This window comes from Nonomuraea rosea, from assembly GCF_039539705.1.
Lineage (GTDB): Bacteria > Actinomycetota > Actinomycetes > Streptosporangiales > Streptosporangiaceae > Nonomuraea > Nonomuraea rosea.
Map to the genome: position 1 here is coordinate 171,064 of NZ_BAABDQ010000022.1, position 56,771 is coordinate 227,834.

The window sequence follows — 56,771 nt, forward strand, 5'->3', positions numbered from 1 at the left end:
CCGGGTGCGAGGTCTGCGGCTCATCCGGCCGGCTTGCTGCCTACGAGGTCCGCCGTCGTGGATGACGGCGTCTGAACCCTTACGGCATTCGCAGGGTCAGCCGGATTTCGAGTCGCCAGAAATGCCGGATACGTGCTACCTCTCGGGGATGCCCGACGACGATGATGTTTCCTCAGGGCCGTCTGAGGACCATGGCGACGCCGTCACCGCGGTCGCTGTGTCCCCAGACGGGCGGATGGGGGCGACCGGCGCGCGTTCCGGGGAGATCCGGCTGTGGGATCTGCGCCGTGGCCTGCTCACCGCGTATGTGGGAGGGCTGCAGCCCGGACCTGTGGAGAACGCCGCCTTCATCGGCAACGCCAGGCGGCCCCAACTGCTGACCACGGGCGAATCGGCCTCGCTGTGGACAGTGGCGGCCGAGGCCCTGGAATGGCGGCGGCTTCCTTGGGACGGCGGGCGGCTCCTCACCTCCGCGGACCGGGAGGCGGTGCTCAGGCAGTGCGGAGACCTTCGCTGGCTGGGCGTCTTCGGCTTGAGCGATCGGCATGATCCGGCGGCGCTGGGACGTACCGGCTCCGGACTGATCGTCTTGAGCGGTGACAGCGGACTGATCGAGGCCTGGCGACGGCCTCCCAAGGAGAAACCGTATGCCGACACCGAGGTCGTGTGGGCCTTCGGCGGTAAAGACGACGCGGCGGATCAGCGGCTGACGCGCTGTTGCGACCTATGGCGGCTCGTGGTGTCGCCGCGGCGCGGCCGGGTGGTCGTACTCGACGCGGAGACCGGGACGCTCGTGACCGCGTTCGTTCCGCCCGCCCGGCCGACGGCGATCGCGGCGCATCCGGATCGGCCGCTGGTGGTGCTCGGCGGGCGGGACGGCTCGCTGTCGTGGTGGGATGCCCGATCGGGGCACTGCCTCGGACGGGTTCAGGCGCATGACGGCCGGGTCCGGGCGTTGGCACTCGCCACCGGCACGGACCTGGTGATGTCGGTGTCCCAGGATGGAACGGCCGCGCTCTGGCGGCTGCACGGCCGTGGGCCCGTCGGCCGCTTCATGCCCCCCACGCCCGCCGGCCCCCGGGAGTTGACTCATGTGGCCGGTACGCCGGACGGGCGGCGCTGGCTGATCGGCGGGCGCGGCGGCCAGGTCCACGTTCTCCACTGGTCCGAACATGCCGGGCTCGTGCCGCAACGCGTCGGCCGCCCCTCCTGGGCGATGGACGGCGGTGACGCGGAAACCCTGCTCGACGACATACGCCACCACTGGGACGACGGCCCAGCGAGCGCGGCAGCGGTCCGTGAGCTGGCCGCGGGCGACCTCGGCGAAGCCTGGCACAAGACGGCGGCGGACGCGCTGGCGGACCTGATCCTCAACGGTGCGGACCCGGCGGCCCGGGAGGCCGCAGTCATCGCGCTGGCGGAAATCGACGAAGGCAAGGCCACCACCGCCCTCTACCGGATGTTCGACCGTCACGACGGCCACGGTTCCGCCGGGCGGTTGCTGGCGTACTTCACCGGCGAGGACGCCCCCACGACGGAGCAACTCGTCGCGAGCCTGCCCGGGATCGGCAACTTCCTCGGGGTGCTCACCTCGGCCACCTTGGGCGAACGAGGCGCCGGCGTGGTCCCGGCCGTGCACGCGGCGCTCCGCGCTTTTCCCTTCCCGACCCGGAACGACGCCGACCACTGGTGGCGTGACGAGACGACCAAATACCGGCTGTTGCACGCCCTCCGGGAGGCTGGTGCCGCCGCGGCGCCCGCGACGCCGACCCTGCTGGCCGTGCTCGAGGACGAGGAGATCTACCGGGACACCCGGCACCAGGCGGAGGTGACCCTGCAGGCGATCGGCCTCCCGGAGACCGCCGACACGATCGCCGCCGAGATCCGGCGGCGAGCCGGCCTTGTCGTCCACGACGAGAACGGTGAGGACGACGAGAAGGAAGGCTTCAGCCTCCTGCTCGATGTGCTGCTGGGCATGCCGCCCGCAGCTCTGGCGGCCTCCCGCGAGGTGGGACCGGCGCTGAAGGCGGTGCGGCACCGCTTCGGCGACGGCAGCAGGACGTACGAGGAAAACGGCGAGATCCGCGAGTACACCGTGTATGAGATACGGCTCGCCGACCTCATCGAGGAGAAGATCGCCGAGCAGATCGAGAAGTGAGCAGCCCGCGGATGTGGGATATGGCTGCGCCGGGCACGCTGCCCCTGGTGCTGGTCTTCGCCCTGCTGGGCAGCAGATCATCGGCGGCATCCTGCAGGGCGCCGTCAAGGGCTGAGCTGGTCGAGCTCACCCAACTCGGTGCCGCGGGCGCTCGCGATGGACCTGGCCAGCGCCTTGGTGCCGGCGTTCGCTCCGGACTGCGCCTCGCCCCGCGAGATGTGTGCCGTCTGGGCGAGGTGCGCCTTCAGGGCCTGCAGGAAGTGGCTGTCGAAGCGCGGCCCCGTCGTCGAGCTGATCAGGGTGAACCGGTCGGTGGTCACCATGCCCGGCATGTCGTGCCCCTCGTGGACGTTCGTCGCGGGCAGACCGGTCCTGTCCAGGATCCTGTGCAGGTCAAGCAGCTCGGCCCGGTGGCTGTCGCGGACCTGGCCGGCCAGCCGCCGTACGGCAGGCTCGGAGCCGCGCTCGGCCGCGAGGTCGAGCAGCCTCAACGCCTTGTCCTCCATGGGGATGACGAGCTGCAGCCACGCCACGTCGGTGCCGTTGAACCCGGACGGCACCACCGACGCGGTCGCCGCGACCGGCACAGCAGGCGCGCTCTGCGCCGGGGCGGCGGAGCACCCGGCCGCGAGCAGGAGGAACAGCAAGAGGACAACGGGGCCGGTTCTCATACGATCCGTCCTCTGTCACGCGGTGCCCACCCGGCCCGGGTGGGCACCGCTGCTTGTCGGGTCAGGTCGTGTTCGGAGCGACTAAGGCAGTTCGTAGTTCTCGGTCAGCGCGGCGCCGCGATAGGGCTTGTACAGGTCGTAGCCGCGCGGGTTGCACTGCAGACCGCCGTTGATGCAGTGGGTGACCAGGGCCTGCAGGATCGCGGGCGTCCAGGCGTTGAAGAAGTCATAGTGCCAGCTGTACCCGCGCCCGCTCGCCAGCCTGGCCTGCGACAGGTCGCCGCTCGCCGGGAAAGCGATCTTGAACTCGAGCATCGGCACGGGCACCGGGTGGCTGACGGTGCACTCACCGTTGACCGGGTAGGCCAGGTGGCTCTTGTGATCGGCGCTGTCCAGGTGGACGCCGTCCCAGCAGCTCGGCGCCTGGAAGCGGACGTTGACCTGGCTACCGGCCGGGCACGCTGAGGGCAGGTCGTACAGGCGGCTGAGATCTCCGCACTCGAAGCCCTCGACGGCGCCGGGGGAGTCGCGGAACTCGGCGAGCGTGGCGTTCGGGCTGCCCACGACGAACCGCATGCCCTGCGGGAACGTCCGCACCTTGGAGTAGTCGAGGATGCCGGACTTGTAGTAGATGACCTGTGGCCCGACCGGCTCGATGAGCTGGGAGCCCTTGTAGAAGCTGGGGAACCAGTAGGCGGACTTGTCGTGATGGTTGGTGCAGGACGTGCCGCCGGCCAGCAACGAGTTCAACGTGCTGGCGGCGTTCGTCGTGGTGTTTCCGACGAAGGTGTGCATGTGCGAGGCGCCGGGCAGGCCGGGGAAGACGATCGGGTCGTCCGGCCGGTTGGCGGTCACCGAGCAGTTGGCCTGAAACTCGTGGTGCGTCGCGGGCTCCGACGGCGGCGGCGAGGTGGGCGGCAGGGTGGGCTGCCCGTTCGCGGTGCCGAACACCTGGAACTCCCACAAGGAGTAGCCGTAACCGGTGCCTCTGGCGGTGCCGGACATGCGCACATAGCGGCCGGCGCCCGACACGTTCAGCGTCTGGGTGCCGCCGCTGCCCGTGGTGGTCGAGTAGACGTCGGTCCAGGCGGACGCGTCCGGCGAAGTCTGGATCTTGAAGGCCCTGGCGTAGGCGCCCTCCCAGGTGAGGGCCACCCGGGAGATCGTCGCGGCGGCGCCGAGGTCCACCTGGATCCACTGCGGGTCACTCTGCGCGCTGGCCCACCGGGTGCCCGGGTTGCCGTCGAAGGCCGCGGAAGCGGGGAACGCGCCGCCCTCCGACGACGAGGCGAAGGCCGGCCGGCCCTGTGACAGCAGGCCGTCGGCCGCCGAGGCGGGTGGGACGATCGCCAGGCCGGTTGCGAGCAACGCGATCAGGGTGGCGAAGAAGAGTCCTAAGCGATAGATGCCAAGACTGCGAGAAGGGTCCACTGCCTCTCCTTGGGATGGGGGTGCCCAGTGAATGTCGATGGAGAGCGCTCTCCGTGGAGAATGGGCCGGGTTGTGGTCCTTGTCAAGGGCCTGTCCGGCTCCCTTTCGAAATCCGCAGTTCACGGGGGTGAAACATGGAGGCATGCTGCATTACGCCCTCATGGCCAGCAGACCTTGACAGGATTCGGCGCAACGGTACACCCTCTCTCTCGGAGAGCGCTCTCCCTCGTGACGCCCTCGTGTGTCAGGCATCCCGGTTGTGAGGAGAGATCATGCATCCATCTCGTGCTCCTGGTCGGCATCGGCTCGGGCCGTTCTTCGTCACGCTGATAGGACTGCTCATGTCGGGTCTGGCGGTGGTCGCACCGGCGTCTGCGGCCGATGGCCTGTTGTCGCAGGGGAAGGCGGCTACGGCGTCTTCGTCGGAGGGCGCCGGCTTCGCCGCGTCGGCGGCGTTCGACGGCAATCTCGCCGGCACCAGGTGGGCGAGTGCGGCGAGTGATCCGCAGTGGGTTCAGGTCGATCTGGGGGTGACGGCGTCGATCTCTCAGGTGGTTCTGACCTGGGAGGCGGCTTTCGGTAGGTCGTTCAAGATCCAGGCGTCGGCCGATGGGTCGGCCTGGGCCGACCTGTACTCCACGACGACGGGCACCGGCGGCGGCCAGACGCTGACCGTGTCGGGCTCGGGGCGTTATGTGCGCATGTACGGCACCGCGAGGGGTACCGGTTACGGCTACTCCTTATGGGAGTTCCAGGTCTACGGCAGCACCGGCTCCACTCCCGGGCAGTGCGGTACGGCCAATGTCGCGCAGGGTAAGACGGCGGCGGCCTCCTCGGTGCAGGCCGCCGACACTCCGGCCGCGGCGGCCTTCGACGGCAACCCGGGCACCCGCTGGTCCAGCGCCGCCATCGACCCGCAGTGGATCCAGATCGACCTCGGCAGCACCCAGACCATCTGCCGGGCCGTTCTCACCTGGGAGGCGGCAGCGGCCAAGGCGTTCAAGATCCAGATCTCGCCGAACGCCACAGCCTGGACCGACATCTACTCGACCACGACCGGCGCGGGCGGCACGCAGACGCTCGACGTGACCGGCACCGGCCGGTACCTACGGTTGTACGGCACCGCCCGTACCACCGGCTACGGCTACTCACTCTGGGAGTTCGCCGTGCACACCGGCGCGGTCGTCGATCCTGACCCGGATCCGCGCAACCCCGACTTCGGCCCCAACGTCGCGGTCTTTGACCCGTCGATGTCGGCCCCCACCATCCAGAACAAGCTGAACACCGTGTTCGCCCAGCAGGAGAGCAACCAGTTCGGCAACGAGCGCCAAGCGCTGCTGTTCAAGCCCGGCCGCTACGAGGTCGGCGTCAGGGTCGGGTACTACACCCAGGTGGCCGGTCTCGGCATGTCCCCTGACGACGTCGACATCAGAGGACCGGTGATGGTCGACGCCGGCTGGTTCGGCGGCAACGCCACGCAGAACTTCTGGCGAGCGGCGGAGAACCTGTCGGCCGCGCCGAACGAGGGCTACAACCGCTGGGCGGTCTCCCAGGCCGTCTCCATGCGTCGCGTCCACATCCGTGGCGACCTGCAGCTCGACGACGGCGGCTGGTCCAGCGGCGGCTTCCTGGCCGACTCCAAGATCGACGGCCAGGTCAGGTCCGGCTCGCAGCAGCAGTGGCTGAGCCGCAACACCGACTGGGCCAGTTGGAGCGGCTCGGTCTGGAACATGGTCTTCGTCGGTGCGAACAACGCACCGGCGCCGAGTTTCCCCAACCCCTCCCACACCGTGGTCGCCCAGACCCCGCTCGTGCGGGAGAAGCCGTTCCTCTACGTGGACGGCCAGTCGCGCTACAACGTTTTCGTCCCCGCACTGCGGCAGAACACCGCAGGCACGACCTGGAGCGGCGGCACCCCCGCCGGCACCTCCATCTCCATCAGTGACTTCTCCATCGCCAAGCCCGGCGTCTCGACCGCGACCGTCAACGCCGCCCTCGCGGCGGGCAAGAACCTGCTGTTCACCCCGGGCGTCTACCACCTCGACGGCACGATCAGGGTCACCCGTCCCAACACGGTCGTCCTCGGCATGGGGCTGGCCACCCTGGTCCCCGACACCGGCGCCACCGCATTGTCGGTGGCCGACGTCGACGGCGTGAAGGTCGCCGGCATCCTCATCGACGCCGCACCGGTCAACTCGGCCGTGCTCATGGAGGTCGGCCCCACCGGCTCGGCCGCCGACCACTCGGCCAACCCCACCTCGCTGCACGACGTGTACTTCAGGGTCGGGGGCGCGCACGTCGGCAAGGCGACCGTCAGCCTCGTCATCAACAGCGACCACGTGATCGCCGACCACATGTGGGCCTGGCGCGGCGACCACGGCGACGGCGTCGGCTGGACGGTCAACACGGCGGACACCGGCGTGATCGTCAACGGCGACGACGTCACCGCCTACGGCCTGTTCGTCGAGCATTACCAGAAGCACGAAACGATCTGGAACGGCAACGGCGGCCGGACCTACATGTTCCAGAACGAGCGCCCCTACGACCCGCCGGACCAGGCGGCGTACATGAACGGCTCCACCCGCGGCTATGCCGCCTACAAGGTCGCCGACTCGGTCACCACCCACGAGGCGTGGGGCCTGGGCAGCTACTGCCTGTTCCTGCAGGACGCGGGCATCGTCGCGGAGCGCTCCTTCGAAGTGCCGGTCAGGCCGGGCGTGAAGTTCCACAACATGGTGATCGTCTCGCTCGGCGGTCTCGGCACGATCAACCACGTCATCAACGACACCGGCGGCCCGGTCGGGCCGAACGCCGGCAAGACCATCGACTACCTCGTCAACCACCCTTAGGAACGACCACGCCGGGGCGCTCGTGCTCGCCGCCTCCCTTTCCGCCTGCGGCTCCGACGGAAAGGGAGGCGCAGCAAGCCCAGCGGGCCCCGCCTCGCGGCTCCCCACGGTGACGGGCGGGCAGGGCATCGCTCAGGCGGACTCCCTGACCACCAGGGTGGGCTGGAAGATCCTTGAGGTCGCCGCGAGTCCCGGCTCCTCGATGTGGAGCAGCAGCAGGCGCACCATCTCCGCCGCCATGTCCTCCACCGGATGGCGCACGGTGGTGAGCGGGGGACGGCAGGCCAGCGCCGCGCTGCTGTCGTCGAAGCCCACCATGGCCACGTCGTCGGGCACCCTGCGCCCGTGATGGCGCAGCACCAGCAGCGCCCCCTGGGCCATCAGATCGTTGGCCGCGAACACGCCGTCCACGTCGGGATGCTCGGCCATCAGCCGTTCCATGGCGGCCTCGCCGCTGGAAACGGTGAAGTTGCCCTCCGCGACCGGGATGTAGGGGTGGCCGTGTACCGCCATCGCGTCCTGGAAACCCGCAAGGCGGTCCTGGCTGGCGGGCACGTCGAGCGGGCCGGAGATGGTGGCCACCCTGCGGCAGCCCCTGGTGACCAGATGGTCGGCCGCCAGCTGCGCTCCCGTCCGGTGCGCGACGTCGACATAGCTGATCGGGATGGGCCTGGCCGGCCTGGCGAACAGGACGGTCGGCAACGACGCGTCGACCAGCAGCTTGGGCAGGGGGTCCTCGGCGTGCGTGGAGACCAGGACGGCCCCGTCGGCGTTGCCCTGGCGCAGGTAGGCGACGATCTGGGTACGGCTCTCCGCCGTGTCGGCGAACATCAGGACGGGATGGATCCCAAGGGGCCGCAGGAAACCGACCGTGCCCGCCGCGACGCGGCCGAAGAAGGGGTCGGCGAAGACCTGGCTCGGAAACGGGTTCTCCGCGCTGTCGCCGCCCGCTCCGGAGACGACCAGGGCGATCGCTCCCGTACGCCGGGTGACCAGCGACCGGGCGGCCTGGTTGGGCACGTAACCGGTAACGGCGATCGCCTGCCTGACCGTCTCCTGGATCGCGGGGTCCACATTGCGGATACCGTTGATCACGCGGGAGACCGTGGCGCGAGAGACTCCCGCCGCCCGCGCCACGTCCTCCAACGTAGGGGATGCCGACACCTGCGGGAGGCCTTCTTTCATACGGTCTTTATAGCATGCATGGAGAGCGCTCTCCACTGGCCGGGAGACTGTCGTCCGCGCAGGTCGAGGCCGCACTCAGCGGCAGATCGTGGACGGCTCGCCCGGCCAGTGCGGTGAAGGCTCCCGACTCCGTCCGCCAGGCCTGCCGCTCCGGTGACCACCGCTGCAGCGCCCGGGGTTGGATCTCCACCGCGACCTGGACCGTCTCTCCCGGCGCAGCCTCGGCCAGGGCGAAGCCCGCAAGCCGTCGCTCGCCGTCGTGCTTCAGATAGACCTGGACGACCTCGCGGCCAGGGCGTGCGCCGGTGTTGCGCAGCCGTACGGAGGCGGTGAAGGGGCGGCGCGGCTCGACCGACTCGGGCACCGACAGGCTCTCGTAGGCCCAGGAGGTGTAGCCCAGCCCGTGCCCGAACCAGAAGGCGGGTGCGTCGTGCCGCCGCAGCCAGGCGCGGTAGCCGATGTCCTGGCCCTCGTCGTAGGAGAGCACCCCGGCCACCGGCCTGGAGGCGATGATCGCCGTGTCCGCCCAGGTGGTGGGCAGCCTGCCGCCCGGCTCCGCCGTACCGAAGAGGACGTCGGCCAGCCCGTGCCCGGTCTCCTGGCCGGGAAACCAGCTCAGGAGTACGGCGGGCGCCTGCTCGCGCCACGGCAGAGCGACGGGTCCGCCGGAGTTGACGATCACGACGGTCCTGGGATTGGCCTCGGCCACGGCGCGTACCAGGTCGTCCTGGCGGCCGGGCAGGGCGAGGGAGTCGCGGTCGAAACCCTCGCTCTCGATCTTGTCGGTGGTGCCCACCACGACGATCGCGACGTCGCAGGTACGTGCGAGCTCGGCGGCGGCCGCGAGCTGGGCCTCGTCGTCCAGCCTCGGCGGGACGACGGCCAGCGCCGACGCCCGTCCCGAGCCGGAGCCGAGCTGTCTCGTGGCCACGAGGCAGACCTCCTGGCCGGCCCGCAGCGTCAGCGGCGCGCTGCGGTAGGGCGGGGACAGGTGGACGGTCGCCGGATCGTCCGTGTCGCGTTCCACGACCTCGTCGAGCAGGACGCGGCCGTCGGCGGCCAGCGAGACCCGGCCCCAGCCCGCCACCGCCACCTCCCACACGCCGTCGGCGTTGGACCGGAAGCAGGCGCTGATCTCGACGGTTTCGGCGGTGCCGACGAGCGTGGGCTCCAGTACGCGGCCGGTCAGCCTGTGCTCGGTATGCACCTCCGCTCCCGCGCCGTCCAGCAGCCGGACCAGCAGGCCGGCTTCGCCGGTCACGGGGTTGCAGGCGTTGCGCGGGCTCAGCGGGATGGGCAGGTCGCTGATGGACACGCCCGGCTCGTAGCAGACCTCGGCCAGGCCGGACAGCGCCTCGGTCACCCCTTCCAGGGGCGACACCACGCTGGTGGGATAGACGCCGGCGCTGCCGCCGCCCTGGATGCGGGCGGCAGCCGCGTTCGGCCCGATCACCGCCACCCGGCGCAGCGGCGCCGGGTCGAGCGGGAGCAGGCCGCCCTCGTTGCGCAGGAGCACCGCGCTCGACGCCACCGCCCGCCTCAGCAGGGCGCGCTCGTCCGTCGTGGCGGTGGCCCGGCTGTGAGTCTCCGGATGGTGGCCGTCCAGTGCGCCCACCCGCGCGGCCAGCCTGACCAGCCGGCGTACCTTGTCGTCGATCGCCTCCTCGGGAACCTCGCCCGCCCGCACGGCGGCGAGCAGCCGGTCGCCCCAGTGCTCGTTCGGCCCCGGCATGGCCAGGTCCTGCGCGGCGCGGGCCGAGTCATGCGTGGAGCGGACCCCGCCCCAGTCGGAGACCACGACGCCGTCGAAGCCCCACTCGCCCTTCAACGGTTCGGCCAGCAGCGGGCTCTCCGACATCGTGGTGCCGTTCACCCGGTTGTATCCCGTCATCACCACCCAGGCTCCGGCGGCCACCGCGGCCTCGAAGGGTGCGAGATAGACCTCCCGCAGGGTGCGCTCGTCAATGCGCGCATCGAGGGTGAGCCGCTCGGTTTCCGACTCGTTTCCCGTGAAGTGCTTGGCCGTCGCCGCCACGCCGCCGGACTGGACGCCGCTGATGTAGGCGGCGCCCACCCGCCCGGTCAGCAGCGGATCCTCGGAGTAGCACTCGAAATGCCGGCCGCCGAGTGGGGATCTGTGCAGGTTGAGCGTGGGCGCGAGCAGGACGTCCACCCCCTTGCGCCTGGCCTCGGCGGCCAGCAGCCCGCCGAGCCGCTCGACCAGCTCCTCGTCCCAGGTGGCCGCGAGCGCGGTGGGGGAGGGGAGCGTGAGGGAGGTCCTGCGCTCGTCCCATCCTTCGCCGCGAACGCCGACGGGTCCGTCGGACATCACGATGGCGCGCAGCCCGATGCCGGGTTCTGCCTGCGTGGTCCACACCGAGGCGCCGCTGAGCAGCCGTACCTTCTGGTCGAGGTCCAGCTTTTCCACGAGGTGATCGAGCTCGTCTTCTGTCACAACACGTCCTCTCACGCTGGGAGAGCGCTCTCCGCTCTGCTCCATAGGGTCGGCATCGCGACGGGCGATGTCAATGGGCGAGGGTGAGCCGCAGTTTCGGGAACATGGCAGGCAGGTTTCGGCGGCGTCTTGACAACGACGGATGCATAGAGGGAGTCTCTTGCGCATGGAGAGCGCTCTCCCTTCCCTGTCGTCGCTGAACGGCGGGCACCCCCGTAGTGAGGAGAGGTCGTGCATCCATCTCGAAATCCGGTCAGGCAGCTGTCAGGCCTGGTCGTGGCTCTTGTCGTGGCGCTGCTGGCATCCGGTTTGGCGGTGGTCGCACCGGCGTCTGCGGCCGACGCGCTGTTGTCGCAGGGGAAGGCGGCTACGGCGTCCTCGTCGGAGGGCGCCGGCTTCGCCGCGTCGGCGGCGTTCGACGGCAATCTCGCCGGCACCAGGTGGGCGAGTGCGGCGAGTGATCCGCAGTGGGTTCAGGTCGATCTGGGGGTGACGGCGTCGATCTCTCAGGTGGTTCTGACCTGGGAGGCGGCTTTCGGTAGGTCGTTCAAGATCCAGGCGTCGGCCGATGGGTCGGCCTGGGCCGACCTGTACTCCACGACGACGGGCACCGGCGGCGGCCAGACGCTGACCGTGTCGGGCTCGGGGCGTTATGTGCGCATGTACGGCACCGCGAGGGGTACCGGTTACGGCTACTCCTTATGGGAGTTCCAGGTCTACGGCAGCACCGGCTCCACTCCCGGGCAGTGCGGTACGGCCAATGTCGCGCAGGGTAAGACGGCGGCGGCCTCCTCGGTGCAGGCCGCCGACACTCCGGCCGCGGCGGCCTTCGACGGCAACCCGGGCACCCGCTGGTCCAGCGCCGCCATCGACCCGCAGTGGATCCAGGCCGACCTGGGCACCGTCCAGCAGATCTGCAAGGTGGTGCTGACCTGGGAAGGCGCTTACGGCAAGACCTTCAAGATCCAGGCGTCGGCCGACGGCTCGGCGTGGACCGACCTGTACTCCACCACCACCGGCGCAGGCGGCACTCAGACCCTGGACGTCTCCGGCAGCGGCCGCTACGTGCGCATGCACGGCACCGCCCGCGGCACCGGCTACGGCTACTCGCTCTGGGAGTTCGCCGTCCACACCGGCATGGTGAGCGAGCCCGGCGACTGGAGTGAGGTGTGGAAGGACGACTTCGACGGCGCGGCGGGCACCTCGCCAGCCGCGGCCAACTGGCTCCTGCGCACCGGCACGCAGTACCCCGGCGGCGCGGCCAACTGGGGAACGGGCGAGGTCGAGACGATGAGCGCCTCGACCCAGAACGTCTTCCTCGACGGCGCGGGCAGGCTCAGCATCCGCGCGCTCAAGGACGGCGCGGGTAACTGGACGTCGGGACGCGTGGAGACCCAGCGCACCGACTTCGCCGCCCAGCCGGGCGAGCAGGTCAGGTTCACCGCCAGGCTCCGCCAGCCCGACGTGGCCAACGCGATGGGCTACTGGCCGGGCTTCCGCGCCACCGGCGCCGCCTACCGCGGCAACTACACCAACTGGCCCGCCGTCGGCGAGACCGACATCATGACCGACGTCAACGGACGCGACCAACTGTCCAGCACCCTGCACTGCGGCACCGCCCCCGACGGCGTGTGCAACGAGTACAACGGGCGCACCAGCGGCCTGGCCACCTGCGGCGGCTGCCAGAGCGGCTACCACGAGTACACCCAGATCATCGACCGCACCAAGACCGACGAGGAGATCCGCTTCTACCTCGACGGCAAGCAGACCTGGGTCGTCCGGCAAAGCCAGGTGGGCGTCGCGGCCTGGCATGCGGCCGTCCACCACGGCTTCTACCTCCGCCTCGACCTGGCCATCGGCGGATCGCTGCCCAACGCGGTCGCCGGTTTCACCACGCCCACGGCCGCGACCACCTCGGGCGGCGTGCTGAGCGTCGAGTCGGTGTCGGTGGCGAAGAAGACCGGCGCCGCGCCGGCGCCGATGACCGACCCGGCCACGCCGGCCGGGCCCAGCACGGTCCGGGTGACCGGCACGCAGGGCAACTGGCAGCTGACCGTGAACGGCTCGCCGTACCTGCTGAAGGGGCTGACGTACGGACCGCCGCAGGCGGGCGCCGACGGCTACATGCGCGACCTCAAGGCGATGGGCGTCAACACCATCAGGCTCTGGGGAGTGGACGACGCCAGCACCCCGGCGCTGCTGGACAGGGCGGCGCAGCACGGCATCAAGGTGATCGTCGGGCACTGGCTGAACCAGGGCGCCGACTACGTCAACGACACCGCCTACAAGAACGCGGTGAAGAGCGAGATCGTCGCCAGGGTCAACGCGCTCAAGGGCCGCCAGGGTGTGCTGATGTGGGACGTCGGTAACGAGGTCATCCTCACCATGCAGGACCACGGCCTGGCCGCCGACGTCGTGGAGGCCCGGCGTGTGGCCTACGCGAAGTTCGTCAACGAGGTCACCGAGGCCATCCACGCCGCCGACCCGAACCACCCGGTGACCTCCACCGACGCCTACACCCATGCCTGGACCTACTACAAGGCGTACTCACCGGCGCTCGACCTGCTCGCGGTCAACTCCTACGGCGCCATCGGCACCGTGCGGGGAGACTGGATCAACGGCGGCCACACCAAGCCGTACATCGTCACCGAGGCAGGTCCCGACGGGGAGTGGGAGGTGCCGAACGACGCCAACGGTGTGCCGGCTGAGCCGACCGACCTGCAGAAGCGCGAGCAGTACACCGCCAGTTGGAACGCGATCAAGGGCCACGCCGGGGTTGCGCTCGGCGCCACCGAGTTCCACTACGGCCTGGAGAACGACTTCGGCGGGGTGTGGCTCAACACGTTCACCGGCGGCTGGCGGCGCTTGGGCTACCACGCGCTCAAGCAGGCCTACACCGGGCAGCCGTCCGCCAACACCCCGCCCGAGATCACCGCGATGTCCGTCGGCACGCCGTCCTCGGTGCCCGCAGGCGGGCAGTTCACCGTCGACGTCACCGCTGCCGACCCGCAGGGCGACACCGTCCGGTACAACCTGATGCTGAGCAACAAGCACATCAACGGCAACAGGGGCTTCGACCACGTCAGGTTCACCCAGACGGCTCCCGGTAAGTTCTCGGTGACGGCGCCGCAGCAGATGGGTGTGTGGAAGGTCTACGTCTACGCCTTCGACGGCCAGGGCAACGTCGGGATCGAGCAGAAGTCCTTCCGCGTGGTGCCGCCGGTGGTCGACGGCGTCAACGTGGCGCTCGGCAAGCCGGCCACCACCTCCTCCTACCAGCCGACCGGCGACGGAGGCCCGTTCCTGCCGGGCAAGGCCGTCGACGGTGACTTCTCGAGCAGGTGGGCCAGCGAATGGAGCGACGCGCAGTGGCTCCAGGTGGATCTGGGCGCGGCCACGCCGATCAAGCACGTCCAGCTGGCCTGGGAGGGCGCTTACGGCAAGGCCTACCAGATCCAGACCTCGGCGAATGGCTCCGACTGGACCACCGTGCACTCCACGACCACGGGTGACGGCGGGTTCGACTCGATCGATCTCACCGCGTCGGGAAGGTATGTCCGGCTGAATCTCACCCAGCGAGGGACCGCCTACGGGTACTCGCTGTTCGAGTTCGGCGTCTACAGATAGGCGAACGGCAACGTCGCGCCTGGTCCAGGCGCGACGTTGCCCAGCCTCTGTACCCGGTGGATGCTGGTCGGCGCCGCTGGACCCCGACGGCATTCAGATGAAAACCCGCAGATGCGCCGGGCAGGCGGAGTCGAACGCGAATGCTGAGCCCCCGATTCGACGCTCGAAACCGTCCCACCCTCGGTACGGTGACGCCGCGCCTGCCGTCTGTACGGACGGGTGCAGCCCCTTTCGGCCACATGGGGATCACCGGGCCGGTGCCGACCGTCCGGCGGCACAGGACGGTGGGACACGGCGTCTCGGGCGGTGCGCTGGTGACGACGACGGGCGCCATGGCCGCAACGCTCACGAAGACGGCGACCATCGAAAGCCTCATGGTGACCTCCGTTGCCGAGCGGCAGGGCGATCAAGGCGATGGCCAGGCCACCGGGCCGACGACCTGGCCAGGGTCCAGACGTTGAAGTTGAGCGTGAGGGGCAGAGCTGTCGCCGTGCCAGCACGAGCTGGCCGCCGCAGGTATGTCGGTGACGGTGAGGTCGTTATAGACACCTGACTGGTAGCCCGGTCGTCGTACTTTGCCGCATGTCCGCTCGGTGTCGATCCCGAACTGGCTCACTGATGGGACTCGGGATCTGACTGGCCGATTCTCTGGGCCGCCCGCCTGCTGAAGGGCCGCCCGGTGCGGAGATGTTTCTCGTGATCCTGACCTCGGGGCTGGGCTTCGTGCCCGAACGTGTCCTTCCCGTGCCGCCGCGGGCGGTCGTGCTGTGCACGGATCGCGTTGACGCATACGGCTGGAGTTCAGGTCGGCTGTATGTACTTCGTGGCACTTTGCCCGGTGGAAGTGCGTTTTCTTGAGAAATGTATGTCCCCAATCTTAGGGATATCAAGCTTTACTCAAGGCATTTTATCGTTGAGCCGTCAGGAAGGGCTGGATCGTGTCAGCCAGAACCGCAAGGAGAATGACAATGTCAAAGTTGTACGCGTCATGGCAGCACGGCTTCACGGCTGTGGCCGAGAATCCCGGTACGAGCGCGCTCCGACAGGGATTCGGCGTGACCTTCTCACTCCCCGCAAACGGCGGCGACTGGATCCACCTGGGCATTCCCACCCCCGTCATCGTCGAGGACCGCCGGGCCACCCTGGACAGGGTGCTCGTGCTCTTCGACGCGCGGGAGACCAGCTCGCTCCGCCACGTGCACGTCTGGGACGGCCCGAACCGCATCCTGGCCAGGGACGACCTCAGAATCGAAGGCGATCACGCGCACGGCCTGAGCGGAGACAACGTCTTCCCTGTAGGCCGCGACGGCATCAACTTCGGGTGCGGGATCTCGATGTTCTTCGCCGCCGGTCAGATCGACAGCCGCGTCTTCATCGCCGGCTTCGGCGGGGATTTCTCGCACAACATCTGACCTCGCCATTTCAGCCGTGCTGCGGCGAGGAGGCATTCCCAGGCGCGGCCTGCTCGTGCCGGCCTCCGGGTGATTGGTCGGAAAAGAATCGACGTCCCATCCCGCAGTTCATCTCCATTCCACAATAACTCTCACGGGAGGTAGACATGAGGAACTCAATCAGGCTGTTCATGACGGCGGCGGCCGCTGCTCTCGTCGCCGGTGGCGTCTTCACCGTCACGGGCGTGGCGGCGCAGGACGCCGCCGCGGCGCAGCCCGCTGCAGGGACGACGTTCTGGGCCAAAGTGGCCGCGAACGGGAACCTGCTCGCCGCATCGGGCATCGGCAACGTCAACAAGTTCGGCCAGGGGCGTTACAACCTGACGACGGACGCCGACATCAGCCGCTGCGCCCTCACCGGCGCGATCAACACCAACGGTGGCAGCGACCCGGGGCCGGGCAGCGCGTCGATCCTGGTCGGCGCCGTCGACGCAAGAACGCTCTTCGTCCGTACGGCCACCCCTTCGGGTCCGAGCCCGAGGAGCGTCGACGACGACCGGCCGTTCTCGCTCCTGATCGCCTGCTGAGCCATCCCTGACCGCCCGGTTGGGCAGCGGCCGAACCCCTTCCCGCGCATTCCGGGAAACAGAATCACCTCGAGAGGAAACGATCATGAGTTACCGAACCCGCCTGGTCGCCGGCCTTGCCGGCGCTGCCTGCCTGGTGCTGGGCACCGGCATCGCTCCCGCGACGGCCCAGTCCGTGTACGGCCCTTATGCCAGCTACGAGGTCTGCTGGGTGTCCGGCAACCAAGGGCAGCAGGCCGGTCAATGGGTGTCGTACTTCTGCTCGCAGAACGGCACCCCCCAATGGTGGCTGTTCACCACTCCCTGACCGGCCGTTCGCCCCCTCCGCCCAGTGAGAGCCGCGACCGTGATGTCCCTCTCCTGACAGAAAGGCCCGTCGATGTTCGCTGATCACCGGCCCCGGGTTCAGGGCCGGTGATCAGCGACCTGCCGCTCGCGCGCCGCCGCCAGGCACGAGGGCGAGCAGCCGGCCGGCCGGGTGCGTTCTCATCGCCTCCAGCCACGGCTGCGCCTGCGGCGTCATCGTCATCCGCCTGTCGGCCCGACGGCGGCTCGTGAGCGGGGGACCTGACCGGCGGGGCCGTCACATAGCTGCGCAACGCGGCGGCCAGCGCGGGCCCGACGCCGGCCAGCCGACGCGCGTCGGCGTCGTCGAACGGACGGCCGCGCGCCGCGGCCGCTCGTTCTCAACGAGCACCAGCGGAGGCCTGGTCCACGGGTGCCCATCCACGAAGACGCGCAGGCTGCATGGGACGGCCGAATTCATGGCATCAGGCAAATCCATTGATATCACCTACAGCGATCATTTCATCACGACATGATGACGGTCATGCTCAGGCGTCTTCTCACCGCAGCGGGATGCGTCCTCTTCCTGGGGGCTACGGCCGGCATGGGGTTCTACTTCTTCCGCGTCGGGCCGGATCGGGCCGACCAGGCCGCGAGCGTGATCAGCGCCTTCTTGGCCTTCTGCGGTCTGGCCGTGGCTGTCATCGGCGTCCTGCCGCAGAGCCGCCCCGCTGCTGCGTCCCGCGATGAGCGCGCTCCTGCCGATGAGCGAGACGACCTGCCACCGCTGATCAGCCGCGTCGAAGACGCAGCCCGTGTCCAGGCCGGGTACGTGAAGAGCCTGCCGCAGGATGCCCGCATCGACCGGGCACAGGAGCTGCAGTCGGTCCGAGACCTGCGGAATCTGGAAGCCCTCCTGTGGCGGATGGAGGAGGCTCGATCAGATGGAGGCACAGAGCGCGTGCCTGCGCGGCCACCCCGGCTGTCACCCGCCCCGCGCATCCTGCTGACGGCCGCTGTCGCTGGGACGGTGGTCACCGCGGTGGGCACCTGGCTGTGGTCGCGGTGGGGAGCCGCGTCGGTGCCTGGCATGCTGACCATCCAGGGCGTCGGCATGTGCTTCCTCATCGCCGGGATTCTGGCCTGGCGCCTGAAGCCGCAGGTGCCCGCCGGACCCTGGATGATCGTGTTGGCCCTGCTGACACTCGTGTCCAACCTCCATGTCGGCTTGCGACTCGACACGGACATGCCAGGCCGCGTGGTCACGGTCGTTCTGGGCACAGGCGCACAGTGGTTGCAGATCGTGGCGGCGGGGCGGCTGCTTCTGGCCTGCTCCGTCCCCACCCTGTCGGCGGGCGAGAGGCGCGTGGTGACAGTCGGGTGGATCCTGGCAGCAGCGAGCCCGTTGCTGCTGCTGGCGACGAAAGTGCCTGTTCCTTCGTGCCACGGATGGTGCGGCACCAGCCCCATCTCACTCACTCGAGACCCCGCGGTGTACTACGCGGTCAGGTCAGCCCACCTGGCCGCGTGGATTCTGCTCGCTCTCTCGACCTTGCGCGTCCTCGTGCGCCGCTACCGGCACGCCACCGATCGTCAGCGTCATCTGGACGGCTTCTCCCTGCTGGCCGGCAGCACCGTCATCATCTTGTTCGTGCTGGGCTATGCCAGCGTGCTCGCGCAGTACGCCGCCGGCCCCGGCACGCTGCTCGCCCGGCTGATCGACCTGCAGGCGCTGGTCATCGCCTGGGCCGCGGTGTTCGCCATCCCGGTGGCGATCGTATCGGCGTTCCTGGGGCAGCAGGCGATGCTCGCGTCCATCGCCCGGCTCCTCGGCCGGGCCAAGCCGTGGTGCGTGGGAAGGCTGCAGAGCGCACTGAGGAAAGCTCTGCGCGACCCGACCTTGGCCGTGGTCGTCCCGAATGCACGTGGCATCCTGTTCGATGCGATGGGGCGTCCCGTGGTATCCCCGCCGCCGGAGCGGCATCGAACCGTTGTGGGCACTCCGCCGATCGCCGTGTTGCTGCACGACCCGTCTCTCACCCACGACCGGGAACTGCTGGACGCGGCCGCGGCGGTAGCCTCCCTGGCGCTGTCCGAACTCGACTTTCGCCGTTATCCGAGTGACTGTGTCCAGGTCCAGCGTCGTCGTTGTTGTCTTGGATGCCCGTAGGCGTCAGCACCGCGGGCCGCAGCGGAACGGCCGGCCGAGGATGCCGCTGCGATTGTGCACGTGTCGCCGGCGACGCCATCGACACCGCCGGCCCACCGCCGGCCCACCGCCGGCCCACTGCCGGCAAGCCGAACAGTTCTCGCTGCTCAGAGCAGATCTGCCCCAGGCGGATCGTGTCGACGCCGGCCCGGGCCGCCTCGCATGATGGACGCATGAGCGAAGAATCGAAAACTCCGCTGTTCAACGCGCGGGTGAGAAGTGAGCTTTACGAGCAGCGCGTTCTCGTTCTCGACGGCCCTCTCGACGACGACAACGGGACGCTGCTGGCCACGCAACTGATGGCGCTCGCCACGCAGGATGCGTCGTCGGATATCGCATTGTGGATTCACTCCCCGGGCGGCTCGGTTCCCTCGATGCTGGCGATCCGCGACATCATGCGGCTCATTCCCTGTGACGTATCGACCCTTGTGCTGGGCATCGCTTACAGCGCCGGGCAATTCTTGCTGTCTTCGGGAGCCCGGGGGAAGCGCCGGGCCCTGCCGCACTCGCGTGTCCTGATGCACCAAGGCTCGGCGGGAATCGGTGGCACCGCGGTCGACATCGAGCTGCAGGCCGGCGACCTGCGGCACACGCGCGACACGGTGCTCGGCCTGATCGCCGAGGACACGGGTCAGTCCGCCGAGCGCATATTCGAGGATTCTCTGCACGATCGCTGGTACACAGCGCAGCAGGCACTGGACTACGGCTTCATCGATGCGATCGTGCAGAGCTTCGACGAAATAGCGCCGCACAATCGCGCACGGCCAGGATTCGGCGTCACCGAAGGAGTCGGCAAGTGAGCACATATACGATCCCGAACGTCATCGCCCAGAATCCTCGTGGCGAGCGGATCATGGATGTCTACTCGCATCTGCTCACCGAGCGAATCGTGTATCTGGGCACCGCGATCGACGCGGGCGTCGCGAACGCGCTCATCGCGCAGCTGATTTTTCTGGAGTCGGACAACCCCGACGCCGAAATACAGTTCTATATCAACTGTGAAGGCGGGGATCCGAGCGCGATGCTCGCGATCTACGACACCATGCGCCATATCCGCCCGCGGGTTTCGACCACCTGCGTCGGACAGGCTGTCTCGGTGGGTGCCGTCCTTCTCGCCGCGGGCGCCGAAGGAAAGCGTGCCGCTCTCCCGCACGCGCGAGTGATCCTGCACCAACCGGCCGCTCAGGGGCGCGGGGCGATCCCCGATCTCATCCTGCAAGCCGACGAGGTCGTGCGTGTCCGGGCAGACATCGAGCGCATCCTGTCACGGCACACCGGCCAGACGATCGAGACCCTGCGCGCCGACACCGATCACGATCGCGTGTTCACCGCGACCGCGGCCTTGGAGTATGGGCTCCTCGATCAGATCATCGAGGAGCATTCATCGTAGGCCCGTGGACGATCCCGGCCGGCTACGCGGCCAGCGCGTAGGCCGCCGAGCAGGTGGCGTCTCTCGACGCGCTGGGCTGAGCGGACCGCAGGCTCTCGGCGACGGCAAGGGTCAGATCGATCAGGGTCACGTCCAGCGCGCCGGCGACCGCGGCGATCATTTCGCTCGACGGCTCCTTGACGCCTCGTTCCATCTCGGAGAGATATTGCGGCGAGACTCCGGCGCGACGTGCCGTCTCGCTCAGCTTCTCGCCCCGCTCGTGACGGATGCCTCTCAGCCGCTCACCGAGCACGTGCCGCCACAGCGGCTCGCGAGCCGGAGACGGCTTGGGTGCGGTCCGATCGATCGCTGGACGGAGCGGCGGGATGGAGGAGGCCATGCCTCACCATAGGCAGACGGCGCGTTCGAGTTCTGCCTCCTTCGCGCAGAGCAGAACCGTCGCGGTCTCCTCCGCCTCGCCCGCGCCGTTCGAAGGAGGCGAGCCTGGCGTGTGAGCTGGGATGGCCCGCCCGCCGCGGGCTCGTCCGTCCCACGACGAGTGATGTGTAAATTGCACAGAGTGGAAGATGAGGTCGGCGGCCGGATCCAGGTACGTGGCACGCGGGTGCACAACTTGCGGGACGTGGACGTCGCGATCCCGCGCGACGCGCTCATCGCGTTCACGGGCATCTCGGGGTCGGGCAAGTCGTCGCTGGCCTTCGGCACCATCTTCGCCGAGTCGCAGCATCGCTATCTGGAGTCGGTCGCGCCCTACGCGCGCCGGCTGCTGCAGCAGCTGCCCATGCCGGACGTCGACGACATCACCGGCCTGCCGCCCGCGGTCGCGCTCGGTCAGCGGCGTTCGGTGCCGTCCGCGCGGTCCACGGTCGGCACCCTGAGCAGGGTGTCCAACTCGCTGCGGATGCTGATGTCACGCGCCGGGACCTACCCCTCGGGCGCATCGCGCCTGGATTCGGACGCGTTCTCGTCCAACACCGTCGCCGGAGCGTGCCCGAGGTGCCAGGGGCAGGGGGTGTTGCACGAGGTCACCGAGGAGTCGCTCGTCCCCGACCCGTCGCTGAGCATCGCGGAGGGTGCGATCGCTTCGTGGCCGGGCGCCTGGCAGGGCAAGAACCAGCGCGACATCCTGGCCACGCTGGGCTACGACATTCATCGGCCCTGGCACAGCCTGCAGCGGGAGGAGCGGGACTGGATCCTGTTCACCGAGGAAGAGCCGGTCGTGACGGTTCACCCGGTGCGCGAAGCGGGCCGGATCCACCGTCCCTACCAGGGGAAATACGCCAGCGCGCAGCGGCTGGTGCTCAAGGCGTACGCGGCCTCCGCCAGCGAGAAGAGCCGCCGGCGCGCCGAAGGGTTCATGACCAGCCGGGCGTGCCCGTCCTGCGGGGGACGGCGGTTGCGTCCCGAGGCGCTGGCGGTCAGCTACGCGGGCAAGGACATCGTCGAGCTGGCCACGATGCCGATGAGTGAGCTGGCCGGCCTGCTCCGCCCGTACCGTGACGACCAAGGGCCGGCGGGGGCGCTGACCAGCGACATCCTCGACCGGATCGGCGTGCTGGACGAGCTCGGGCTGGGCTATCTGAGCGTCGCGCGGCCCGCGCCGACCCTGTCCAGCGGCGAGTTGCAGCGCATCCGGCTCGCGACGCAGCTCCGCGCCGGGTTGTTCGGGGTCGTGTACGTGCTGGACGAACCCTCGGCGGGCCTGCATCCAGCTGATTGCGCCGCGCTGTCGGAGCTCCTGCGCCGGTTGCGCGACAGCGGTAACACCGTCTGTCTCGTCGAGCATGACATGGACGTCGTACGCCAGGCGGACTGGGTGGTCGACGTGGGCCCCGGCGCGGGTGAGGCCGGCGGGCGGGTCCTCTACAGCGGGCCGATCCCGGGGCTGCGCGACGCCGGAGGATCGGTGACGCGCCACTATCTGTTCGCCATCGTCGTACCGGAGCGGCCGCGGCACCAGCCGACCGGCCGGTTGCGGTTGCGCGGGCTCCATCGCAACAACCTGCGCAACGTGGACGTCGACGTGCCGCTGGGCGCGTTCACCGCCGTCACGGGGGTCTCCGGCTCGGGCAAGAGCAGCCTGCTGGAGGCGATCGCCGAGGCCGTCCCCGAGGGCACGAGGGTGGTGTGGGTGAACCAGCAGCCCATCGGCCGGACCCCGCGCTCCAACCTCGCCACCTACACCGGGCTGTTCGACACGGTGCGCAAGCTGTTCGCCGCCACTGACAGCGCGCGGTCCCAGGGGTACGGTCCCGCACGGTTCTCCTTCAACGTGGCGGGCGGACGGTGTGAGACCTGCCAGGGCGAAGGCTATGTCTCGGTCGAGCTGCTCTTCCTGCCCAGCACCTATGCGCCCTGCCCGGACTGCGGCGGCGCACGCTACAACCCCGACACCCTGCGGGTGACCTACCGGGACCGGACGATCGCCCAGATTTTGGCGATGACGGTCGACGAGGCCACCGGCTTCTTCGGCGACGTCCCCGCCGTACGCCGTCCTCTGGAGACGCTGCACGAGGTGGGGCTCGGCTATCTGCGGCTGGGACAGCCCGCCACCGAGCTGTCCGGCGGTGAGGCTCAGCGCATCAAGCTCTCCGCCGAGTTGCAGGGCCGCCGGGCCGGCTGCACGATCTATCTGCTCGACGAGCCGTCCACCGGCCTGCACCCGCACGACACCGACGTGCTCATGGACCGGCTGTACGACCTGGTCGGCGGCGGTGGCACGGTCGTGCTCGCGGAGCATGACATGCGGGTGGTGGCGACCGCCGACCACGTCATCGACCTGGGACCGGGCGGCGGATCGGCCGGTGGCACCGTGGTGGCCGCGGGCACACCGGCGCAGGTCGCCGAGAGTTCGCGCAGCCGTACCGCGCCCCACTTGAAGGATCTGCTGTGAAGATCTCTTGAAAGTTTCGAGGCACTGTTTCCGCTGGAAGAGCGCGTGTGAGGTGCGTAAATAGGTCGGTGCGTACCGAAACATTTTTGGGCATTCTTGACATATTTCGGGAGTGTTTCCACACTGGGTCCTCAAGGTTGCCTCCCTGCCGGGCCGGTGGACACGGCAGGGAGCGCGGCCTCCGACGCCTTGGTGGTCTGCGTCCCATGCGGGGCAGCGCCGATCCGGCGAGGTGTGTCTCCGCGTTCGCTCCGTGATTCAGCAATGGAGGCTCAGGCATGCGCACAACCGCCTCACGCGGCCCCGAAACCCGACGATCCTTCAGCGGCTTACGCCGGGTTCTGGCCGTCGGCGTTCTCGGCTTGGCCGGCACGATCGTACCGTCGGCGTTGTCGGTTCCCGCCGACGCCGCGGAGACCACACTCGGCGCGGCGGCCGCGCTGAGCGGCCGCTATTTCGGCACCGCGATCAACTCCGGCAAGCTCGGCGAATCGGCCTACACGACGATCGCCAACCGCGAGTTCAACATGGTGACGGCCGAGAACGAGATGAAGATCGACGCCACCGAGCCGCAGCAGGGCGCCTTCAACTTCACCAATGCCGACCGTGTCTACAACTGGGCCGTGCAGAACGGCAAGCGGGTCCGCGGGCACACCCTGGCCTGGCACTCCCAGCAGCCGCCGTGGATGCAGAGCCTGTCCGGCAGCGCGCTGCGCCAGGCGATGATCAACCACATCAACGGCGTCATGGCCCACTACAAGGGCAACCTCTACGCCTGGGACGTGGTCAACGAGGCCTATGCCGACAGCGGCGGCGGACGGCGTGACTCCAACCTCCAGCGCACCGGCAACGACTGGATCGAGGTGGCCTTCAGGACCGCCAGGGCCGCCGACCCGGCCGCCAAGCTCTGCTACAACGACTACAACATCGACAACTGGACCTGGGAGAAGACGCAGGGCGTCTACAACATGGTCAGGGACTTCAAGAGCCGTGGCGTCCCGATCGACTGTGTCGGTCTCCAGGCCCACTTCAACAGCGGCAGCCCCTACAACAGCAACTTCCGTACCACGATCTCGAGCTTCGCCGCCCTCGGCGTGGACGTCCAGATCACCGAGCTGGACATCCAGGGGGCCTCGGCCACGACCTACGCCAACGTGGTCAACGACTGCCTGGCGGTCGCCCGCTGCAACGGCATCACCACCTGGGGCGTGCGGGACAGCGACTCCTGGCGCTCCGGAGACACGCCGCTCCTGTTCGACGGCAACGGCAACAAGAAGGCCGCCTACACCTCGGTACTCAACGCCCTCAACAGCGTGAACCCGAACCCCGACACCACTCCACCGAGCACGCCGGGCACCCCGGCCGCGTCCAACGTGACCTCCTCCGGCGCGACGCTGACGTGGACCGCGTCGACCGACACCGGTGGCTCGGGCCTGGCGGGTTACAACGTGTTCCGCGAGCAGGGTGCCACCGACCCGCAGCTGGGTCAGCCGGCCACCAACTCGATCACGCTGACGGGGCTGACCGCCGGCACTCAGTACCAGGTGTACGTGCAGGCGCGGGACGGCGCGGGCAACCTGTCCGGCAACTCCCAGCTGGTCACCTTCACCACCCAGACGGGCGGCGGCACGGACACCACGCCGCCGAGCACGCCGGGCACCCCGGCCGCGTCCAACGTGACCGCGTCCGGCGCGACGCTGACGTGGACCGCGTCCACGGACACGGGCGGCAGCGGCTTGGCCGGCTACAACGTGTTCCGCGAGCAGGGCGCCACCGACCCGCAGCTGGGTCAGCCGGCCACCAACTCGATCACGCTGACCGGGCTGACCGCCAGTACTCAGTATCAGGTGTACGTACAGGCGCGGGACGGCGCGGGCAACCTGTCCGGCAACTCCCAGCTGGTCACCTTCACCACCCTGACAGGCGGCGGCACCGGCGGCTCCTGCACCGTGGCCCCGACCACCCAGACCCAGTGGCAGACCGGGTACGTCATCGACCCGGTCCGGGTGACGGCGGGCAGCTCGGCGATCACCGGCTGGACGGTGACCTTCACCCTGCCGGCCGGGCACACCATCACCGGATCCTGGAACGCCCAGGTGACCGTGAGCGGGCAGACCGTGACGGCCAAGAACGTGGCCCACAACGGCACCCTCGGCGCGGGCGCCGGCACCGCCTTCGGCCTCCAGGCCAGCCGTCCCAACGGCAACACCTCGCTGCCGAGCGCATACACCTGCGCCTGACAGCGGTTCCACCCCTGGCCCATCCACCCCTCACCGGGCGTGGGTGGGCCAGCGGCCTGTCCTGGGCGGGCGAGACTCACGATCCGCTGACCTGACCAGATCAAGCCTCCCGGGTCAGCAGCTGATGGAGGCTCCGGCAGGCCCGGGTGAGCGAGGTCGAACCGCGCTTCTTCGCATGGGCGGCCACTTCGGGGATCTCTCCCCGTGCGCCGGCCCACGTGGCGATGCCGGTGGCCAGCACGACGGCGTCGGTGTGCAGACGCTGGGCCCGCTCGCCTTCTTCCGGGAGGAGGACGGTCAGGAAGTGCCGCAAGATCGTCCATACCTCCGCGTGCGCGCCCTGCTTGGCGGCCAGCTCCAGCGCGGGCAACGCGAGGTTGGCCTCGTAGCGGGTGCGGCGGCCGAACCGGCCCAGCAGGCGGCCCGTCTCGGCGGCGGGGAGCGCGCCCTTGGCCGCCAGCTGAAGCAGCGGGGGCACCGCTTCGTCACCCTCCACGGTGAGGAAGTAGGCCAGGATCAGGGCCGTCGCCGGGCCGGACGCGCCTTCGGCCAGGGCCAGATTGCGCAGGTCGTCGATCGCGATGTCGGGCCGGTCGAAACGGTCGATCAGGCCGATCGCCAGATGGGCCGCCGCGAGCTCCCGGTGGTGGGGCGTCATACCGGGCCAGAAGTGACGTGACCCGCGCCGGAACGGGCGCATCTCGGGCGCGGTCAGCAGGGCGTCGAGGTGGGGGAGACCGGTGGGCTCCACGGACTGCCAGCTCACGTTGACGATGTCACGCTCGTCGAAGGGCACCACGCGGGAGCCGAGGTCGAGGGTCCAGGTCAGCTCCACCTCCGGGGGTGGGGGCGCGCCGCGCTCGAACCAGCGGGCCACCGCCGAGCCGCTGTTTCTCGCGCGTTCGGCCAGGTCAGGAGCAGGATCAGGCGGGAGACGCAACAGGGCCTGTGCCACGTCCAGCGGGAGCGGCTCGTAGCCGGAGTCCGCGCACACGGCCAGGCGGTCGAGCAAGGTCTCGGGGTCGAGGTGGCCGTCGGCGCGGGTGGGGGTGGCCAGCAGGACCGGGGGCAGGGCTCCGGCCTTCGCCGCGCGCAGGAGCTCGTCGAGGCGGGACAGGAGGAAGGCGTGGGGACGGGCGCACTCCCGCAGACGGGGGAGCCGGTTCCAGGGCGCAGGCGGCGCCTGCCGCAGGATCTCCTCCTGTACGAAGTCGGGCATCTCATGGAGCGGGACGATCGTGCGCAGGGCGGGGAACAGCTGGAAGGCCGTGGCCGCGACGTTCACCATGCCGTCGTACAGGGCCTGCCCGAGAGTGCCTGACAGCTCGGAGCCCTTCGTCCGGTACGACGGGCGCTGCCGAGGCGGACGGGACCCGGGTGGCCCCGGATCTTCGCCGGGATTGACGAGCTCCCTGGCCAGCGCGGTGCACCAGTCACGAGGAGAGTGCCAGGCCGGCGCGTCGTAGAGCACCGGCCGCAGGTGTTCGCCGAACCGCCGGGCCAGCGTTTCCCGCAGGACGCCCGGGTTCGCATGGGCCTCCCGCGTGACCGCCGCCAGCCACGCCTCGACGTCGATCCAGCCGATCTCCTCCGGCGGGCCGCTCTCCAGATCCGAGGCCGGGAACGGGCCGGCGACGGTGGCCTCGGGCAGGCGGCCGGGGGTGAAGCCGCCGGTCCAGCCTGCGATGAAGCACTCGAAGAGCTGCCGGGCCGAGGCCGGGGGCAGCAGCTCGGCCGCCTCCAGGATCGGGGCGGCGTCGGTGAGGTGGCCGGCGTGCTTGAGCGTGAGGGTGACCGCGCGGTCGCGCACCTCGTGGGAGGCGTGCGCGTACGCGTTGGTCAGCGCGGTGACGTGCTCGGTCACCCGTTCCGGATGGTGGCGAAGATCGCGGTCGAGCCAGGTCAGGCCCTTCACGGCGAGCTTGGCCTCTGGGCGGAAGGTCATCGCCTCGACGGCCTCGGCGGCGTCCGCCGGGTCGAGCCGCGCCTGGCACACCTGCCGCCAGGCCACCTCGGCCACCGGGCCCGGCGCGACGGGCAGCAGGCGCAGGTAGTCGCGCAGCCTCCCGGCCGACTCCGCCGGCGTGGGCGCCACGAGCGTGTGCAGCCGGACGAAGTACCGCAGGTCTTGCGCGTCACCGCCGAGCAGGAAACGGCGCACGCAGCCGGTGATGATCTGCTCGCGCGGCAGCGTGCGGGCGACCAGGGCCAGCCAATGGGACGGCTTCGGGATGAGCGTCTCGTCGACCAGCGCCCGGCCCGCGCCGGCCGCCTCGAAGATCCTCGGAAGCAGGTGGGGCGTCAGCGGGTCCTTGGCCACGCCCACCGCCGACAACCAGGCCGCCACCAGCGGCTCGTGGTCGGGCGGGATGGCCTCGCCGTCGCGCAGCAACTCCAGGGCCAGCGGCACGATCCGGTCGTCGGGACGGCGGATGCGGCGTGCGAGGCGTACCGCCAGATCGGCACGCCAGGCCGGCGGGCGGCCGGAGACCGCCTGCACCAGCCGGTGCGGGCTCAGCGCGCCGGACCAGCGGGGATTGAGGTCGCGCTTCATCAGCCAGGTGGCCGCCCCTGCCGGGCCGGGAATGGTCGCCGCGCCGACCATCATCAGCACCTCGGACGAGCCGGTGACCTGGTCGAAGGCGTCCCAGCCGAGGAGCAGGCCCGGTAACTCGGCGGCGACGGTGGCCCGTTCGGCGTCGGTGAGCTTCGGCAACCGCAACGCCAGACCCTCGGCGTCGTGGTTGAGCACGAGATTCCTGATCTCGGTACGGAGGTCGTCGGAGGTCATGACGTGGCTCCGGTGAGCTGGGCGTGCAGGCGCTTGCACTCGTGGACGAAGCGGATCGTCCGTCGGCTGCGCGCGAACTCGGCGACGACCGGGATCTCCCCGCGCGCGCCCGTCCAGCGCGCCACGTCGGCGGCGAAGGCGACGAGATCGGTGTGGGTCACGGTGATGCGCCGCCCCTCGCCCGGCAACATCCCGGGCAGCAGGGCGCGCACGATGCGCCACACCTCATGGTGGCCGCCGGCGTCGGCCAGCTCGGTCAGGGCCGCGATGGCGGGGCGGGTCTCCCGCCAGGTGCGGCGCAGCACCAGCGCGAGCTGGCGGCCGATCGCCTCGGCCGGCAGCTCGCCTCTGGCCGCCATGCTCAGGACCAGCGGGATCATGCCGGGCATGCTGCCGTCGGCCAGGAGAAAGGCGAGGATCACCGCCGTGCACTCGCCCATCGGGCCCTGGGTGATCTCCAGGCCGGCGATCTGCGTGGGCGTCAGCCCCGAGCCCCAGAGGCCGCGCAGCAGGAAAGGCAGCAGGTTGACGGCCACGACCTCGCGGTGCGAGGGCAGCATGGCGGACCACGCCTGGAGCGTGCCGCCGGACTCGTCGACCTTCCAATCGAACGGCTGACGCAGCAGCACCTCGTCGATCAGCCGATGGCCGGTCGGGGCCGTCACCCGCACCATCGGCTGCAGCCTGACCTGGGTGAAGTGCTCAGGCTCGCAGTCGCCGAAGTCGACCATGGACGCGTTCACCATGTGGCGCCACACGAGGCCGCACTCGGGGTCGGCCATGCCGTCACCGGCGAGCCAGCGGGCGGCCGAGCGCGCCGCCTCCGAGTCGGCCTTGGCGGCCCGATCGGCCGCGGCCTGATGGCTGCCCCGGGGCAACCGCAGCAGCGCCTGCGCCAGGTCGGCCGGAGGCGGCTCCACTCCGGCGGCGGCGCAGGTCTCCAGCCGGTCCACCAGCACGTCGGGGTCGAGGTGGCCGCTCATCCAGGTCGGCGTGGCCAGCAGCACGGGCGGCAGGGTGCCGTCGCGGAGGGCCTCGGCGAGCTCCGTGTAGCGGTGCAGCAGAAAGCCATGAGGCGGGGAGACGGCGTTGGGGTGGGGCAGCCGGTTGCGCCGCCGCCACTCGTCGTGCTCGGGCAGCTCTTCGGGCAAATAGGAACGCAGCCGGGGCGGGACGAAGACGACGGTCACCCGCACGAGCGGCTCGCCCGGGTTCGGCGGGGGCACCTGTTCCCCTGCCTGCATCGCGGCGATCCGGGCGGGGTCCACGCCGAGCTCGGCCATGCGCTCGTAAACGTCGTCGAAGATGTAGGACGGCATGGCCTCCTCGGAGTCGTCGTACAGGACGCCGGGCCTCGTACGCACCGGATGGTGGCGGTCCGGCACGGCGTCGGCGGGAGAGTCGTTCAGGTGGATCCGGCCCCCGGCGAAGGGGATCTGCCGGTCGCCTTCGTGGGCCACCGCCTTGTCCGGGCCTTCGTCGCTGGTCCAGGTGATGAAGAAGGCGCGCAGCGGGGTGTCGTCGTCGAGGTAGCGGCCGGGCCGGTGGAAGCCGAAGCGGCCCACCGTGATCCGCCGGCGCGACGGCTCGGGGTCGGGCACCTCGCCACGGGTGAGGGCGCGCACGCTCACGGAGTAGTTCGCGCCGTCCCAGAACTTCTGCGGTTCGATCGGCGGCCGCTCCGGCACGCTCCCCGGAGCGACGAGCTCGGCGGCCAGCACCGACTGCCAGTCCTCGGGGTCGAGGCGGACCTCCTTGGAGCGCCAGTAGCCCTGGTCGCGCTCGGCGTGAGGCTTGAGCTTGCGGCACAGCTCGGCCCGGTCGCCGGCGATCCCGGCGACGAAGGCCGCCAGCCAGCGCTCCTGGCCGATCCAGCCCTCGTGATAGCCGGGGAAGATCGACGGCTCGGGGAACCGCCGCGCCTCCGGCACCTCGGGCAGGGGCGGGAACTCCTTCCGCTCCAGCAGTTCCTCGACCGGGGTCTCCCCGCCGAACCGCTCGGCCAGCTTCGCGCCCAGGTCGGCGGGGAGGTGGCGGACACCGTCGAGGATCGCCTCGGCGTGGCCGGCGAACAGGCCGGCGTGTTTCAGGGTCAGCTCGGCCGCGCGGTTGCGCACGTCGAAGGACTTGTGCGCGTAAGCCGTGGTCAGCGCGGTCACGAAATCGGCGGCCGCCTCGGGCGTGGCCCGGATCGCCTGGTCGAGCCAGCGCAGGCCCGTGGTGGCGAGCTTGGCCTCGTCCCGGAAGGTGAGCGCGTCGACCGCCTCGACCATATCGGCGTGGTCGAGCGGCATCGCCCCGCGCACCTGCCCGGCGGCCAGCTCGGCGACCGTTCCCGGGGCCGACGGCAGCAACCGCAGGTAGTCGCGCAGGCGGGGCGCGGACTCCGCGGGCGTGGGGTCGAGCAGCGTGTGCAGCCGTACGAAGAACCGCAGGTCCTGCGCCTCGCCGCCGCGCAGGAAACGGCTCACGCAACCGTCGAGCACCTGCTCCCTGGGCAGCTCGCGGGCGGCGGCGGCCAGCCAGCGGGTCGGCCGGGGCTCCAGTCGTTCGTCACGGAGGGCGCGGCCCGCGCCGTCTGCGGCGAAGACGCGAGGCAGCAGCACCGGAGTCAGCGGATCGCCTGCCACGCTCGGCGCGGCCAGCCAGGCGGCCACCAGCGGGTCGTGGTCGGGTGGCACGGCGCCGGACTCACGCAGCAGCGCCACGGCCAGCGGCGCGATGCGGTCGGCGGGACGGCGCACCCGCTGGGCCAGCCGGACCGCCACATCGCGACGCCACTCCAACGGGCGGGCGGCCGCCACCCGGCACACCCGGGCGACGTCGGGGCCCTCGGCCCAGCGGCGGTTGACGTCGCGGCCGGTCATCCACGTCACGGCGGCCGCCGGGCCGGTGATGACGCCGACACCGGCCAGCAGCAGCGCGTCGGCCAGCTCGTCGAGCAGGCCGCCGACCTCCCAGGAGGCCATCTCCGCGAAGTCGCCGGGATGATCGGCGCGCACCTGCTCGGTGCGGGCCCGGCGCAGCTCCTTGACCAGGCCGGGCAACCGCCCGCCCAGCTCGGCGCGCTCCTCCTCGGTGAGCGTGACCAGCCGGTCGGCCAGGCGGGTGACCTGGTTGCGCGTGACCAGATCGAAGATCTCCGTCCAGAGGGTCATCGGGAGACCTCCACGGCGGCGCGGGCGACGATGCGGGCGGCCAGCACGTGTTTGCACGGCCCACGGGAGCCGCGATGGTCCCACCACCACTCGCAGGTGCAGGAGCCGTCGGTCAACGAGACGCGGCGCGCGCCGCCCGAGGTGCGGACGGTGGCCAGCTCGCCTTCGAGGCGCACGGCGCCCGCGTCGACGAGCCTGCGCGCCTTGGCCAGCCGCGGGTTGAGCAGGAACACATTGTCCTTGTCATAGGGCAGCTCACGGTGGAAGTGGGCGGCCTCCGACAGGTCGTAGCCGACCCGGCCGGCGACGCCGAGCTGCGTCAGCGCGGCCCGCACCCGCTCGGCGGGGATGCCCGCGCGGTCGGCCAGCAGGCCGATCTCGACCTCCGGCTCGAAGTTGAGCAGCATGCCCACCACGTCGGCGTCGTTCTCGGCCTCGTCGGTGGCCAGGTCGTCGAGCACCGCGCCCTCGCCGGAGAAGCCGCGCCAGCGCTCGGGCGAGAGGGTGAGCGTGTAGCGCATGCCGGGCAGCTCCAGCTCCCAGGCGCTGGAGGCGGCGTCGGCCGGGCCGTACACCCGGAGGGACTTCGCGAAGCGCAGCAGCGGCAGGAGGGTGCCGAGCCGGTTGGGGCCGGCGAGCTGGACCGAGCCAGGAACCTGACGGTCGGCGGCCTTCAGGTCCCGCCCCGCCTGCGCCACCCACACCGTGCCCTTCTTGGGCAAACCGCGCAGGAACCGCACCGCCGCCATGCCGGCCAGCTCACCGCGCTGGTCCATGCCCGAGGCGATGACCTGCACCTCGGCGAAGCCGCGTAACCAGCGCTCGGGCAGCGGCACCTTCTTCTCCACCACCGCGCCGTCCATCGTGGTCACGACCAGCTCGTCGAGCCCGACCCCCAGGTGCAGCGGGTCACGCGCGCCGATGCGCGCCAGCGCCTCCCGGAGCGGCGCGTTCACGTCGACGTTGGTGGTGCCCCGGTCGAACACCTCGCCGTCGAGCGCGCCGGTCAGCAGGTCGAGCCGGGCGTACACGCCGCCGCAGGCCGAGAACGACTCGAACCGCAACCGGTCTCCGTTGCACGTCACCACCGGGTCGCGCACCCAGCCGGGCCGCGCCTGCGGCTGGTGGTAGCGGGCCAGCGCCACGTCGGCGACGCCGAGCAGGGCCGCCGCGGCGGGGGCCGCCTGGGTCACCACGCCGCTGAAGAACCGGGGGGCCACGGCGGGGCCGGACAGGGCCCGCCCGCCGGAGGTCGCCAACCCGAGGCGACCGTCTACAAGGGAGGAGGGCGCGGCGTACGTGTACGCCTGCGTCGCTGAAGTCATGGCCCGGACAATAGATCGCCCCACCGACAAACCCGTTCGTGTCAGGTGGGCGGCCAGTGCCGTAGCGCCATGCCGGCCACCCCGTGGAGGTCGTCGCGGGTGGCGCCACCGGCGGCCTGGACGGCGATGCCGTTGGCCGCGGCCATGCTGTCCCGTACGGCGGAGTGCCCGTTTCGACAGCATGGCCGGCATCGCGCGTGTCAGCCGATGGCGTTGATCGTCCAGCCGGCCCCGATCTGGAAGCGGCTGCCGAGGCGGCCGTTGCCGGTGCCGGGATAGACCCACAGATTGCCACTGCCGTCGAGGGCGACCAGGTCGGTCTTGCCGTCACCGCTCAGATCCAGAGCCGCGACCTTGAAGGTGCTCCAGCCGCTGCCGGATTGGGTGCGGCCGGCAAGGGTGACACCGCTCTGGCTCGTGTTGGCATAGAACCAGAGGTCGCCCGAGGCGTCGATGGCCATGACATCGGCGCGGTCGTCGCCGTTGAAGTCGGCAGGGAGGATGCGGAAGTTGGTCCAGCCGCTGGTGCCGATCTGGGTCTTGCCGCCCCCGTCGGGGTAGTAGTACAGCGCGCCGTTGCTCTTGTTGATGCCGAACAGGTCGGCGTGCGGGGTGCTGTCGGCGTTGCCCGCGGCGTGGACGTAGCCGGCCCAGCCGGTGCCGATCTGCTTCCTGGCGCCGGAGGACAGATTTCCGCCCTGGTTGGGATACATCCACAGAGCACCGTCGGCGTCCTTCATGACGACGTCGGCCAGGCCGTCGGCGTCCCAGTCGGTGACGATCCACTTCAGGGAACCCCACCCGCTGCCGATCTTCACCCGGTTGCCGCCGCTGACGGTGGTCAGTCCCGAGCCGCCCTGGCTCGGATACATCCACAGGTCACCGGCTCCGTCGGTGATGACGACGTCGTTACGTCCGTCCCCGTCGAAGTCGTGATCGTTCGGCGCGGGCGTGTGCGAAAGCCGGTTCCAGGTCTGGAGCGTGGACAGGACGCCCTTGAAGTGGCCGCCGAGGCTTGCCGCGCCGGTCTTGTGCGCACCCGCGCGCAGCGCGCCGGTGGCTTTCCACTTCACCGTGTGCCTGACGCTGGCGACGTTCCGTCCGTTGACCCAGAGGATCACGACGCCGGTGGCGGCCTTGTAGGTCACGGCGACCTGCGACCAGACACCCGCCGGAGCGCTGCCCGCGGGCGCTGCGGCGGTGTCCCAGACGGGACCGGCCACGTCGGATCGGCTCATGGCGAAGCGCCAGGATCCGTTCTCGGCCCAGAGTTTGAAGCCGGCGGCGTTGACGCCGTCCTGGGACAGGACGGTGCCACCGGCGGCGGGTTTGGCCCAGGCGCTGAGGCTGAAGTCGGCGTCGGTGACGACGGCGGGGCCACCGGCCGAAAGGGTTGCGGTGGTGCCGTTGAGCTCGACGGCCGGGCTGAAGGTGTCGCCGGTCTTCCAGGTCGTGCCGGCGGTGGCGGTCAACGGGAGGCCGGTTCCGGTGAAGGCGCTGTCGGCGGTGACGCTGACGGCGGTGCCCGGAGTGGCCGTGGCGGGCAGGTCGGCCAGGGCCCAGGTGTGGTCCGCCGTGGTGGCGGTGATGGCGTTGACCCAGGTCGCGAGATCGTCAGCGCGGGCGGCGGTGAGGGCGCTGCCGTTCCCGGCGGTGTCGGGGCATCCGGCCTGACCCGCCTGGCTGAGCACGGCGGCGAGCTTGCCGCCGTTGAGGACGGGCGCACCGGCCATCCCGCTGCACACCAGCGGGCCGGCCGCGGCGGTCAGCGTCGTAGAGGTGGCGGCGGTGAACGTGATCTGCGCGCTCTGCTGCCGGTCGGTGGTCCAATCAGCGGCTGTCACGGCGGCGCGGCTGTGGCCGACGGCAGACAGCTCGACACCGGTGGGAGCGGCGGCGGCCAGCGGGATCGGGGTGATCCCTTCGATCGGGGCGGCCAGCCGGGCGAGGACCACGTCGCGGCCGGGACGCGGGCTCAGCCAGTCGACCTTGGTGGCGGCCTTGCCGGGGAACGCGACATAGGTCGCGCCGGCCGGCGGGCCTTCGGCAAGCTGGGGCTGGTTCGGATCGGTGGCCAGGCAGCTCGCGGCGCCGAGCGCCCAGCGTGGTGCGACCAGCGTCGCGGTGCACTCGCGGCCGGCGGTGGCGAGCTTGCCGACCGCCGCCTGCGCGCCGGTGCCCGGCGCGAGGCCGGTGCCAGCCCGCAGTTGCAGCAGCATGGTCGGCGACGCGTCCGGGTCCGCGCCCAGGCCCACTTGAGTGCTGCCGTCCGGATCCACGTTGACGGTGAGCTGTTCGCCGTCGTCACTGCGCAGCTGCGCGGTCACCTGGTGACCGGTGCCTTCACTCTGGCCGTCGCCACGGATCTCGAACACGCCCGGAACTTCGAGGTTCAGTACGCCCCCGGACGCGGTCACCTGGAAGCAGACCCGGCCGATTCCGTCAGCGCCGATGGCTTCGTCAGTGGTCCAGACCTTCAGCAGGCCGATGTCACCCTGCGCCGGCGTGGCGCAGTCGGCTAACAGGATGTGGCCGTCGCCGGAGATCAGCCTGACGTTCTGAGCCGCCAGGATCTCCGCCGCACCAGGGTAAGGGTGGACGCCATTGTCCACCAGCGACGGAAGCGAGACCGGAGACGCGCCGGCCGGCGCCGGCCCGGCGGCTACCGACAAAGACGCTGCCATCGCTGCGGCGACGCCCAGCGTCGCCCAGCGCGGTGGTGAATTCATAGTCACGAACCTCCGGTGATTTCCTGTCGCGGATCGCGGAGCGAGATCCGACGCGCGGACCGTAGCCATTGTCCGCGAAGCACGTCAAGAAACTGTGGTGAGTTATCGCCGTCGCACTGCCGTAGTCGCGACTGTCAATTCCGTGAGAAAAGGACACGCCAAGGCAGTCTCAATCGAGCGTGCCACCTACATTCAGGCTCCCCAGATCAGGTCTGGCCGGCCTGTCCGTCGCCGGAGATCCTCCACCGCTTCATCCGGAGTGGACCCGCCGCCGACCCTGCCCGCGTGGTCAGCGAAGAACTGACCACGCTGCTCGGGCGTCCAGGAAGCATGGGGGGTAGCTGTCTCTTCGGGATCCATGAGCACGGCGATCCATTCGCCGGGAATCGATCCGTCCGAGTGGCGGGCGCCGAGAACCGTCACCCATTGCCGGGGGCCCGCATTGCTCTTCGCATACTCCTTGATGACGTAGCGTGCGCCGCCATAATCGCGGAGACGGCCGAGGATCTCGTCCCGCCGATCATGCATCCAGGCCGGAGTCGCCTCCGGCCAGTATTCGGCGGATGGCACATAGACGGCGTAAGGCTTGACGCCCCAGGCGCAGTCGAAGGTGAAGCTGGCGCCGTCTTCCCGGTAGACGATTCGCTCTTTCCACTCTTCGCTGATCACAAAATCCACCCCACCAGGGTACCCATGCGGCCTCATCGCTCGAAGATCACGGTCTCTCTCCCTGTGACCAGGTCGATCTGGGTTATCTTGGTGACGTTGGGGTTGCGTTTGAGCGCGGGAAACTCCGTGCTCTCCCATACGTTGCCAGGGCGCAGGCTTTCTCCGAGAACCACTCTGACCTCGCCGGAGGCATTTCGGGCATAGGTAAGGGACACCTGCTTCCACGCGTCGTCCACATGGGCCTTAAGAAGGTCCCACGCCGTCTCGTCAGGGTCCCATTCCATCTTGTTGGGATCCCAATTCGCCTGTGGAATTCCGCGGCTGTCCATGAGGGATTCGAGCGTGGTGCCGCCCTTGGTTTCCGCGATGTCCGCGGCTGCCTTGGGTCCGGCATTCAGAAACTCTCCAGATTCCAGCTTGGTGCGGCCGGACCAGAAGAACGCAGCGCCCTTGGCGGTGGAGTAGTTGCCGGCAACCATTGCCCGGACATCCGCGAGGACGGTGAGTTTATTGATCTGATTCAAGTCTCGTTGGATGTCCGAGACCGCGCTCGAGCCCGTTCTGGCAGCCCTGTAGGCGTTCTTGAGGGCCCGGAAGCCGACGCTGAGCAGCTTGCCGATCCCGGCGGACACCAGCGATTCGAGAGCAATCGTGCCAAGGTTGAGCAACGTCCTGGCCAGCGATTGATCACCCTGGACATAGCGGTGGACTTCGAGGCCCACCTGGCCCACGGTGAGCATGGCGCCGCAGACCACCGTCAAAAGACAGCCGGCACCGACGGTCGTCGCGTACCAGACGAAGCCGGCGGCCAGCGCTCCCGTGATCTGCTCGTAGGCGAAAACGAGCCGCTGCATTCCTTGGAACGAAGGATCCAAGGTGGAGTTGATGCAGTTCTGGTAAAGCTGGCTGCCGTGCGGATACAGATCACAGAAAGCGGAGTTGGTGTAGGCCCGGGTGGCCAGCTCCTCCGGGTCCGCATAAACGTTGTAGGCACAGTTGCGAGCCCACTCACCCTCGGAGTCGCCGAGTATCGCCTCCCACTCGGCGACGCTTCCGGTGGTGTAACCGTTGAGGCATTTCGTCATTTCCACGCCGTAGGCGAACTCGTAGGCCTCGTAGGCCTCCAAGGCCGCTGTTGAAGCAGCCTCGGCATCGTCTCTGGCGCTGATGGCTGACTGGTAGGCGGCGCGGGCCGCGAAGTTGGCCCTGTTGGCGGCGTTGACGGCGGACTGGTGGGAGGCGATCGCCCAGCCGGCCGACCGGATGGCGCTGCGAGCTGAGGTTGTGGCCCGGGTGGCCGCCTCGCGCGCGGTCTTGACCGCGGCCGCCGCCTTGTTCGCCGAGGCGACAGCCTGGCCGGCGTAGTCACGGGCCTGCTGGGCGAAGCCGGCGGCCCGCTTGGCCGAGTCGATCGCCTGCTGGGCGTAGGTTGCGGCCTGCGCGGCGTCGTCGCGGGCGCGGGCGGCCACGGCCTGCGCTTCCAGCGCACTCTGCACGGCCGTCTCGGCGACCTGGCTGATGCTCTTGAGCAGGCCGGCGACCACAGCGAGGTGGATCGCGCTTTCGTGATCCCGCTCGGCCGCGGTGAACCGGCCGGTGCTGAGGAACTGCCGCAGGCCAGGAGCGGGTCCGTCCAAGGCGATCTGCGCGGCCGCCTTCACCTCCGGCCCGCTGTCCGCGCCGGCCAGGATCTGGTTGACCAGCACCCGTTCACCGATGACCGCCGCGGTGTACTGGCCGCTGTCGAGGAAGTCCCGTAACGCCTGCAGCGTGTCGGTGTCGAGGGCTTGCTGCGCCCGCTGGGCCAGCACGACGTCGCCGGCCGCCTTGGCCGCGGCCAGGATCTGGTTGACCTTCTGCCGGTCCGCGCTGTAGCGGCCGGGGTAGTTCTGCGTACGCAAGAAGGTCGAGACCGTCTGGTCGCTGCCGGCCAGCGCGGTCTTGGCCGCTGCCGCCAAGGAGGGGTTCTCGGCCACCGCCAGGTTCGTCACCGCGACGCGGTTGTCCTGTGCCACGGCGCCGGCGACGCCGGTGCGTACGAACTCCAGCGCGAGATCGTCAGCGCCGCCCAGCGCGCCCAGCGCCGCCTGCTTGGTCCAGGCGCCCTGGCCGCCGGCCAGGTTGAGCGCGACCCTGCGGGCCGCCACCACCGCGGCGGGACGCTCGGTGGCCGGGTCCAGCGCCACGGCGATGAGCCTGTTGGTCTCCGCGTCGCGTTTGGCGGCCTGATCGGCGTCCCAGTCGGCGACGCGCTGCTGCGCCTCGTACTCGGCATTGGCGGCCCGGGCGGTCTCCAGCCCCTCATCCCGGGCCACCGCCAAGCGCTCGGCATCGGCGGTGCGCGCCGCATCGAACACCGCGGCCGCCTGGCTTGCGGTGTCCAGTGCCTGCTGCGCGGCCACGGTGGCGGCGTTGGCATGATCGGTGGCCCGTTTCGCCGCCTCTGCGGCCTCGCCGGCGTGGTCCGCGGCATCAAGGGCTGCCGCTGCCGCGGCCTCGGCGTTGGCCGCCGCCCGGTTGGCGGCGTCTCGCGCCTTGTACGCGGCGTCGATGGCCACCCGGAGATAATTCTCGGCCGCCCGTGCTGCCCGGACGGCCCGCTCGGCGTTGGCCCGCGCCCTCGCCGCCGCGGCAACCGCCTCTCCGGCTGACGCGCCGGCCGCGTTGGCGTACCGGACCGCCTCGTCGTTGGCGACCGCTGCCGCCAGAGCATGGTCGGCCGCGGAGATAGCGGATACGACGGCCTTGTTGCCGTTCTCTATCGCCCTGCCTGCCGCTTCCGCCTGGGCGGCGAAGTCGCGCGTCTCCTGGGCGATCGCGTTGGCTTCCTGCGCCGCCTGCCGTGCGATATCCGCCCTGTCGGCATCCACGGACGCCTCGGCAGCCGCCCGATAAGCCACGGAAGCTTGCCGATTGGCCTTCGACGCCATCTGCGCCGCCCGCGCCGCAGCGGTGGCGGCGGCCCGCGCCGCCCGGCTCGCCGACGCCGCGGCCTGAACGGCCACCTGTGCCGCCGCGGCGGCCTTCTGCGCCGCAATCGCCGCCCGCTTGGCCTGCGCCTTCGCTTCAGCCATGTTGTCGCGCGCGGCCTCGGTCGCGGCAGCGGCCTCCGCCGCGGACCGGCGCGCCGCGGCCGCGGCGTCCCTGGCGCGGTCGGCCTCGCCGGTGGCGCTGGCGGTCTCCTGCGCCGCCAGCGCACCGGCCGCCCGCGCCTGGCCGAGCAGCTCTTCCAGCGTCGCCGTCTCTTCGTCCCGTGCCGACGCCACCGCCCAGCCATAGGCGAGGAACGCCTCCAGCGCCTCCGGCGTACCCGCGTCCAGCGCCTTCTGGCCCGCGGCGCGGACTTGCGGGCCACCGGTGGCCATGGCCTGGTTGATCCGCAGCCGCTGATCGGTGTTCCACTGCGCCTGCCAGCCGGACTCCAGGAACTCCCGCAGCGCCTGAGTGTCTCCGGAGTCCAGCACGGCCTGCGCCGCCTGCTTGACCTGATCGCCGCCGGCGCTCATCAGCTGGTTCACCGACACCCGCGTGTCGATGTCCGACGGGCCCTGCCAGCCGCTGTTCAGGAAGGTGGTGATCGCGCTCTGGTCACCTGCCGCGTCGGCGTCCAGGGCGGCCTGAGCCTTCGCGCGTACAGCGGGACCGCCGTTGCTGATGACGCTCGCGAGATTGTCCCGCTCGTCGAGGCGCTGGGCCTGGCGCCATCCTTCGGCCAGGAACGCGCTGACCTGCTCGTCCGAGCCCAGCAGCGCCGCCTCAGCCGCTAATCGGGCCTGCGGGCCGCCCTCTTGCCAGGCCGCCACCACGTGGGAGCGATCAGCGGCGACCGACTGCTCGGCATGTGCCGGCATGACCCGCAGCAGGTTGCCCAGCAAGGCCAGGACCAGGAATGCCGCGATCATCGCCGGCCGGCGCGCCATGAATGGACGCGCCGCTCCATTCATGGCCGGTATCCACGCACGCATATTCAGCCGCACCGCAGCCTCCGTCACCGCTCGGACCTTCGCACACCGGGAGCGCTGAAGAGGCGAATACGACCACCGTTCGTTCAGCACCGCGGAGTATCACACGACGCTCGAATTCCAGGCAACCCTGAACGCGGTGCCGACGCCTGGACCTGGTGAACACGGGCGCGATATACCGCCGGCATACCGGGATTGTCTAGCCTCGTTCCGCTGGCCAGAAAAGTTCTGTGTTCGCTTCATGGTTGTCACGCCGGAGAACGATGCTTAATACGGATTCACTTCCCTTGCAGGATCGCGGTAGGTCGAGAAGAGAATCGCTGGCGAACAGGCTTGGGCTTGAGCCTTCCATTCGGGCCGGAAGGCTTGGGCTGTCACTCCCCGCGGGCCTGCCATTCGACGCGTGGGAAAGGATCGGCGACCAGCTTGGCGTGATCGGCAACTCCTCCGCGTGGTGGCTGGGGGACTGGCTGGTCTACGGCGAGGAGAGCTTTCCCGGCCGGTACCGGCTGGCCATCTCCCAGACCAATCTGTCGTACAAGACGCTGCGCAACTATGCCTGGGTTGCGCGGAATGTTCCGATGTCCCGTCGGCGGGACACGCTGAGCCTGCAACACCATGCTCAGGTCGCCGCCCTTTCCGCGGATGAACAGGAGCGATGGCTGGCGCGGGCGGAGGAGGAAGGCTGGCCGCAGAGCAGATTGCGCAAGGAGCTCCAGGCGAGCCGGGTCAGCGCCCCCGGCTCCGAGCCCGTCACGGTGACCGTCACCGTCCACATCTCCTTCGAGCGGGAACAGAGGTGGAAGGTGGCCGCCGAGAGCGCGTCCGTGCCCTTGCCCGAGTGGATCGCACAAACCTTGGACCATGCGGCAGGCCATGTCGACGACGAACGGTGATGCCGCGCCTGCCGATGACGCCATCACCCAGATGACGGGCGTGCCGCGGCCCTAGCCGACCGGTCTAGTAGTTGGTCGTACACTTGCTCCATGGGACGGACCAGCGATGCCAGGGAGAAGATTCTCGGCGCCGCGCAATCGCTCATCGAGCTGCGCGGTTACTCCGCTCTGGGCGTGGCCGAGATCTGCAAGGCGGCCGGCGTGCCCAAGGGCAGCTTCTACTACTTCTTCGCGTCGAAGGAGGCTCTCGCTCTGGCCACCATCGACGAGCACTGGGCCGAGCAGGAGCGCGCCTGGAAGCACATTCTGACCGGCGCGGCCGAGCCTCTGCAGCGTCTGCGTCGGCTGTGCGAGGCGACGGAGGCCGCCCAGCGTGCCGGTCAGCAGAGCTGCGGCACCGTCTCGGGTTGCCTGTTCGGGAATCTCACGCTGGAGCTGAGCAACCAGACCGAGGCCATCCGCGCCCGGCTGCAGGAGATCTTCGACGCGCAGGTCGAGATGATCGATGCGGTCATCGCCGAGGCTCGTGCGCGTGACGAGGTCACCGTGACCGACACCCGGGAGGCCGCGCGGTCGGTGGTGGCCCAGCTGGAGGGGCAGGTCCTGTTCGCCAAGCTCTACAACAGCACGCGGCGGCTCGGTCCCCTGTGGGCCAACTGCCTGGCGCTGCTCGGCGCCCGTGCGCCGGGTGAGGTCGCCGCCGGTCTCTGACGCCCCCGCGTGCTGCGGCGCGGCTGGTAGGCGTAGCCTCTCACACCCGTAGCATGGCGAGCGTGGAGCTGCGCCAGCTGCGATACTTCGTCGCGGTCGCCGAGGAGCTGAGCTTCGGCCGCGCCGCCGAGCGCCTGCTGATCGCCGGCCCCTCCCTCTCCCAGCAGATCAAGGCCCTCGAACGCGATCTGGGCGTGCGCCTGTTCGACCGGGACCGCCGCTCGGTGTCCCTCACCCCCGCCGGAGCCGCCCTGCTGCCCTACGCCCGGGCCCTGCTGGAACGCGCCGACGACCTCCGGCACCGCGCCCGCCGGCTGTCCGGATCCGAACCGGTCCGGCTCGGCTACGTCAACTGGCTCCCGCCGGACCTGACCGCCCGCACCGCCGCGGTGGCCCAAGTCCACGTCGACGCCTGGGTCGCACCCTCGCACACCCAGGCCGCCCGGGTCGCCGAAGGCGGCCTGGACCTCGCGGTGTGCTGGCTGCGCACCGACGACCTGGCGCAACGCGGCCTGCATGCCCAGCTCATCGGCGCCGACCGACTCTATGCCGTCGCCACCGGCCATGACACCGGCGAGGTCCCCGCCCGGGAGACCAGCGTCCTCCTCGACGACGACATCACCTCCTGGTCGTCCTGGAACGCGTACGGCGAAGAACTGGCCCACGAGACCGGAGCCCGCGCCGTACGCGTCTCCGACGGCGGCATCACCGGCCCGGGGTTCTTCGACCACGTGCGCCGCAGCGACCGCCCGGTCATCAACTCGCCCAAGGGCCAGGCCACCCCGCTGCCGCCGGATCTCGTCCGGCGGCCCGTCGTCACGCCGGAGATCTACTGGACCTGGTCCCTGGTGTGGCGCCGCGGCGAAGTCCGTGCCCCGGTCCTCGCCGTCGTCGAGGCACTCCGCATCGGCGGCGACTTCGGGATCCACGGGCAGGACGCCTGGCTGCCCAAGGGCGACCCGCACCGCCTGAGAGGCTGAGCCTCTCAGGTAAGAGGATTCCGGTCCTGAGACATGCGCCGTGACCTTTGACTTCGCCTCCGCCGATCGCCTACGGTCACATTCAAATAGTTGACCGGTTGACTATTAATTCGATCGGTCACCCTTCCAGGGAGGGTCATCATGAGCACGCAGTACCAGAAGGTCGCCCTCGTCACCGGCGCCTCGCAGGGCATCGGCGCCGGCCTCGTCGAGGGCTATCGCAAGCTCGGCCACGCCGTCGTCGCCGTCTCACGCACCATCGCTCCCTCGGACGATCCCGGGGTCCTCACCCTCCAGGGCGACATCGCCGAACGTGCCACCGCCGAACGGGCGGTGGCCGAGGCCGTCGAGCGGTTCGGCCATGTGGACACTCTGGTCAACAACGCCGGCATCTTCGTCGCCAAGCCGTTCACCGAGTACACCCTCGACGACTACGCCGCCGTGACCGCGGTGAACCTCGACGGCTTCTTCCACATCACCCAGCTCGCCATCGCGCGCATGCTCGCGCAGGGCGGCGGCCACGTCGTCTCCATCACCACCAGCCTGGTCGACAACGCCGACTCCCGGGTCCCGTCCGTGCTGGCCTCGCTGACGAAGGGCGGCCTGCAGTCGGCCACCAAGTCCCTCGCGATCGAGTACGCCACCCGTGACATCCGCGTCAACGCCGTCGCACCGGGCACCGTCAAAACCCCCATGCATCCCGATGAGAACCATGAGTTCCTCGCGGCGCTGCAGCCCGTAGGCCGGATGGGCGAGCTGAACGACATCGTGGACGCGGTCCTCTATCTGGAGAACGCCTCCTTCGTCACCGGTGAGATCCTCCACGTCGACGGCGGCGTGAGCGCAGGCCACTGACCACCACCAGGAGAAGCCGATGAACAGCGACTCGGACCGCGAGAAGATCCTCCGGCACGTCCTCGACCGGTGGAAGGCCGGCGTCGACGCTCACGAACCGCAGCAGATCGCCGCCCTGTTCACCGAGGACGCGATCTTCCAGGGGCTGCACCCGTACAGTGTCGGGAGGCCGGGCGTGGCCGCCTACTACGACTCCCAGCCGCCGGGTCTGACGGCCGCGTACCGCATCCTGGAGACCAGAGCGCCCGCTGAAGACCTCGTCCTCGGATACCTGGCCGTCGGCTTCTCCTTCACCGATCGCCCCACCCTCCACGTCTCTCTCAGCGTGCTGGTGAAGCGGACGGAGGAAGGCTGGCACATCAGCCACTACCAGGTCTCCCGTCTCGACTGACGGACGCGGCTCCCGGGTGGGGCCAGAATCCACCGTCTATGACAGGTTCCGTGAGTGGTGTGTTTCGAGCGGCTGACGCGGGCGTGAGAACGGCGCTCGGGTCAGGGGCTCAGCAGCCTTCCGGTCAGTCGTCCGGGACGTCTTCCGCCGCCGGGCAGGTCCGCTGGTACGGGAGCCGCGCGAAGGAGGCCCGCCAATCCGCCTCCGGCAAGCCGCCGCCGGCCCGGCGGCACACCGCCGCCACCGTGGCCGCCGGAGCGAGGTCGTAGCGCTGGACGGGCACGTGCTGCCCGGCGGCGTACAACGTGCCGCCGTCCGCGCCGAAGGACAGGCCCAGGATGGTGTCGCCGGGCGTGGCCAGCGGCGTCCCGATCGGCTGCCGGGAGGCGACGTCCCACAGCCGCAGCGTGCCGTCGCCGGTGCCGACCGCGAGCACCGACTCGTCAGGGGAGAACGCCAGCGCGGTGACCGCACTGCGCGGACCCGAACCGCCCGTGACGGACGCGCCGAGCACGCCGACGCGGCGCTTGACGGCACCGTCCCAAAGGATGGTCTTGCCCGAGCCGTCGCCCGCGGCCAGGTAACGGCCGCCGGGGCTGAACGCCTGCGCCTGACCGGGGCCGGGACTGGTCGAGGGCGGATTCTTCACCCCCGTCCGCACGTCCACGACATCGCCGATCGACGTGACGGCGAGCCGCCGGCCGGGGTGGAGGGCGAGCCGGTGCGCGGTGACGCCGGGCAGCGTCCTGGTGACGGTGCGGGTGCGCAGGTCCCAGATCTTCGCCGCCCCGACCTCGGGTGCCTGGGCGACCAGCAGCGAGGTGTCGTCAGGAGCGAAGGCGATCGCCCCGGGCATCACCTGTTCCCCCTCACTTCCCCCCTCACTTCCCCCCTCACTTTTCCCTTCGCTGACCACGAGCGTGTCCGTCGTGCGTCCACCGGCCACGTCCCACAGCGACACCCGGACCGGCAGCTCGGGGTGGTCCATCGGGGAGGCGCCGAAGGCGAGCGTCCGCCCGTCCGAGGCGAAGGCCAGCAGGATCGCGCAGCTCGGCAGGTCCGGCGGATGCGGGCAGGGGATCTGCGGCAGATCGGTGGGCGGCCCGCCGGACAGCGGCCGGTGCAGCCGCAGCCGCACGCCCTCGGGCTCCGTGAGCCCGTTCGCGAGCGCCAGCAGGGCGCCGTCCGGGCTGAACACGGCCTTGTGGACCATGTCCTCCTCCCACGGGGAGGTGAGGGCCGGGCCCGCGTCGAGCGTGCGCACGGTGGCCGGCCAGGTCCTGCCGGTGCCGCTCAGGTACCGGATCCGGCCGGCCTGCGGATCGACGCGGAGATCGGCCACCTGCTCGCCCATGAGGGAATGCCGGACGACGGGCTGCTCGGGCCACGCGACCCGCCACACCAGCAGGTCGAGCTCATCGGCGGCGGCCAGGAACGTCCCGTCGGCGCTGAACCCGATCTCCTTGACGTCCCGGTGGGCGATGGACGCCACTTCCGCACCCGACGCGAGGTCCCACAAGCGGACCGCCTCATCGGAGACGACCGCGAGGCGCCGGCCGTCGGGGGTGAAGCGCACGTGCTCGTACTGGCACTGCCGCCGGTTCACGACCGGCGCCCAGGGCGTGTCCATCCTGCGGCCGGCCCGCACGTCCCACACCTGCAACCGCTGCCCGGGAACGCACACCGTCAGGTACCGGTCGTCCGGGCTGAGCGTGGCGTCAGGAAAGCCCGCATCGTCGTACGCCCGCTTCTCGGCGTCGCCGCGCACCATGGCGGGCCCGGCGTCCCACGTCGACACCAACGTCGACGGCGCCTTCCGGGGAACCCGCACCTCCAGGAGCTCCCGCCGCCGGGCGAGATCCCACACCAGGATCCGGTACGTCGAGCCGGCGGCGTTGTAGCCGATGACGCCGCGCCCGCTCATCCCCATCTCGAACCCGTCCTTCGCCGGCCCCAGCTCCCTGTCGTCGCGGCGGCCTGCGACCAGGTCCCACGACACCACGGCCAGGTCCTGGCCCCACATGGGCAGCGTCCACGCGTCCCCCTTCCGCGCCCCCACCTGCTCGTGGCCGTCTCCCAGCCCAGGCCAGAGCGCCGTCCTGCGGTGGGTGTCCAGGTCCCAGGTGGAGACCTGGCCGGCGCCCACGCTCACCAAGGTGCGGCCGTCGGCGCTGAGGTAGCGCATGGTGCCGGGGTCGCCGTCGGGGTCGATGAAGACGTCCTGGTGCCGTTGCGCGCCCGCCGCGAGCAGGGCCGAGCGGGTCTCGGGCAGGTCGGCCACCCGCCAGGCGGCCAGGCTGAGGCGCATCGCCGTGACCGGGTCGGTCTCGCGCAGGCCCTCCGCGACGCCGATGGCGCGGCGGGCGTCGGCCTCGCGCTGGCGGGCCCGGCTGGTCGTGTTCTGCTGCCAGGCCAGCAGGGCCGCCACCAGCGTCAGGACGAGCAGCCCCGATATCGCCACCCTCCGCCGCGTACGGGAGCGCCGCTCGCCGTCCCTGGAGGCGATGCTGGCGGCGAGGAACTCGCGTTCCAGCGGAGTGAGCTCTTCCGCGGCGGTGAACTGCTCGCAGGCGGACGCCAGGCGCACCCCGCGATACAGACCGCCCGGGTCGCGGTCGTGATCCCGCCAGGCGGTGGCCGCCTCGGTCAGGCGGCGCTGGAGCCGGATCCGCTCGCGGTCCTCCTCGATCCAGCCGCGTAACCGGGGCCAGGCCGTGAGCAGCGCCTCGTGCGCCAGATCCACCTGCTCCTCGCCGAGGGTCACCAGGCGGGCCTCGGCCAGCCGTTCGAGCAGGGGTTGCGCGTCCTCGGTGGCCAGTTCCGCGCGATCGGCGGGACGGCGGGTGTCCTGGGCGTCATCGCCGGGGTTGACCAGGCGCAGCAGCAGGTGGCGCAGCCGCTCCTGCTGCCGGGCGGTGAGCCCGGCGTAAAGGTCTTCCGAGGTACGGGCGATCGAGCCGCGGATGCCGCCGGACGCCTCGTAAGCGGCCATGGCCAAGGTCCTGCTCCGGCGCCGCCGCCACGTCTCCCGCAGGGCGTGCGACATGAGCGGCAGGCCGCCGGGCTCCCCTTCGACCTCGGCGATGATCCGCGCCGTGAGCTCCCGCTCCACGACCAGACCGGCGCCGGCGGCCGGCCTGATGATCGCCTCCCGCAGTTCGGCGGCGCTCATGGGGTTCATCAGCAGGGTGGCGTCGCGCGCCGCCTCGGCCAGCGCCCCGTGCCCGGCGCAGTGCCCGAAGAAGTCGGCCCGCACGGCGAGCACCACCCGCGACCCGCTCTCGTCCCGCGCGCGCTCCAGCAGAGCGTCGGTGAACGCGCGGCGCGCCGCCGGATCGGCGCACAGCGTGAACACCTCCTCGAACTGATCCACGATGATCAGCTTCGCGCCGGGAAGCTCCAGCGGGGGCCTGGCGCCGGGCGTCAGCACCCGGATCGAACCGCCCAGGTACGGCACCAGCCCCGCGCGCAGCACCGAGGACTTGCCGCTCCCGGACGCCCCGGCCAGCAGCACCAGCCGATGGGCCCGGCTCAGCCCGGCCAGCCGCTCGACGAGCGCCGTACGGCCGAAGAACCGCCCGTGATCCTCCGCCTCGAACCGCGCCAGCCCCGGATACGGAGCCGGCGCGTCGTCCTGCTCGGCCGCCCTCTCCAGGGCCTCCTGTTCGGCGGCCTGCCAGCGGGCCCGCCACTCCTCGGCGTCGCCGCCGCACGCCTCGACGTAGCCCAAGGTCACGGGCAGCGACGGCAGCCGGTCGCCGGCGGCTGCCTGCGCCAGGGTCGCGGGCGAATAGTGCGCGCGCCTGGCCATCGCCCGGTAGGTCAGGCCGCCCGCGTCCTGCCGGAGCTTGCGCAGCTCAGAAGCGAAGCGGGCGACGGGTCCCGCCAGCGGATCCAGCGGCTGCTCACGACGTCCCAAAATTGCCCCCGATCAGTTGATCATGTCCGCGTCGGATACGGAGTGATCACACAGCCGAATACGGACCTCCCATGATGCGAAATTTCCCGGTATCTGACGCCCAAGGCGGGTCGCAGGGCGAACGTTGCCTGCTACGGCATGGCCGACGAGCCCTCGTGATCTGGCATGGGGGAGGCGACGCCGCCGGAAAGACCTTGTTCGCAGAGGAATGTCATCGAGGGCGATGGGCCCGGATGTCCACAGGGCGTCCATCGGGATCGCGAGCCGTCATCGTCCATTGCGTGGGCAGAGTCTCGATCTGTCCGACCGGCCGCCCGGCATCCAGAATCCGTTCGCGAAGGTCACACAGCTGTGCGTATGTGCCCACGCGCAGTCCCCAGCCCGCCCGGTTCAGGGGATCAAGATCGAGGGCGGGGACGGTGGCGGTTTCGACGATCATCAGGTGGTCGGCCCCGCCGACATCGAGGACCGCGATCCGCGGATCGGCAGAGGTCGCAGCGCGCTCGAACGCGAGCGTCGCTCCGAGCAGCTCCGTGTAGTACGCCACGAGCCGGTCGAGTTCGGTCGTGGACAGCGTCAGATGATTGATTCCGAGCAGATCGGTCATGATCAACAGAGCCTAGCCCAGCCACGTCACGACGGCCCCGATCAGGACGCGGTGGTCGGAGCAGGCATGCTCGGGATGCCCCGCGCAGGTGGCGGGCCCGGTCCTGACGACGCGCAGGCCGGCGTCGAGCACGGGGAAGAGGCGCAGGCCCCCGCCCTGATGAGCCGGGTCCTGGACACGCAGATGCCCGCGATACAGCAGGCGGCCGCCCTGGTCGCAGGAGGTGTCCTTCAGTCCTTCGCCACCGGACACTCGAGAATCGTGGCCCTCGAACTCACCGGACGCGCCGGCGGGCTCGCGTCCGCGGGCATGCTGAGCGTCAAGGACCTGGTGATGTTCGGCGGAGCGGACCCCGAAGGAGATCCTGGACCCGGCCTGCGAGCGAGTTCCCGGTCTCGCCGAGCGGATCTACGATCTCGCGCGGCCCGACCCGATCGACCCCTTCCTGATCGTGTCGAACTCCGGCGTGAACGCGGCCATCGCGGAGATGGCGCACCTGGCCGATCTCGCCGTGTCCGTCAATCTCGCTGCCGGTGACAAGGGCAACGCGCCGCTTTGGGAGCGGTATCGCAGCCGCGTGCGCCCTGTGGAACCTTGGTGGCGAGCGGAACTCATCGGTGAGGCTTGTGCCTTTTGGCCTCAGTCGGCGCGGTGGAAACCGGTGTTCGCGGTCGCGAGGAATTTTCCGGTGACATAGTCCGTCACCCATACGAAAGCATAGACCTTCTTACTGCCTACGGAGATCTGGGCGCTCGTACAGCCGTAGGCGGTAACGGTGAACTCGTTGAGCTTCTGACCCGACTCGCTGTAGATCGAGCACTTGAACTTTCTGCTGGGCGGCCACCAGGCCTGCATGGATGCCTTGCCGCAGCCGTTCACCTTGAGCTTCAGCCAGGCGTTGTTGCTCGCGAAGTTCTTCGTCTCGACCGTTTTCCACGTACACGCGGCGCTCGCGGATGTCGCGGCCGCCGGTATCGGATTGATCGTCGCGGCCACAGTCACCAAGAGTGCGGACGTGACTGTCTTGGCCAATGCCTTTCGCAGGCCGCCGACGCGGGCTGCGCCATTTGAGGATCGAGTGACAATAAGCCCTTCCGCATGATCGACGTGGGGTCGCCTGCGGGCTGATGACAGTCGAATGACCATTGATTCTCTTTCGCTTTCCTGGGGATGAATTGGTTTACGGGACACTTCCTATCAGCTCGCAGTATGTTCCCGGTATGTTCACCGGTCGTTATGCCGGTGTGACTCAAAAGGGCTGAATTTCTCGAAGCCGGCCGACCTGCCGTTCGGCGGGCGGCGTGTCAGGCGGCCGTCGCCGCGCTGAAGGCGTACGAACCGGACGGAACGGTGTACACGGCGTAGCTCCCCGCCATCCGCTGGAACGTGGCCCGGTGCGGGCTCACCACCGAGCGGGCGTCCTTGGCCGGCACCCACACCTCGGCCGCCGTGTTCGGGGGAACGTCGACCGTCAGCCTGAACCGTCGATCACCCCTGGTCCACGCCGACCGGGCCACGCCCTGCGGCGTTTCGTAGCTGCCCGTCACGAAGGTGAGGTCGCCGACCGGCTTGGGATGGAAGACCAGCTTCCGGTACGCGGTCGAGCCGCCGGCCTCGCGGATGCCGGCCAGGCCGGTGTGGAACCACTCCTCGATCTGGGCGAGGATCATGTGATTCTTGGAGTCCCCCCGGTTCCAGCGCTCGCCCATGGTGGTCATGCCGCCCGGGTTGGCGCTGGTGGACGCCATGAAGAAGCCGTAGCTCGGCTGGTCGTCCTCCTGCAACAGCTCCCAGAGGACGTCGTCGCGGCCGCCGTCGGCCAGCGCCCGTACCGTCGGGGCCATGCCGATGGTGCCGCCGCTGAAGTGCGGGCCGTCGCCGTTCGGGTGGAAGGCGTGGACGAGCTCGACGAGCGCGTCGAGGACCGCCTGGCGTTCGCCGTCCGGGACGAGCCCGGCATCCAGCGCGAGCGCCTGGGCCGTCTGGGTCGCGCCGGCGCTCCCGGCGTCGCCCGCGGTGGTGTAGCGGCGTAGCTGCCGGTTGTAGAAGTGGGCGTTGAAGGCGTTCTTGATGTCGCCGGCGAGAGCCTGGTAGCGGGCGGCGTCGTCGGCGTGACCGGTCAGCCCGGCCATCATGGCCAGCTTGGTGATCATGATGTAGTAGCCCCAGGTGCCGGTGATCTGGCCCGAGGTCTGGTCGGCGGCGACCCAGTCGGCGAGGGCGGCGTCGACGATGTGCGCGTTCTCGCCCGTCCCGGCCTTCTGGCGCTGGATGTAGGCGGCGAAGTCGATCACCCGGTCGTAGTGCCGGCTCATCGTCTCGGTGTCCCCGTAGAGCTCGTACAGCATCGCGGGGACCAGGATGATGGCGTCGCCCCAGTTGATCTCGTCGCCGAAGCGTCCGGTGTAACCCCAGTCGTAGACGGGCGTCTTCAGCGCCACGTTCCCGTGCATCGGGGTGTCGGCGATCGACTGGCCTTCGACGAGGTGCCGCGCCGTGGTCTTGAGGTACGCGCCCAGCTCGTAATTCCGGTGGATGGCGCCCATGGGCATCGTGTAGTCGGCCGGGTAGGACAGCTTCTCGCGCCCGGGGCAGTCGGTGAACACCGACATCATGTTGGACGCGAAGGAGTAGCGGGCCATCTTGTGGATGCGGTTCACCCGGGCGCTGGAGGTGGTCACCGTACCGGCGACGGGCGTGGCCGCCTGCAGCCGGATGCCCTTGACCAGGTCCTTCGCGGGCGTGTAGCCCTCCGGGAGGCCGGTGACCTGGATCCATTGCATGCCGAAGTAGGTGAAGTCGGGGTGCCAGGTCTCCCCGCCGCGCAGCCCGGCGGTGGTGTAGGTGTTGAACAGGTCGCGGCCCCGGCTGCCGCCGCCGCCCATCAGGGAGGCCTGGTCCACGGTGCCGTCGGGGGCGAGGGACTCGGCGGGCGACATGCGGATGGTGACGCCGCCCGGCAGGCCGCCCTTGAGGTTCAGCTGCGGCCATCCGGTGATGTTCTGGCCCAGGTCGAACACCCAGACGCCGGCCGCCGGATTGGTCATGGAGACCGGCGTGAAGGTCTCGGCCGGCTGCACCGGCTCGGCCGTGCGGGCGACCAGCCGGGTGGCCAGGTTCGGGGGTGGCGCGATGCCGGCGTCCACCCATTCCATGGCCGAGCCGTCGCGCCGTTTCGCGGCCGGTGACAGGTCGGCGCCGGGGGAGTCCCAGCCCGGCTGCTCGCGGCGGGCGTCGTGGTCCGCGCCGGAGTACCAGGCGTCGGTGACCAGGGGGCCGAGGGCGGTACGCCAGCCGCGGTCGGAGACGATGACGTCCGTCGAGCCGTTGCCGTAGACGATCTCCAGCCGCGCGATCATGCGAGGGGTGACCGCGGCGCCGGCGCTCGCGTCGCTGGCGGCGATGTTGTTGCCCGAGCCGGTCACCGTCGCGCCCGTGGAGTGCGGCTTGGACAGTCCGGGGGTGAAGGTGATGCCGGAGCTGCCGATCGCGGTGATCGTACGGGATTCGAGGCTGTCGCCGCCGTCGCCGGTGTCGATGTTGACGGTGCCGCCGAGGTGGTAGCCGGTGACGTTGCCGAGCGTCACGGTGGTGGCGCCGGGCGTGGTGTCGGCGGCCAGGACGCCGCTGCCCTTCAGCTGGCTCTGCCACCACGAGTACGGGACCGTGCGGCCCGCGGCCGGGTTGGTGACGCTGCGCCGCACGTAGGTGGGGCCGTTGCCGAGCCGGACGCCGAGGGTGTTGGCCCCGGCGCGCAGGTCGCCGGTGACGTCGTAGGTGCGGTACTCGCTGGAGAGCTGGTAGTTGGAGTTCCCCGGTGCCAGCACCTCGTCGCTGAGCTTGCGCCCGTTGAGGGTCGGCAGGTGGAGACCGACTCCGGAGAGGTAGAGGCGGGCGGCGGCCACGCGCTTCCCGCGGCCGAGGTCGAACGCGCGGGCGAAGATCGGCATCGGCTGACCTTCGGTGCGGCCGGGATACTCGATCCAGCGGGCCGCTCCCCAGTCGTCCTGCCGCAGCAGGCCCATCTCCCAGGAGGAGGGCTCGCTCCAGTCCGAGGAGTGCCGGTCCGCGTCCCAGACGCGAACGTGCCAGGCGACCTTCTGCCGCGAGGCCGGCGGCCGCCCGCCGTAGCGGACACCGGACTGGACGGCCGAGCTCACCTTGCCGGAGTCCCAGATCAGCCGGCCGCGCGTGAGCTCGGACGGGCTCGCGGCCACCTGGATCTGGTACGCGGTCTGCGCGTCAGCCGGGCAGGCGGCCCTGGAGCCCGGCCGGAGGCACGGGTGGCCGGCGGACTGCCTGGCCGGTGTCATGCGCCACCCCAGCAAGGGGGCGGGATCGTCGATGCCGGGCGGCTGATCTCGTCTGCCGTCCACCCGCAGGCCGACGACCTCGACGTTGGGCTGCCCGCTCGCGGCGGCGGCCGGTGGCGCGTTGAACGGCTGCGACAGGACGAGAGTGAGAGACACTCCCAGCCCCGCGAGCGCGCGTATCCGGCGATGTAACGGAGGGGGAGTCACGTCTCGCTCCTCTCGGAGGTAAAACGATTTAAGCTCCGTTAACGTAAGCGTTCTCTCGGAGGTCGTCAAGAGGGTAAGTGAGCAACGATTCTCTCCTGATCCCCACTTCAACGTCCTGGCTGATCAGGGAAATGGGTAACGGTACTCACGGTAAGCCCTGACCGTCCCGGGCTCGTACAATCGGACCACGCCTTGGAAGTGGAGTCTCATGGTCATGCCTGCCCGACGACGACGAGTGACGATCGCCGACGTGGCGAGCCATGCGCAGGTCTCCGTCACGGCGGTGTCCAAGGTGATCCGCAACGCCTATGGCGTCAGCCCGGCCATGAAGGACCGGGTCAAGACGGCCATCGAAGAGCTCGGCTACCGGCCGCAGGCCGTGGCCAGGGGGATGCGCGGGCGCACCTTCACGATCGGCCTGGTGCTGCCGCACATCAGGAACCCGTTCTTCGCCGACATCCTCGACGGCCTCACCGGCTACCTGGAGACCACCGACTACCAGGCGTTCATGATCCAGGGCGGCGCCACCAGGAAGGTCGAGCACCGGGCGGTCGACGCCCTGATGGACCGGCAGGTGGACGGCATCATCATGGTCGCGCCCCTCGCCTCGAAGGCACGCCTGGAAGAGGTCGCGAAGGAGAAGCCGACCGTGGTGCTCGCGCGGCACGAACGGTCGTCGTCCTACGACTCGGTGTTCGACGACGACGAGGCGGGCGCCGAGCTCGTGGTGAAGCACCTCATCGAGCTGGGACACCGCAGGATCGCGCACATCACCCACCAGGACGACAGCATCGCGCGGCCCGGCGACCTGCTGCACACCATCCGCTCGGCGACCTACGAACGGGTCATGGGCGAGCACGGGCTCGCCGGCGAGATCGCCGTCGCGACCAGCTTCTACAACGAGAAGGGCGGCTACGACGGCGCCCGCCAGCTGCTGAGCCGGACGCCGCGGCCGACGGCGATCTTCGCCGGAGCCGACCAGGCGGCGTTCGGCGCGCTCGCCGCGATCCACGAGGCCGGCCTGTCCGTCCCGGCGGACGTCTCGGTCGCCGGCTACGACAACACCCATCTGGCGGCTCTGCCCAACATCGCGCTGACGAGCGTCGATCAGGCCGGCGGCGAGATGGGCCGCGCCGCGGGCAAGCTCCTGCTCGAACGCGTCGAAGGCCGCATGACACCGGTGCGCTTCTCCGTCACCCCGAGCCTGGTCGTGCGCGGCTCGACGGCGGCGCCGGGCACCACCGTTCCGGGGCCGTAGCCCGAGGGGGTTGCGTGGCGAGCGCTGATTCGATGCCGGGAACGCGCTCGTGCAGCCAGTCCCCGCCGCACTCGTACTCCCACAGCAGCGCCAGCAGCAGGTAGAGCAGCCGGTGGTCGGCCAGGCGCAGGGGCGCGTCCGCCGGGATGCCCGCGGGGAAGTACGCGTCGAGCAGCGCATGCCGCAGGGCGGGGCCGGGAAGCTCCAGCCTGGCCAGGTCCAGCCATGGACTGGCCGCCGCGCAGTCGGCCCAGTCGATGATCCCTTCGATCCGGGAGCCCGCCGACATGACATGCCGGAGGTGCAGGTCGCCGTGCACGTACACGCAGGGCTGATCCCACCGGGTGCCGTCGGCGAGGAAATCCCGGCACCGGGACAGGAGCGCGGGGGTCAGGATGCCGGCGGCGGCGACAGAGTCGAGCCGGTCCGCCAGCCCCGCGACCTGATCGGCCCACGTTCCCTCACCGGCGCCTGGCGGCGGGCCGGACGACTCCTTGAAAAAGGCCGCCCCCTTGACGGGAAGGGCGTGCACGGCCCGTAGCAGCCGGCCCAGTTCGGCCGCCGCCGCGGGTGTCGTGATCCCCGGCTCGCCCGGGAGGAGCCGCGTCACCAGGTGCGGGATCTCCGCGTCCGGCGCCCCGGCGATGACCTCGGGGACCGGGACGCGCCGCTCCGCCATGGACCGCAGGGCCCAGAGCTCCACCTCGACCTCGCGGGCGCGGGCGGCCTTGAAGACGGCGCGGACGCCGGACTCCAAGGTCACCATGGCGACCGTGTTGGCGGCGAACCCGGACAGCGGTTCGTACCCGGTCACCCGCTGGGACAGCAGGCGCTGGACCACCTCACGGTCGATCCGCCCGGCATCGCTCACGACTGAGACTGTATCGCCATTCCCGCTGGCAGAGCGCCGCCCAGCGCGAAAACCGTTATCTAGAAATTCGCCGTTAAAGCGTTCTTACCAGGGAAAAGGCTGGGTACCGTTACCTAAGAGTGCATTGACACCCATCACGTAAACGCCTACGTTAACCGCATCGGGGAGTCGCTTAAAACGATTCAATAACCCTGGAGGGGTGTGTGAAGACCTCCCACCGCCCGCTTGCCGCGGCCGTGGCCGTGCTCGCGACGGCGGCTCTGACCTCGTGCGGCGCCGGCTCCAGCGCTGGGCCCGCCGCCGACGGCACCGTCACCCTGTCCTTCATGACCGGCAGCGACCAGTCCACCGTGGCCACCTCCACAGCGCTGGCGAACGCGTTCATGAAGGCCAACCCCACGATCAAGATCAAAATGGAGCAGCAGTCGGGCGGCAGCGAGGGCGACAACGTCGTCAAGACCCGGCTGTCCACCGGCGAGATGACGGACGTGTTCTGGTACAACTCCGGCTCGCTGCTCCAGGCGCTCAACCCGGCCCAGACCCTCGTGGACCTCACCGGCGACCCCGTCCTGGCCAACGTCCAGCCCGAGTACCTGCCCGTCGTGACCCAGGCAGGCAAGGTGTTCGGCGTCCCGGCCACCACGCTCACCGGCGGCGGCATCCTGTACAACCGCAAGGTCTACGAACAGCTCAAGCTGGAGGTCCCCAAGACCTGGGCCGAGTTCATGGCCAACAACGACAAGATCAAGACGGCGGGGCTCACCCCGGTGATCAGCACGTTCAAGGACACCTGGACCTCGCAGGTCTTCGTGCTCGCCGACTTCCACAACGTGCAGGCCGCCGCGCCGAACTTCGCGCAGGACTACACCGCGGGCAAGGCCAAGTTCGCCACCACGCCGGCCGCGGCGGGCGGGTTCCGGCACCTGGCCGACGTGCACGCCAAGGACTACCTCAACAAGGGCTTCGGCTCGGCCACCCTCGACCAGGGCCTGAAGATGCTGGTCGAGGGCAAGGGCGCACACTACGCGATGCTCAGCGGGCTGCTGCCGCCGATGCTGAAGACCTACCCGCAAACGGCCACCGACATCGGACTCTTCGGCATCCCGGGCGATGACCCGGACAAGAGCGGCGCCACCGTATGGGAGCCGAACGCCGTCTACATCGCCAAGACCACCAAGAACCTGGACGCGGCCAAGAAGTTCCTGGCCTTCGTCGCCTCGCCGGCCGGCACCGAGGCGGTGACCGCGGCCGTGCAGCCGTCCGGGCCGTACCGCATCAAGGGCTCCAAGCTGCCCGACGACGCCATCCAGGTGGCCAAGGACCTGCAGGTCTACCTCGACAACGGCGCCACCGCGCCCGCGCTGGAGTTCCTGTCGCCGATCAAGGGCCCGTCGCTGGAGCAGATCGCCGTCGCCGTCGGCTCCGGGCTGACGCCGCCCGCGGAGGGGGCCGCCCAGTACGACAAGGACGTGGAGAAGCAGGCCAAGCAACTGGGGCTCGCGGGGTGGTGACGAGGCAGCACGCCGGGCCCCGTACGGGACCCGGCGGCACCCCTGGGCAACGGCACGCCCGCCCGACGGCCAGAAGCAGATCGGCCTACCCCTACGGGCTGTACGTGCCGGCCGCGATCGTCTACCTGGTGATCTTCCTGGTGCCGACCGTGATGGCGTTCTACTTCGCGCTGACCCGCTGGACCCTGTTCGACAGCACCTTCGTCGGGCTGGACAACTTCCGCGACTTCCTGGCCGAGCAGAACCT

General features: G+C 70.1%; 36 protein-coding genes and 2 pseudogenes. 22 read left to right on the forward strand and 16 right to left on the reverse strand.

Annotation, left to right across the window (positions count from 1 at the left end; genetic code table 11):
* Nucleotides 1-148 precede the first annotated feature (148 nt).
* Nucleotides 149-2,158 (forward strand): hypothetical protein, encoded by a 2,010-nt coding sequence (locus tag ABEA43_RS39640; RefSeq protein ID WP_345570236.1) that lies wholly within the window; start codon nt 149-151, stop codon nt 2,156-2,158.
* Nucleotides 2,159-2,262: 104 nt separating this feature from the next.
* On the opposite strand, the gene ABEA43_RS39645 is transcribed toward ABEA43_RS39640, so the two are convergent.
* Together ABEA43_RS39645 and ABEA43_RS39650 are read right to left on the reverse strand one after the other, a co-directional pair.
* Entirely contained in the window at nt 2,263-2,829 is a 567-nt protein-coding gene (locus ABEA43_RS39645) for a DUF305 domain-containing protein (protein WP_345570238.1), read from the reverse strand.
* 81 nt (nt 2,830-2,910) lie between these two features.
* Nucleotides 2,911-4,197, reverse strand: coding sequence for a DUF1996 domain-containing protein (locus ABEA43_RS39650; RefSeq protein WP_345570240.1), 1,287 nt, complete (start codon nt 4,195-4,197; stop codon nt 2,911-2,913).
* A 335-nt stretch (nt 4,198-4,532) separates the two neighbouring features.
* Here ABEA43_RS39650 and ABEA43_RS39655 point away from each other — a divergent pair, with 335 nt between their 5' ends.
* Complete coding sequence (locus tag ABEA43_RS39655) at nt 4,533-7,109, forward strand: discoidin domain-containing protein (protein WP_345570242.1); 2,577 nt, start codon at nt 4,533-4,535, stop codon at nt 7,107-7,109.
* A gap of 132 nt (nt 7,110-7,241) precedes the next feature.
* Here ABEA43_RS39655 and ABEA43_RS39660 read toward each other — a convergent pair whose 3' ends face one another.
* Both ABEA43_RS39660 and ABEA43_RS39665 read right to left on the reverse strand, forming a co-directional pair.
* A complete protein-coding gene (locus ABEA43_RS39660) occupies nt 7,242-8,294 on the reverse strand; it encodes a LacI family DNA-binding transcriptional regulator (protein WP_345570244.1) in 1,053 nt (350 codons plus the stop codon).
* A gap of 7 nt (nt 8,295-8,301) precedes the next feature.
* On the reverse strand, nt 8,302-10,749 hold the full coding sequence (locus ABEA43_RS39665; protein ID WP_345570246.1) for a glycoside hydrolase family 3 C-terminal domain-containing protein: 2,448 nt from the start codon (nt 10,747-10,749) through the stop codon (nt 8,302-8,304).
* A 231-nt stretch (nt 10,750-10,980) separates the two neighbouring features.
* Here ABEA43_RS39665 and ABEA43_RS39670 point away from each other — a divergent pair, with 231 nt between their 5' ends.
* From ABEA43_RS39670 to ABEA43_RS39705, 8 genes are all read left to right on the forward strand, one after another.
* Entirely contained in the window at nt 10,981-14,376 is a 3,396-nt protein-coding gene (locus ABEA43_RS39670) for a discoidin domain-containing protein (RefSeq protein ID WP_345570248.1), read from the forward strand.
* A gap of 188 nt (nt 14,377-14,564) precedes the next feature.
* The gene (locus ABEA43_RS39675) at nt 14,565-14,837 is read left to right on the forward strand and encodes a hypothetical protein (RefSeq protein ID WP_345570250.1); all 273 of its coding nucleotides are present in this window, start codon (nt 14,565-14,567) and stop codon (nt 14,835-14,837) included.
* 507 nt (nt 14,838-15,344) lie between these two features.
* Nucleotides 15,345-15,788 (forward strand): DUF6623 family protein, encoded by a 444-nt coding sequence (locus ABEA43_RS39680; RefSeq protein WP_345570252.1) that lies wholly within the window; start codon nt 15,345-15,347, stop codon nt 15,786-15,788.
* A 146-nt stretch (nt 15,789-15,934) separates the two neighbouring features.
* Complete coding sequence (locus ABEA43_RS39685) at nt 15,935-16,354, forward strand: hypothetical protein (RefSeq protein WP_345570254.1); 420 nt, start codon at nt 15,935-15,937, stop codon at nt 16,352-16,354.
* Nucleotides 16,355-16,439: 85 nt separating this feature from the next.
* A complete protein-coding gene (locus ABEA43_RS39690; protein WP_345570256.1) occupies nt 16,440-16,661 on the forward strand; it encodes a hypothetical protein in 222 nt (73 codons plus the stop codon).
* Between the two features lie 510 nt (nt 16,662-17,171).
* Nucleotides 17,172-18,809, forward strand: coding sequence for a hypothetical protein (locus ABEA43_RS39695; protein WP_345570258.1), 1,638 nt, complete (start codon nt 17,172-17,174; stop codon nt 18,807-18,809).
* 212 nt (nt 18,810-19,021) lie between these two features.
* Nucleotides 19,022-19,648 carry a ClpP family protease gene (locus tag ABEA43_RS39700; RefSeq protein WP_345570259.1) on the forward strand — a complete coding sequence of 209 codons (627 nt, stop codon included), beginning with the start codon at nt 19,022-19,024 and terminating at the stop codon, nt 19,646-19,648.
* Nucleotides 19,645-20,238 carry a ClpP family protease gene (locus ABEA43_RS39705; RefSeq protein ID WP_345570261.1) on the forward strand — a complete coding sequence of 198 codons (594 nt, stop codon included), beginning with the start codon at nt 19,645-19,647 and terminating at the stop codon, nt 20,236-20,238. Before ABEA43_RS39700 ends, ABEA43_RS39705 begins: the two co-directional genes overlap by 4 nt.
* 22 nt (nt 20,239-20,260) lie before the next feature.
* Here the strand turns inward: ABEA43_RS39705 and ABEA43_RS39710 are convergent, their stop codons facing one another.
* Nucleotides 20,261-20,617 (reverse strand): helix-turn-helix domain-containing protein, encoded by a 357-nt coding sequence (locus tag ABEA43_RS39710; protein WP_345570263.1) that lies wholly within the window; start codon nt 20,615-20,617, stop codon nt 20,261-20,263.
* Between the two features lie 162 nt (nt 20,618-20,779).
* Between ABEA43_RS39710 and ABEA43_RS39715 the strand changes: the two genes are divergently transcribed.
* Together ABEA43_RS39715 and ABEA43_RS39720 are read left to right on the forward strand one after the other, a co-directional pair.
* Nucleotides 20,780-23,131 carry an ATP-binding cassette domain-containing protein gene (locus tag ABEA43_RS39715; RefSeq protein WP_425570440.1) on the forward strand — a complete coding sequence of 784 codons (2,352 nt, stop codon included), beginning with the start codon at nt 20,780-20,782 and terminating at the stop codon, nt 23,129-23,131.
* Nucleotides 23,132-23,409: 278 nt separating this feature from the next.
* Nucleotides 23,410-25,371 carry an endo-1,4-beta-xylanase gene (locus tag ABEA43_RS39720; protein ID WP_345570265.1) on the forward strand — a complete coding sequence of 654 codons (1,962 nt, stop codon included), beginning with the start codon at nt 23,410-23,412 and terminating at the stop codon, nt 25,369-25,371.
* Nucleotides 25,372-25,471: 100 nt separating this feature from the next.
* On the opposite strand, the gene ABEA43_RS39725 is transcribed toward ABEA43_RS39720, so the two are convergent.
* The 6 genes from ABEA43_RS39725 to ABEA43_RS39750 form a co-directional block, all read right to left on the reverse strand.
* Entirely contained in the window at nt 25,472-28,162 is a 2,691-nt protein-coding gene (locus tag ABEA43_RS39725) for a hypothetical protein (RefSeq protein WP_345570267.1), read from the reverse strand.
* The gene (locus ABEA43_RS39730) at nt 28,159-31,320 is read right to left on the reverse strand and encodes a DUF7824 domain-containing protein (protein ID WP_345570269.1); all 3,162 of its coding nucleotides are present in this window, start codon (nt 31,318-31,320) and stop codon (nt 28,159-28,161) included. The genes ABEA43_RS39725 and ABEA43_RS39730 overlap by 4 nt, the downstream gene beginning before the upstream one ends.
* The gene (locus ABEA43_RS39735; RefSeq protein WP_345570271.1) at nt 31,317-32,645 is read right to left on the reverse strand and encodes an SWIM zinc finger family protein; all 1,329 of its coding nucleotides are present in this window, start codon (nt 32,643-32,645) and stop codon (nt 31,317-31,319) included. The genes ABEA43_RS39730 and ABEA43_RS39735 overlap by 4 nt, the downstream gene beginning before the upstream one ends.
* Nucleotides 32,646-32,845: 200 nt before the next feature.
* Nucleotides 32,846-35,374 (reverse strand): FG-GAP-like repeat-containing protein, encoded by a 2,529-nt coding sequence (locus tag ABEA43_RS39740; RefSeq protein WP_345570272.1) that lies wholly within the window; start codon nt 35,372-35,374, stop codon nt 32,846-32,848.
* A gap of 192 nt (nt 35,375-35,566) precedes the next feature.
* Nucleotides 35,567-36,052, reverse strand: coding sequence for a hypothetical protein (locus tag ABEA43_RS39745; RefSeq protein WP_345570274.1), 486 nt, complete (start codon nt 36,050-36,052; stop codon nt 35,567-35,569).
* Nucleotides 36,053-36,075: 23 nt separating this feature from the next.
* On the reverse strand, nt 36,076-40,035 hold the full coding sequence (locus ABEA43_RS39750) for a hypothetical protein (protein ID WP_345570276.1): 3,960 nt from the start codon (nt 40,033-40,035) through the stop codon (nt 36,076-36,078).
* A gap of 341 nt (nt 40,036-40,376) precedes the next feature.
* On the opposite strand from ABEA43_RS39750, the gene ABEA43_RS39755 reads away from it, so the two are divergent.
* The 5 genes from ABEA43_RS39755 (at nt 40,377) to ABEA43_RS39775 (ending at nt 43,838) form a co-directional block, all read left to right on the forward strand.
* Nucleotides 40,377-40,901 (forward strand): LmbU family transcriptional regulator, encoded by a 525-nt coding sequence (locus ABEA43_RS39755; protein ID WP_345570302.1) that lies wholly within the window; start codon nt 40,377-40,379, stop codon nt 40,899-40,901.
* Nucleotides 40,902-40,991: 90 nt separating this feature from the next.
* A complete protein-coding gene (locus ABEA43_RS39760) occupies nt 40,992-41,612 on the forward strand; it encodes a TetR/AcrR family transcriptional regulator (protein ID WP_345570278.1) in 621 nt (206 codons plus the stop codon).
* Between the two features lie 62 nt (nt 41,613-41,674).
* Complete coding sequence (locus tag ABEA43_RS39765; protein WP_425570443.1) at nt 41,675-42,592, forward strand: LysR family transcriptional regulator; 918 nt, start codon at nt 41,675-41,677, stop codon at nt 42,590-42,592.
* A gap of 141 nt (nt 42,593-42,733) precedes the next feature.
* Nucleotides 42,734-43,447, forward strand: coding sequence for an SDR family NAD(P)-dependent oxidoreductase (locus ABEA43_RS39770; RefSeq protein ID WP_345570282.1), 714 nt, complete (start codon nt 42,734-42,736; stop codon nt 43,445-43,447).
* Between the two features lie 19 nt (nt 43,448-43,466).
* Nucleotides 43,467-43,838, forward strand: a complete 372-nt coding sequence (locus ABEA43_RS39775; protein WP_345570284.1) for a YybH family protein — start codon at nt 43,467-43,469, stop codon at nt 43,836-43,838.
* Nucleotides 43,839-43,962: 124 nt separating this feature from the next.
* Here ABEA43_RS39775 and ABEA43_RS39780 read toward each other — a convergent pair whose 3' ends face one another.
* Nucleotides 43,963-47,757, reverse strand: a complete 3,795-nt coding sequence (locus ABEA43_RS39780) for an nSTAND1 domain-containing NTPase (RefSeq protein WP_345570286.1) — start codon at nt 47,755-47,757, stop codon at nt 43,963-43,965.
* Nucleotides 47,758-47,968: 211 nt separating this feature from the next.
* Nucleotides 47,969-48,364, reverse strand: a complete 396-nt coding sequence (locus ABEA43_RS39785; RefSeq protein ID WP_345570288.1) for a VOC family protein — start codon at nt 48,362-48,364, stop codon at nt 47,969-47,971.
* Nucleotides 48,365-48,547: 183 nt separating this feature from the next.
* Between ABEA43_RS39785 and ABEA43_RS68285 the strand changes: the two are divergent.
* Both ABEA43_RS68285 and ABEA43_RS68290 read left to right on the forward strand, forming a co-directional pair.
* Nucleotides 48,548-48,652: pseudogene (locus tag ABEA43_RS68285) on the forward strand (sugar isomerase); the annotation flags it as partial.
* A 76-nt stretch (nt 48,653-48,728) separates the two neighbouring features.
* Nucleotides 48,729-49,061 (forward strand): SIS domain-containing protein, encoded by a 333-nt coding sequence (locus ABEA43_RS68290; RefSeq protein ID WP_425570447.1) that lies wholly within the window; start codon nt 48,729-48,731, stop codon nt 49,059-49,061.
* Here the strand turns inward: ABEA43_RS68290 and ABEA43_RS39795 are convergent.
* Together ABEA43_RS39795 and ABEA43_RS39800 are read right to left on the reverse strand one after the other, a co-directional pair.
* A complete protein-coding gene (locus ABEA43_RS39795) occupies nt 49,004-49,510 on the reverse strand; it encodes a hypothetical protein (protein WP_345570292.1) in 507 nt (168 codons plus the stop codon). The genes ABEA43_RS68290 and ABEA43_RS39795 overlap by 58 nt on opposite strands.
* Nucleotides 49,511-49,668: 158 nt before the next feature.
* Nucleotides 49,669-52,833, reverse strand: a complete 3,165-nt coding sequence (locus ABEA43_RS39800) for a family 78 glycoside hydrolase catalytic domain (protein ID WP_345570293.1) — start codon at nt 52,831-52,833, stop codon at nt 49,669-49,671.
* Nucleotides 52,834-53,098: 265 nt separating this feature from the next.
* On the opposite strand from ABEA43_RS39800, the gene ABEA43_RS39805 reads away from it, so the two are divergent.
* Nucleotides 53,099-54,142, forward strand: a complete 1,044-nt coding sequence (locus ABEA43_RS39805) for a LacI family DNA-binding transcriptional regulator (RefSeq protein WP_345570295.1) — start codon at nt 53,099-53,101, stop codon at nt 54,140-54,142.
* Here ABEA43_RS39805 and ABEA43_RS39810 read toward each other — a convergent pair.
* The gene (locus tag ABEA43_RS39810) at nt 54,078-55,013 is read right to left on the reverse strand and encodes a phosphotransferase family protein (protein WP_345570296.1); all 936 of its coding nucleotides are present in this window, start codon (nt 55,011-55,013) and stop codon (nt 54,078-54,080) included. The genes ABEA43_RS39805 and ABEA43_RS39810 overlap by 65 nt on opposite strands.
* Before the next feature lie 203 nt (nt 55,014-55,216).
* On the opposite strand from ABEA43_RS39810, the gene ABEA43_RS39815 reads away from it, so the two are divergent.
* Both ABEA43_RS39815 and ABEA43_RS39820 read left to right on the forward strand, forming a co-directional pair.
* Nucleotides 55,217-56,524 (forward strand): ABC transporter substrate-binding protein, encoded by a 1,308-nt coding sequence (locus ABEA43_RS39815; RefSeq protein WP_345570297.1) that lies wholly within the window; start codon nt 55,217-55,219, stop codon nt 56,522-56,524.
* Nucleotides 56,521-56,771 (forward strand): annotated as a pseudogene (locus ABEA43_RS39820) (hypothetical protein); the annotation flags it as partial. The gene ABEA43_RS39815 and the pseudogene ABEA43_RS39820, both read left to right, overlap by 4 nt.

What these genes read in the sequence shown, in the direction of transcription:
- ABEA43_RS39695 (WP_345570258.1), top strand. Translation starts at nt 17,172, where the DNA reads ATGATGACGGTCATGCTCAGGCGTCTTCTCACCGCAGCGGGATGCGTC.
- ABEA43_RS39640 (WP_345570236.1), top strand. Translation starts at nt 149, where the DNA reads ATGCCCGACGACGATGATGTTTCCTCAGGGCCGTCTGAGGACCATGGC.
- ABEA43_RS39760 (WP_345570278.1), top strand. Translation starts at nt 40,992, where the DNA reads ATGGGACGGACCAGCGATGCCAGGGAGAAGATTCTCGGCGCCGCGCAA.
- ABEA43_RS39690 (WP_345570256.1), top strand. Translation starts at nt 16,440, where the DNA reads ATGAGTTACCGAACCCGCCTGGTCGCCGGCCTTGCCGGCGCTGCCTGC.
- ABEA43_RS39715 (WP_425570440.1), top strand. Translation starts at nt 20,780, where the DNA reads ATGTGTAAATTGCACAGAGTGGAAGATGAGGTCGGCGGCCGGATCCAG.
- ABEA43_RS39735 (WP_345570271.1), bottom strand. Translation starts at nt 32,645, where the DNA reads ATGACTTCAGCGACGCAGGCGTACACGTACGCCGCGCCCTCCTCCCTT.
- ABEA43_RS39720 (WP_345570265.1), top strand. Translation starts at nt 23,410, where the DNA reads ATGCGCACAACCGCCTCACGCGGCCCCGAAACCCGACGATCCTTCAGC.
- ABEA43_RS39660 (WP_345570244.1), bottom strand. Translation starts at nt 8,294, where the DNA reads ATGAAAGAAGGCCTCCCGCAGGTGTCGGCATCCCCTACGTTGGAGGAC.
- ABEA43_RS39730 (WP_345570269.1), bottom strand. Translation starts at nt 31,320, where the DNA reads ATGACCCTCTGGACGGAGATCTTCGATCTGGTCACGCGCAACCAGGTC.
- ABEA43_RS39775 (WP_345570284.1), top strand. Translation starts at nt 43,467, where the DNA reads ATGAACAGCGACTCGGACCGCGAGAAGATCCTCCGGCACGTCCTCGAC.
- ABEA43_RS39645 (WP_345570238.1), bottom strand. Translation starts at nt 2,829, where the DNA reads ATGAGAACCGGCCCCGTTGTCCTCTTGCTGTTCCTCCTGCTCGCGGCC.
- ABEA43_RS39740 (WP_345570272.1), bottom strand. Translation starts at nt 35,374, where the DNA reads ATGAATTCACCACCGCGCTGGGCGACGCTGGGCGTCGCCGCAGCGATG.
- ABEA43_RS39795 (WP_345570292.1), bottom strand. Translation starts at nt 49,510, where the DNA reads ATGGTCATTCGACTGTCATCAGCCCGCAGGCGACCCCACGTCGATCAT.
- ABEA43_RS39655 (WP_345570242.1), top strand. Translation starts at nt 4,533, where the DNA reads ATGCATCCATCTCGTGCTCCTGGTCGGCATCGGCTCGGGCCGTTCTTC.
- ABEA43_RS39700 (WP_345570259.1), top strand. Translation starts at nt 19,022, where the DNA reads ATGAGCGAAGAATCGAAAACTCCGCTGTTCAACGCGCGGGTGAGAAGT.
- ABEA43_RS39725 (WP_345570267.1), bottom strand. Translation starts at nt 28,162, where the DNA reads ATGACCTCCGACGACCTCCGTACCGAGATCAGGAATCTCGTGCTCAAC.
- ABEA43_RS39785 (WP_345570288.1), bottom strand. Translation starts at nt 48,364, where the DNA reads ATGACCGATCTGCTCGGAATCAATCATCTGACGCTGTCCACGACCGAA.
- ABEA43_RS39770 (WP_345570282.1), top strand. Translation starts at nt 42,734, where the DNA reads ATGAGCACGCAGTACCAGAAGGTCGCCCTCGTCACCGGCGCCTCGCAG.
- ABEA43_RS39685 (WP_345570254.1), top strand. Translation starts at nt 15,935, where the DNA reads ATGAGGAACTCAATCAGGCTGTTCATGACGGCGGCGGCCGCTGCTCTC.
- ABEA43_RS39805 (WP_345570295.1), top strand. Translation starts at nt 53,099, where the DNA reads ATGCCTGCCCGACGACGACGAGTGACGATCGCCGACGTGGCGAGCCAT.
- ABEA43_RS39710 (WP_345570263.1), bottom strand. Translation starts at nt 20,617, where the DNA reads ATGGCCTCCTCCATCCCGCCGCTCCGTCCAGCGATCGATCGGACCGCA.
- ABEA43_RS39680 (WP_345570252.1), top strand. Translation starts at nt 15,345, where the DNA reads ATGTCAAAGTTGTACGCGTCATGGCAGCACGGCTTCACGGCTGTGGCC.